The organism is Pseudomonas sp. B392_1p, from assembly GCF_052245235.1.
In the GTDB taxonomy this organism is placed as follows: domain Bacteria; phylum Pseudomonadota; class Gammaproteobacteria; order Pseudomonadales; family Pseudomonadaceae; genus Serpens; species Serpens gallinarum.
In genome coordinates, this window is record NZ_JBQPXM010000012.1 from 1 (window position 1) to 55,304 (window position 55,304).

General features: G+C 58.4%; 60 protein-coding genes and 1 pseudogene (1 of these 61 running past the window's edge). 49 read left to right on the forward strand and 12 right to left on the reverse strand.

Annotation, left to right across the window (positions count from 1 at the left end; translation table 11 throughout):
• The 30 genes from ACTV8E_RS16150 to ACTV8E_RS16295 all read left to right on the forward strand — a co-directional run.
• A partial coding sequence (locus ACTV8E_RS16150) for an EF-Tu C-terminal domain-related protein (RefSeq protein ID WP_443200185.1) occupies window positions 1-180 on the forward strand: 180 nt, incomplete at its 5' end.
• Window positions 181-333: 153 nt separating this feature from the next.
• On the forward strand, window positions 334-645 hold the full coding sequence (gene rpsJ, locus ACTV8E_RS16155; RefSeq protein ID WP_003463313.1) for a 30S ribosomal protein S10: 312 nt from the start codon (window positions 334-336) through the stop codon (window positions 643-645).
• Between the two features lie 83 nt (window positions 646-728).
• Window positions 729-1,358: a 50S ribosomal protein L3 gene (gene rplC, locus ACTV8E_RS16160; RefSeq protein ID WP_251837774.1), complete on the forward strand. Its 630-nt coding sequence runs from the start codon at window positions 729-731 to the stop codon at window positions 1,356-1,358.
• Between the two features lie 14 nt (window positions 1,359-1,372).
• The gene (rplD, locus tag ACTV8E_RS16165) at window positions 1,373-1,975 is read left to right on the forward strand and encodes a 50S ribosomal protein L4 (RefSeq protein ID WP_251837773.1); all 603 of its coding nucleotides are present in this window, start codon (window positions 1,373-1,375) and stop codon (window positions 1,973-1,975) included.
• The gene (gene rplW, locus ACTV8E_RS16170; RefSeq protein ID WP_251837772.1) at window positions 1,972-2,271 is read left to right on the forward strand and encodes a 50S ribosomal protein L23; all 300 of its coding nucleotides are present in this window, start codon (window positions 1,972-1,974) and stop codon (window positions 2,269-2,271) included. The genes rplD and rplW overlap by 4 nt, the downstream gene beginning before the upstream one ends.
• A gap of 11 nt (window positions 2,272-2,282) precedes the next feature.
• Window positions 2,283-3,104, forward strand: coding sequence for a 50S ribosomal protein L2 (gene rplB / locus ACTV8E_RS16175; protein ID WP_251837771.1), 822 nt, complete (start codon window positions 2,283-2,285; stop codon window positions 3,102-3,104).
• 16 nt (window positions 3,105-3,120) lie between these two features.
• On the forward strand, window positions 3,121-3,396 hold the full coding sequence (rpsS, locus tag ACTV8E_RS16180) for a 30S ribosomal protein S19 (RefSeq protein ID WP_090444963.1): 276 nt from the start codon (window positions 3,121-3,123) through the stop codon (window positions 3,394-3,396).
• A 13-nt stretch (window positions 3,397-3,409) separates the two neighbouring features.
• A complete protein-coding gene (gene rplV / locus ACTV8E_RS16185) occupies window positions 3,410-3,742 on the forward strand; it encodes a 50S ribosomal protein L22 (RefSeq protein ID WP_251837770.1) in 333 nt (110 codons plus the stop codon).
• A 13-nt stretch (window positions 3,743-3,755) separates the two neighbouring features.
• Window positions 3,756-4,442 carry a 30S ribosomal protein S3 gene (gene rpsC / locus ACTV8E_RS16190; protein WP_251837769.1) on the forward strand — a complete coding sequence of 229 codons (687 nt, stop codon included), beginning with the start codon at window positions 3,756-3,758 and terminating at the stop codon, window positions 4,440-4,442.
• A gap of 12 nt (window positions 4,443-4,454) precedes the next feature.
• The gene (gene rplP, locus ACTV8E_RS16195; protein WP_251837768.1) at window positions 4,455-4,868 is read left to right on the forward strand and encodes a 50S ribosomal protein L16; all 414 of its coding nucleotides are present in this window, start codon (window positions 4,455-4,457) and stop codon (window positions 4,866-4,868) included.
• Window positions 4,868-5,059, forward strand: a complete 192-nt coding sequence (gene rpmC, locus ACTV8E_RS16200) for a 50S ribosomal protein L29 (RefSeq protein WP_002555481.1) — start codon at window positions 4,868-4,870, stop codon at window positions 5,057-5,059. The genes rplP and rpmC overlap by 1 nt, the downstream gene beginning before the upstream one ends.
• A 2-nt stretch (window positions 5,060-5,061) precedes the next feature.
• Window positions 5,062-5,328 carry a 30S ribosomal protein S17 gene (rpsQ, locus tag ACTV8E_RS16205; RefSeq protein WP_251837767.1) on the forward strand — a complete coding sequence of 89 codons (267 nt, stop codon included), beginning with the start codon at window positions 5,062-5,064 and terminating at the stop codon, window positions 5,326-5,328.
• 23 nt (window positions 5,329-5,351) lie between these two features.
• Entirely contained in the window at window positions 5,352-5,720 is a 369-nt protein-coding gene (rplN, locus tag ACTV8E_RS16210) for a 50S ribosomal protein L14 (RefSeq protein ID WP_003281831.1), read from the forward strand.
• Window positions 5,721-5,732: 12 nt separating this feature from the next.
• Entirely contained in the window at window positions 5,733-6,047 is a 315-nt protein-coding gene (rplX, locus tag ACTV8E_RS16215; RefSeq protein ID WP_251837766.1) for a 50S ribosomal protein L24, read from the forward strand.
• A 19-nt stretch (window positions 6,048-6,066) separates the two neighbouring features.
• A complete protein-coding gene (gene rplE / locus ACTV8E_RS16220) occupies window positions 6,067-6,606 on the forward strand; it encodes a 50S ribosomal protein L5 (RefSeq protein ID WP_251837765.1) in 540 nt (179 codons plus the stop codon).
• A 12-nt stretch (window positions 6,607-6,618) separates the two neighbouring features.
• A complete protein-coding gene (rpsN, locus tag ACTV8E_RS16225; protein WP_251837764.1) occupies window positions 6,619-6,924 on the forward strand; it encodes a 30S ribosomal protein S14 in 306 nt (101 codons plus the stop codon).
• 188 nt (window positions 6,925-7,112) lie between these two features.
• The gene (rpsH, locus tag ACTV8E_RS16230; protein WP_251837763.1) at window positions 7,113-7,505 is read left to right on the forward strand and encodes a 30S ribosomal protein S8; all 393 of its coding nucleotides are present in this window, start codon (window positions 7,113-7,115) and stop codon (window positions 7,503-7,505) included.
• A gap of 12 nt (window positions 7,506-7,517) precedes the next feature.
• Window positions 7,518-8,051 carry a 50S ribosomal protein L6 gene (rplF, locus tag ACTV8E_RS16235; RefSeq protein ID WP_251837762.1) on the forward strand — a complete coding sequence of 178 codons (534 nt, stop codon included), beginning with the start codon at window positions 7,518-7,520 and terminating at the stop codon, window positions 8,049-8,051.
• A 10-nt stretch (window positions 8,052-8,061) separates the two neighbouring features.
• The gene (gene rplR, locus ACTV8E_RS16240; protein ID WP_251837761.1) at window positions 8,062-8,412 is read left to right on the forward strand and encodes a 50S ribosomal protein L18; all 351 of its coding nucleotides are present in this window, start codon (window positions 8,062-8,064) and stop codon (window positions 8,410-8,412) included.
• A 3-nt stretch (window positions 8,413-8,415) separates the two neighbouring features.
• Window positions 8,416-8,943: a 30S ribosomal protein S5 gene (gene rpsE, locus ACTV8E_RS16245; protein ID WP_251837760.1), complete on the forward strand. Its 528-nt coding sequence runs from the start codon at window positions 8,416-8,418 to the stop codon at window positions 8,941-8,943.
• A 2-nt stretch (window positions 8,944-8,945) separates the two neighbouring features.
• Window positions 8,946-9,125 (forward strand): 50S ribosomal protein L30, encoded by a 180-nt coding sequence (rpmD, locus tag ACTV8E_RS16250; RefSeq protein WP_093985653.1) that lies wholly within the window; start codon window positions 8,946-8,948, stop codon window positions 9,123-9,125.
• A gap of 2 nt (window positions 9,126-9,127) precedes the next feature.
• The gene (rplO, locus tag ACTV8E_RS16255; protein WP_251837759.1) at window positions 9,128-9,562 is read left to right on the forward strand and encodes a 50S ribosomal protein L15; all 435 of its coding nucleotides are present in this window, start codon (window positions 9,128-9,130) and stop codon (window positions 9,560-9,562) included.
• Window positions 9,563-10,891, forward strand: a complete 1,329-nt coding sequence (gene secY / locus ACTV8E_RS16260) for a preprotein translocase subunit SecY (protein WP_251837758.1) — start codon at window positions 9,563-9,565, stop codon at window positions 10,889-10,891.
• A 29-nt stretch (window positions 10,892-10,920) separates the two neighbouring features.
• Complete coding sequence (gene rpmJ / locus ACTV8E_RS16265) at window positions 10,921-11,037, forward strand: 50S ribosomal protein L36 (RefSeq protein ID WP_027590520.1); 117 nt, start codon at window positions 10,921-10,923, stop codon at window positions 11,035-11,037.
• Between the two features lie 132 nt (window positions 11,038-11,169).
• Window positions 11,170-11,526 carry a 30S ribosomal protein S13 gene (rpsM, locus tag ACTV8E_RS16270; RefSeq protein WP_251837757.1) on the forward strand — a complete coding sequence of 119 codons (357 nt, stop codon included), beginning with the start codon at window positions 11,170-11,172 and terminating at the stop codon, window positions 11,524-11,526.
• 18 nt (window positions 11,527-11,544) lie between these two features.
• Entirely contained in the window at window positions 11,545-11,934 is a 390-nt protein-coding gene (gene rpsK / locus ACTV8E_RS16275) for a 30S ribosomal protein S11 (RefSeq protein WP_251837756.1), read from the forward strand.
• A gap of 16 nt (window positions 11,935-11,950) precedes the next feature.
• Window positions 11,951-12,571, forward strand: coding sequence for a 30S ribosomal protein S4 (rpsD, locus tag ACTV8E_RS16280; protein WP_443200186.1), 621 nt, complete (start codon window positions 11,951-11,953; stop codon window positions 12,569-12,571).
• A 22-nt stretch (window positions 12,572-12,593) separates the two neighbouring features.
• Window positions 12,594-13,595, forward strand: a complete 1,002-nt coding sequence (locus ACTV8E_RS16285) for a DNA-directed RNA polymerase subunit alpha (RefSeq protein ID WP_251837754.1) — start codon at window positions 12,594-12,596, stop codon at window positions 13,593-13,595.
• 45 nt (window positions 13,596-13,640) lie between these two features.
• Window positions 13,641-14,030, forward strand: coding sequence for a 50S ribosomal protein L17 (gene rplQ, locus ACTV8E_RS16290; RefSeq protein ID WP_251837753.1), 390 nt, complete (start codon window positions 13,641-13,643; stop codon window positions 14,028-14,030).
• Between the two features lie 167 nt (window positions 14,031-14,197).
• Window positions 14,198-15,655 (forward strand): catalase, encoded by a 1,458-nt coding sequence (locus ACTV8E_RS16295; RefSeq protein WP_443200187.1) that lies wholly within the window; start codon window positions 14,198-14,200, stop codon window positions 15,653-15,655.
• Window positions 15,656-15,770: 115 nt separating this feature from the next.
• Here the strand turns inward: ACTV8E_RS16295 and uvrA are convergent, their stop codons facing one another.
• Window positions 15,771-18,605 (reverse strand): excinuclease ABC subunit UvrA, encoded by a 2,835-nt coding sequence (gene uvrA / locus ACTV8E_RS16300; RefSeq protein ID WP_443200188.1) that lies wholly within the window; start codon window positions 18,603-18,605, stop codon window positions 15,771-15,773.
• A gap of 162 nt (window positions 18,606-18,767) precedes the next feature.
• On the opposite strand from uvrA, the gene ACTV8E_RS16305 reads away from it, so the two are divergent.
• The 4 genes from ACTV8E_RS16305 to ACTV8E_RS16320 all read left to right on the forward strand — a co-directional run bounded on the left by ACTV8E_RS16305 (window position 18,768) and on the right by ACTV8E_RS16320 (window position 22,787).
• The gene (locus ACTV8E_RS16305; RefSeq protein ID WP_251837750.1) at window positions 18,768-20,153 is read left to right on the forward strand and encodes an MFS transporter; all 1,386 of its coding nucleotides are present in this window, start codon (window positions 18,768-18,770) and stop codon (window positions 20,151-20,153) included.
• A gap of 16 nt (window positions 20,154-20,169) precedes the next feature.
• Entirely contained in the window at window positions 20,170-20,670 is a 501-nt protein-coding gene (locus ACTV8E_RS16310) for a single-stranded DNA-binding protein (RefSeq protein ID WP_251837749.1), read from the forward strand.
• 307 nt (window positions 20,671-20,977) lie between these two features.
• Entirely contained in the window at window positions 20,978-21,862 is an 885-nt protein-coding gene (locus ACTV8E_RS16315) for a sugar nucleotide-binding protein (protein ID WP_443200189.1), read from the forward strand.
• A complete protein-coding gene (locus ACTV8E_RS16320; protein WP_443200190.1) occupies window positions 21,855-22,787 on the forward strand; it encodes an SDR family NAD(P)-dependent oxidoreductase in 933 nt (310 codons plus the stop codon). The genes ACTV8E_RS16315 and ACTV8E_RS16320 overlap by 8 nt, the downstream gene beginning before the upstream one ends.
• Before the next feature lie 62 nt (window positions 22,788-22,849).
• On the opposite strand, the gene ACTV8E_RS16325 is transcribed toward ACTV8E_RS16320, so the two are convergent.
• The 6 genes from ACTV8E_RS16325 to trxA form a co-directional block, all read right to left on the reverse strand.
• On the reverse strand, window positions 22,850-23,548 hold the full coding sequence (locus ACTV8E_RS16325) for an OmpW/AlkL family protein (protein ID WP_251837746.1): 699 nt from the start codon (window positions 23,546-23,548) through the stop codon (window positions 22,850-22,852).
• A 140-nt stretch (window positions 23,549-23,688) separates the two neighbouring features.
• Window positions 23,689-24,216: a DUF3299 domain-containing protein gene (locus tag ACTV8E_RS16330; protein ID WP_273537959.1), complete on the reverse strand. Its 528-nt coding sequence runs from the start codon at window positions 24,214-24,216 to the stop codon at window positions 23,689-23,691.
• 8 nt (window positions 24,217-24,224) lie between these two features.
• Entirely contained in the window at window positions 24,225-25,490 is a 1,266-nt protein-coding gene (locus tag ACTV8E_RS16335) for an ABC transporter permease (protein ID WP_443200191.1), read from the reverse strand.
• 1 nt (window position 25,491) lies between these two features.
• A complete protein-coding gene (locus ACTV8E_RS16340; protein WP_443200192.1) occupies window positions 25,492-26,202 on the reverse strand; it encodes an ABC transporter ATP-binding protein in 711 nt (236 codons plus the stop codon).
• A gap of 40 nt (window positions 26,203-26,242) precedes the next feature.
• On the reverse strand, window positions 26,243-26,848 hold the full coding sequence (locus ACTV8E_RS16345; RefSeq protein ID WP_443200193.1) for a DUF2796 domain-containing protein: 606 nt from the start codon (window positions 26,846-26,848) through the stop codon (window positions 26,243-26,245).
• A 384-nt stretch (window positions 26,849-27,232) separates the two neighbouring features.
• Window positions 27,233-28,102, reverse strand: coding sequence for a thioredoxin (gene trxA / locus ACTV8E_RS16350; RefSeq protein WP_251837741.1), 870 nt, complete (start codon window positions 28,100-28,102; stop codon window positions 27,233-27,235).
• A gap of 260 nt (window positions 28,103-28,362) precedes the next feature.
• Here trxA and ACTV8E_RS16355 point away from each other — a divergent pair, with 260 nt between their 5' ends.
• On the forward strand, window positions 28,363-29,586 hold the full coding sequence (locus ACTV8E_RS16355; protein WP_443200194.1) for a hypothetical protein: 1,224 nt from the start codon (window positions 28,363-28,365) through the stop codon (window positions 29,584-29,586).
• A gap of 60 nt (window positions 29,587-29,646) precedes the next feature.
• Here the strand turns inward: ACTV8E_RS16355 and ACTV8E_RS16360 are convergent, their stop codons facing one another.
• Window positions 29,647-30,309 carry a class I SAM-dependent methyltransferase gene (locus ACTV8E_RS16360; RefSeq protein WP_443200195.1) on the reverse strand — a complete coding sequence of 221 codons (663 nt, stop codon included), beginning with the start codon at window positions 30,307-30,309 and terminating at the stop codon, window positions 29,647-29,649.
• A gap of 114 nt (window positions 30,310-30,423) precedes the next feature.
• On the opposite strand from ACTV8E_RS16360, the gene nrdR reads away from it, so the two are divergent.
• Together nrdR and ribD are read left to right on the forward strand one after the other, a co-directional pair.
• Entirely contained in the window at window positions 30,424-30,888 is a 465-nt protein-coding gene (gene nrdR, locus ACTV8E_RS16365) for a transcriptional regulator NrdR (RefSeq protein WP_251837738.1), read from the forward strand.
• Window positions 30,885-31,988 (forward strand): bifunctional diaminohydroxyphosphoribosylaminopyrimidine deaminase/5-amino-6-(5-phosphoribosylamino)uracil reductase RibD, encoded by a 1,104-nt coding sequence (gene ribD, locus ACTV8E_RS16370; protein ID WP_443200196.1) that lies wholly within the window; start codon window positions 30,885-30,887, stop codon window positions 31,986-31,988. Before nrdR ends, ribD begins: the two co-directional genes overlap by 4 nt.
• 82 nt (window positions 31,989-32,070) lie before the next feature.
• Here the strand turns inward: ribD and msrA are convergent, their stop codons facing one another.
• The 4 genes and pseudogenes from msrA to aceE all read right to left on the reverse strand — a co-directional run bounded on the left by msrA (window position 32,071) and on the right by aceE (window position 39,456).
• Window positions 32,071-32,706 (reverse strand): peptide-methionine (S)-S-oxide reductase MsrA, encoded by a 636-nt coding sequence (msrA, locus tag ACTV8E_RS16375; RefSeq protein ID WP_443200197.1) that lies wholly within the window; start codon window positions 32,704-32,706, stop codon window positions 32,071-32,073.
• Between the two features lie 108 nt (window positions 32,707-32,814).
• Window positions 32,815-34,452 (reverse strand): annotated as a pseudogene (locus ACTV8E_RS16380) (putative bifunctional diguanylate cyclase/phosphodiesterase); the annotation flags it as partial.
• 712 nt (window positions 34,453-35,164) lie between these two features.
• Complete coding sequence (gene aceF, locus ACTV8E_RS16385; protein ID WP_443200198.1) at window positions 35,165-36,796, reverse strand: dihydrolipoyllysine-residue acetyltransferase; 1,632 nt, start codon at window positions 36,794-36,796, stop codon at window positions 35,165-35,167.
• An 11-nt stretch (window positions 36,797-36,807) separates the two neighbouring features.
• Entirely contained in the window at window positions 36,808-39,456 is a 2,649-nt protein-coding gene (gene aceE / locus ACTV8E_RS16390; protein ID WP_443200199.1) for a pyruvate dehydrogenase (acetyl-transferring), homodimeric type, read from the reverse strand.
• Window positions 39,457-39,888: 432 nt separating this feature from the next.
• On the opposite strand from aceE, the gene glnE reads away from it, so the two are divergent.
• From glnE to msbA, 12 genes are all read left to right on the forward strand, one after another.
• Window positions 39,889-42,813: a bifunctional [glutamate--ammonia ligase]-adenylyl-L-tyrosine phosphorylase/[glutamate--ammonia-ligase] adenylyltransferase gene (gene glnE / locus ACTV8E_RS16395; protein ID WP_443200200.1), complete on the forward strand. Its 2,925-nt coding sequence runs from the start codon at window positions 39,889-39,891 to the stop codon at window positions 42,811-42,813.
• A 45-nt stretch (window positions 42,814-42,858) separates the two neighbouring features.
• Entirely contained in the window at window positions 42,859-43,782 is a 924-nt protein-coding gene (locus ACTV8E_RS16400) for a branched-chain amino acid transaminase (protein ID WP_443200201.1), read from the forward strand.
• 85 nt (window positions 43,783-43,867) lie between these two features.
• Window positions 43,868-44,902: a lipopolysaccharide heptosyltransferase II gene (gene waaF, locus ACTV8E_RS16405; protein ID WP_443200202.1), complete on the forward strand. Its 1,035-nt coding sequence runs from the start codon at window positions 43,868-43,870 to the stop codon at window positions 44,900-44,902.
• A complete protein-coding gene (waaC, locus tag ACTV8E_RS16410; RefSeq protein ID WP_443200203.1) occupies window positions 44,903-45,898 on the forward strand; it encodes a lipopolysaccharide heptosyltransferase I in 996 nt (331 codons plus the stop codon).
• On the forward strand, window positions 45,898-47,016 hold the full coding sequence (locus ACTV8E_RS16415) for a glycosyltransferase family 4 protein (RefSeq protein ID WP_443200204.1): 1,119 nt from the start codon (window positions 45,898-45,900) through the stop codon (window positions 47,014-47,016). Before waaC ends, ACTV8E_RS16415 begins: the two co-directional genes overlap by 1 nt.
• A 25-nt stretch (window positions 47,017-47,041) precedes the next feature.
• A complete protein-coding gene (gene rfaP / locus ACTV8E_RS16420; protein ID WP_443200205.1) occupies window positions 47,042-47,857 on the forward strand; it encodes a lipopolysaccharide core heptose(I) kinase RfaP in 816 nt (271 codons plus the stop codon).
• Window positions 47,858-47,870: 13 nt separating this feature from the next.
• Entirely contained in the window at window positions 47,871-49,307 is a 1,437-nt protein-coding gene (locus tag ACTV8E_RS16425) for a lipopolysaccharide kinase InaA family protein (RefSeq protein ID WP_443200206.1), read from the forward strand.
• A gap of 210 nt (window positions 49,308-49,517) precedes the next feature.
• Window positions 49,518-51,065, forward strand: a complete 1,548-nt coding sequence (locus ACTV8E_RS16430) for a phosphoethanolamine transferase (RefSeq protein WP_443200207.1) — start codon at window positions 49,518-49,520, stop codon at window positions 51,063-51,065.
• A 99-nt stretch (window positions 51,066-51,164) separates the two neighbouring features.
• On the forward strand, window positions 51,165-52,136 hold the full coding sequence (locus ACTV8E_RS16435; protein WP_443200208.1) for a glycosyltransferase family protein: 972 nt from the start codon (window positions 51,165-51,167) through the stop codon (window positions 52,134-52,136).
• A 2-nt stretch (window positions 52,137-52,138) separates the two neighbouring features.
• On the forward strand, window positions 52,139-52,939 hold the full coding sequence (locus tag ACTV8E_RS16440) for a polysaccharide pyruvyl transferase family protein (protein WP_443200209.1): 801 nt from the start codon (window positions 52,139-52,141) through the stop codon (window positions 52,937-52,939).
• An 8-nt stretch (window positions 52,940-52,947) separates the two neighbouring features.
• A complete protein-coding gene (locus tag ACTV8E_RS16445; protein WP_443200210.1) occupies window positions 52,948-54,099 on the forward strand; it encodes a hypothetical protein in 1,152 nt (383 codons plus the stop codon).
• A 125-nt stretch (window positions 54,100-54,224) separates the two neighbouring features.
• Window positions 54,225-55,304, forward strand: the 5' portion of a protein-coding gene (msbA, locus tag ACTV8E_RS16450; RefSeq protein ID WP_443200252.1) for a lipid A export permease/ATP-binding protein MsbA. 720 nt of this gene lie beyond the right edge of the window; only the first 1,080 of its 1,800 coding nucleotides appear in the window; it begins with the start codon at window positions 54,225-54,227; its stop codon lies off the right edge, out of view.

Consider the following 55,304-nt stretch of genomic DNA (forward strand, 5'->3'; position numbering starts at 1 on the left):
ACTGACGTCACCGGTAACTGCGAACTGCCGGAAGGCGTTGAGATGGTGATGCCGGGCGACAACGTGAAGATGGTTGTCACCCTGATCGCTCCGATCGCCATGGAAGACGGTCTGCGTTTCGCGATTCGCGAAGGCGGCCGTACCGTAGGCGCCGGCGTGGTTGCCAAGATCATCGAGTAATCGGTTGATTGGTGGCAAAAAGGGTCCTTCGGGGCCCTTTTTGTTTTGGCTGGTCAAAGATTGACACCCTGTAGGGGCATCCGTACAATTGCGCCTCCTTTTAACGGGCGTATTCCGCCCGTTAGGGATGGCAAATTGGAGTCTGAGGTCAAAATGCAAAACCAACAAATCCGTATTCGGTTGAAGGCTTTTGACCATCGCCTGATCGATCAATCAACCCAGGAAATCGTGGAAACCGCGAAACGTACTGGTGCTCAGGTGCGTGGTCCAATTCCTCTGCCTACCCGCAAGGAGCGGTACACGGTACTGGTTTCTCCGCACGTCAACAAAGACGCGCGCGACCAGTATGAAATTCGTACCCATAAGCGTGTGCTGGACATCGTTCAGCCGACCGACAAGACTGTCGATGCGCTGATGAAGCTCGATCTTGCGGCTGGTGTGGAAGTGCAGATCAGCCTCGGCTAAAACCTGCCGGTTTTAGTCGTGTAACGCTCTGAAATGGGCGGCCATAGCGGGTGAAAGCCCCGTACACTCATGAGGTTTACAACATGACTATTGGTGTAGTCGGTCGTAAGTGTGGGATGACCCGCATTTTCACCGAAGAAGGTGTCTCCATTCCGGTTACGGTCATTGAGATCGAGCCGAATCGCGTGACCCAATTCAAAAACGAAGAGAGCGATGGCTATCGCGCTGTACAGGTAACTGTCGGCGAGCGTCGCGCTTCCCGTGTGACCAAGGCGCAAGCCGGTCACTTCGCCAAAGCGAATGTCGCTGCTGGTCGTGCCGTTCTGGAATTCCGCCTCGAAGAGGGTGAGTACCAGGCAGGTGATCAGATTAATGCCGAAATTTTCCAGGCAGGTCAACTGGTCGATGTGACCGGTCAGTCCAAGGGTAAAGGCTTTGCCGGTACCATCAAGCGCTGGAATTTCCGCGGACAAGACAACACGCACGGCAACTCCGTCTCTCACCGCGTTCCAGGTTCCATTGGCCAGTGCCAGACTCCTGGTCGTGTTTTCAAGGGCAAGAAAATGTCCGGTCATATGGGCGCTGAGCGCGTGACCGTGCAGTCCCTGGAAGTGGTGCGCGTGGATGCCGAACGTAACCTGCTGCTGGTCAAGGGTGCCGTTCCAGGCGCTACCGGCGGTGACGTTGTCGTCCGTCCGGCTGCCAAGGCGTAAGGGGAGAATCTGAGATGCAATTGAATGTAAATGGCGCTCAGGCGATCGAAGTTTCCGATCGTATCTTCGGCGGTGAATTCAACGAAACGCTGGTACACCAAGCAGTCGTGGCCTATATGGCTGGCGGTCGCCAGGGTACTCGCGCGCAGAAGACCCGTTCCGAAGTATCTGGTGGCGGCGCCAAGCCGTTCCGTCAGAAGGGCACTGGCCGTGCTCGTGCCGGTACTATCCGCAGCCCCATCTGGCGCAGCGGTGGTGTGACCTTCGCGGCCAAGCCGCAGGATCACTCCCAGAAGCTCAACAAGAAGATGTATCGCGCCGCTCTGCGCTCCATCCTCGCTGAGCTGGCTCGTACCGAGCGTCTGGTCGTGGTTGAAGATTTTGTTGTGGATGCACCCAAAACCAAAGGCCTGCTGAACAAGCTGAACGGTCTGTCGCTGACTGACGTCCTGATCGTGTCCGAAGCTATTGATCAGAACCTGTACCTGGCTGCACGCAACCTGCCGCATGTTGATGTGCGTGATGTGCAGGGCGTCGATCCGGTCAGCCTGATCGCTTACGACAAAGTATTGATGACTGTGTCGGCAGTGAAGAAATTCGAGGAGCTGCTGGGATGAACCAGGAACGCGTATTTAAAGTACTGCTTGGCCCGCATGTCTCCGAGAAGGCTACTGTTCTGGCCGACAGCAAGAGTCAGTTCGTTTTCAAGGTTGCCACTGATGCAACCAAGCTGGAAATCAAGAAGGCCGTCGAAAGCCTGTTCAGCGTGAAGGTCGCCGGTATCCGCACTGTCAACGTGCAGGGTAAAACCAAGCGTACCGCTCGCGGTCTGGGCAAGCGTAATGACTGGAAGAAGGCGTACATCGCTCTCCAGCCAGGTCAAGATCTCGATTTCGCCAGCAGCGCTGAGTAAAGGGGTGCATCATGGCAATCGTTAAATGCAAACCGACTTCCGCTGGCCGCCGCTTTGTCGTCAAAGTGGTTGGGCAGGACCTGCACAAGGGCGCTCCGTACGCTCCGCTGCTGGAAAAGAAGTCCAAGACCGGTGGTCGTAACAACAACGGTCGCATCACCACCCGCCACATCGGCGGTGGTCACAAGCAACATTACCGTCTGGTCGACTTTCGTCGCAACAAGGATGGCATTCCAGCCATCGTTGAGCGCATCGAATATGACCCGAACCGTACCGCGCACATCGCGCTGCTGAAGTATGCCGACGGTGAGCGTCGCTACATCATTGCGCCCAAGGGCGTAGTGTCGGGCGATCAGCTGATTTCCGGTGCCAACGCGCCGATCAAGGCTGGCAACAGCCTGCCGCTGCGCAATATTCCGGTGGGTTCGACCATTCATGGTATCGAGCTGAAGCCGGGCAAGGGTGCTCAGATCGCGCGTTCCGCTGGTGCTTCGGCTCAGTTGGTAGCCCGTGAGGGCGCCTACGTGACCGTGCGTCTGCGCTCCGGCGAAATGCGTAAAGTATTGGCTGAGTGCCGTGCGACCCTGGGCGAAGTCTCGAACCACGAGCACAGCCTGCGTTCGCTGGGCAAGGCTGGCGCCAAGCGCTGGAAGGGTGTCCGTCCGACCGTACGTGGCGTGGCCATGAACCCGGTTGATCACCCGCATGGTGGTGGTGAAGGTCGTACCTCTGGTGGTCGTCATCCGGTGTCGCCGTGGGGCTTCCCGACCAAGGGCAAGAAAACCCGCACCAATAAGCGCACCGACAATATGATCGTCCGTCGCCGTAAGTAACTAGAGGGATACGACTGTGCCGCGTTCTCTGAAAAAAGGTCCTTTTATTGATCTTCACCTACTGAAGAAGATCGAAGTGGCGGTGGAAAAGAACGATCGCAAGCCGGTGAAAACCTGGTCGCGTCGTTCGATGATCCTGCCGCAAATGGTCGGTCTGACCATCGCCGTGCATAACGGTCGTCAGCATGTCCCGGTTCTCGTTAACGAAGACATGGTCGGCCACAAACTCGGCGAGTTCGCTGCTACCCGCACCTATCGCGGGCACGTGGCTGACAAAAAAGCCAAGCGTTAAGGGGTAAGGAAAGATGGAAGTAGCCGCTAAGCTGTCTGGCGCTCGTATCTCCGCCCAGAAAGCCCGCTTGGTCGCCGACCAAATCCGCGGGAAGAAGGTGGGCGAAGCGCTCAACCTGTTGGCTTTCAGCAACAAGAAAGCCGCTGAACTGCTGAAAAAAGTGCTGGAGTCGGCCGTGGCCAACGCTGAGCACAATGAGGGCGCTGACGTGGACGACCTGAAGGTTTCCACCGTTTTCGTCAACGAAGGGCGTTCGCTGAAGCGCATCATGCCGCGGGCCAAGGGCCGTGCTGATCGCATCGTCAAGCGGTCTTGCCATATCACTGTCAAGGTTGCGGACAAGTAACGGAGTCGATCAGATGGGTCAGAAAGTACATCCCACTGGCATTCGCCTGGGTATCGTCAAGGAGCACACCTCCGTCTGGTATGCAGAAAAAGGCCAATACGCCGATTATCTGCTCGCCGACATCAAGGTGCGTGAATATCTCCACGACAAACTAAAAAACGCGTCCATTAGCCGCATCGACATTGCTCGTCCGGCTCAGACTGCACGTATCACCATCCACACCGCTCGTCCCGGCATCGTGATCGGCAAGAAAGGTGAAGATGTTGAGAAGCTGCGTCAGGACCTGACCAAGCAAATGGGTGTGCCGGTGCACATCAATATCGAAGAGATCCGCAAGCCGGAGCTCGACGCCATGCTGGTTGCACAGAGCGTTGCTCAGCAGCTGGAGCGTCGCGTGATGTTCCGTCGCGCCATGAAGCGCGCTGTACAGAACGCCATGCGCATTGGTGCCAAGGGCATCAAGATCCAGGTCAGTGGTCGTTTGGGTGGGGCTGAAATCGCCCGCACCGAATGGTATCGCGAAGGTCGTGTGCCTCTGCACACCCTGCGTGCCGATATCGATTACAACACCTACGAAGCGCACACCACCTACGGTGTGATCGGTGTCAAGGTTTGGATCTTCAAGGGCGAGGTCATCGGTGGCCGCCAGGAAGAGCTCAAGCCGCAGGCGCCCGCTCCTCGTAAAGCTGCCAAGAAATAAGGAGTACGCCAAATGTTGCAACCAAAGCGTACGAAGTTCCGCAAGCAGATGACTGGCCACAACCGTGGCTTGGCCCAGCGCGGTAGCAAAGTCAGCTTCGGCGAGTTTGCACTGAAATCCGTGGGCCGTGGTCGTTTGACTGCTCGCCAGATCGAAGCTGCACGTCGTGCACTCACCCGCCACGTGAAGCGTGGCGGCAAGATCTGGATCCGCGTCTTCCCCGACAAGCCTGTCACCAAAAAGCCCCTCGAAGTTCGTATGGGTAAAGGTAAGGGCAGCGTCGAGTACTGGGTAGCCCAGATTCAGCCGGGCAAAGTGCTTTACGAGATCGAGGGTGTTTCCGAAGAGCTGGCGCGTGAGGCATTCGCCCTGGCCGCTGCAAAGCTGCCGCTCGCCACCTCCTTTGTTAAGCGGACGGTGATGTGATGAAAGCGAATGAACTTCGTGAAAAATCAGCACAGCAGCTGAACGAGCAACTGCTCGGCCTGCTGCGCGACCAGTTCAATCTGCGCATGCAGAAAGCAACTGGCCAGTTGGGGCAGTCTCACCTGCTCTCGCAAGTTAAGCGTGACATCGCTCGCGTGAAAACTGTGCTCAACCAGCAGGCAGGTAAGTGATCATGGCTGAAGCCGAAAAGACAGTCCGTACGCTGACCGGCCGTGTTGTCAGCGACAAGATGGACAAAACCATCACCGTTCTGATCGAGCGTCGCGTAAAGCACCCGATCTACGGTAAGTATGTGAAGCGTTCGACCAAGCTGCACGCCCACGACGAAACCAACCAGTGCCGTACCGGCGACAAGGTCACCATCCGTGAGACCCGTCCGCTGGCCAAGACCAAGACTTGGGCCCTGGTGGAAGTCGTTGAACGCGCAGTGGAAGTCTAAGGACTAGGGGTCGGAGAAATTTTATGATTCAGACTCAATCCATGCTCGACGTCGCTGACAACAGCGGTGCTCGTCGCGTTATGTGCATCAAGGTCCTCGGCGGTTCGCACCGCCGTTACGCCGGTATCGGCGACATCATCAAGGTCACGGTCAAGGAAGCAATTCCGCGTGGCAAGGTGAAGAAGGGCCAGGTGATGACCGCTGTTGTCGTGCGTACCCGTCATGGCGTGCGCCGTCCCGACGGTTCCATCATTCGTTTCGACGGTAACGCTGCTGTTCTGCTGAACAACAAGCAAGAGCCGATCGGCACCCGCATCTTCGGGCCGGTGACTCGTGAACTTCGTACCGAGAAGTTCATGAAGATCGTTTCGCTCGCCCCCGAAGTGCTGTAAGGAGAAGCCGTCATGCAAAAGATTCGTCGTGAAGACGAGATCATCGTGATCGCCGGCAAAGACAAGGGCAAGCGTGGCAAGGTGCTCAAGGTGCTCGCTGACGACCGTCTGGTCGTTGGTGGGATCAACCTGGTGAAGCGCCACACCAAGCCGAACCCGATGCTGGGCGTTCAAGGCGGTATCGTCGAGAAAGAAGCTCCGCTGCACGTTTCCAACGTTGCGATTTTCAACGCTGAAACCAACAAGGCTGACCGCGTTGGCTTCAAGGTTGAAGACGGCAAGAAAATTCGTGTCTTCAAGTCCACCCAGAAGCCGGTTGGCGCTTGAGCATCGTAGGTAAAACACCATGGCACGACTGAAAGAGATTTACCGGAAGGAAATCGCGCCCAAGCTGAAGGAAGAGCTTCAGCTGGCCAACGTGATGGAAACTCCGCGCGTTACCAAGATCACCCTGAACATGGGCCTGGGCGAAGCAATCGGTGACAAGAAGATCATCGATAACGCAGTAGCCGACCTGGAAAAAATCACCGGCCAAAAGCCGGTGGTTACCTACGCTCGCAAGTCGATCGCTGGCTTCAAAGTCCGCGAAGGCTGGCCGATCGGGGTCAAGGTCACTCTGCGTGGCAATCATATGTACGAGTTCCTGGATCGCCTGCTCTCCATCTCCCTGCCGCGCGTGCGTGACTTCCGCGGCCTGAATGCCAAGTCCTTTGACGGTCGTGGCAACTACAGCATGGGTGTCAAAGAGCAGATCATCTTCCCGGAAATCGATTACGACAAGATCGATGCGCTTCGTGGTTTGGACATCACCCTGACCACTTCCGCCCGTAACGATGATGAAGGCCGTGCGCTGCTGCGCGCCTTCAACTTCCCGTTCCGCAACTGATTGGAGTAGGAAATGGCCAAACAGAGCATGAAAAACCGTGAGCTGAAGCGTCAGCAAACGGTCGCCAAGTACGCCAAAAAGCGTGCCGAGCTGAAAGCTATCATTGCCAACCCGAACTCCACTCAGGAAGCTCGTTGGGAAGCTCAGGTAGCACTGCAAAAGCAACCGCGTGACGCGAGCGCCGCTCGTCTGCGCAATCGTTGCCGTCTGACCGGTCGTCCGCACGGTGTTTACCGTAAGTTCGGCCTGTCCCGTAACATGCTGCGTCAAGCAGCCATGCGCGGCGACGTACCAGGTCTGGTCAAGGCCAGCTGGTAAGTGCGAAGCGACACGGGGAGCAATCTTCGTGTGCCTCGACAAATCAAATCAAGCCCCTCTGGGGCTTGATTTGTTTCTGGGTGATCTCTAGAATTGCCGGCTCGCCAGAGCCCGGCTTTTTTGTTTTAGAGCAGCTCGGGCGATTATGAGCCGCAAGGCTATTTTTCTGTATTAGGAGCGTCTAGCCCATGAGTATGCAGGACCCGTTAGCGGACATGCTAACTCGTATCCGTAATGCCCAGATGGCTGAAAAGTCCGTCGTAAGCATGCCGGCTTCCAAGCTGAAGGTGGCAGTTGCCAACGTTCTCAAGAACGAAGGTTACATTTCGGGTTACCAAGTCAGCAGCGATGCCAAGCCGCTGCTGTCCATCGAGCTGAAGTATTTCGAAGGCCGTCCGGTTATCGAAGAGCTGAAGCGCGCCAGTCGTCCTGGCCTGCGCCAGTACAAATCCGTAGACCAGCTGCCGAAAGTACGCGGTGGTTTGGGTGTGTCGATCGTTTCCACCAATAAAGGTGTGATGACTGATCGTGCTGCCCGTGCCGCTGGCGTGGGTGGCGAAGTACTCTGCACTGTGTTCTAAGGGGGGATAAGCATGTCTCGCGTTGCTAAGAACCCCGTCAAGCTGCCCGCTGGCGTTGAAATCAAGCTGTCCGGCCAGCAGCTTTCGGTGAAGGGTGCCAAGGGCGCTCTGGAACTGAATATTCATCCGTCTGTTGAAGTCATCCAGGAGTCTGACGAGCTGCGCTTTGCTGCTCGCAATGGTGATCAGCAGAACCGTGCGATGGCCGGCACTACCCGTGCGCTGGTCAACAACATGGTAGTCGGCGTCAGCCAAGGCTTTGAGCGCAAGCTCCAGCTGGTGGGTGTCGGTTACAGGGCTCAGGCCAAAGGTCAAGTGCTGTCCCTTGCCCTCGGCTTCTCGCACCCGGTCGAATACGAACTGCCGCAAGGCGTCACCGCTGAAACCCCGAGCCAGACCGATATCGTAATCAAAGGTATCGATAAGCAGGTGGTAGGCCAGGTGGCTGCTGAAATCCGCGACTTCCGTCGTCCCGAGCCGTATAAGGGCAAGGGCGTGCGTTACGCGGACGAAGTGGTCCGTCGTAAAGAAGCTAAGAAGAAGTAGGGCATAGCAAATGAGCGTAAAGAAAGAAACTCGTCTGCGTCGCGCTCGCAAGGCACGCCTGAAAATGCGCGAGCTGGAAGCCGTACGCCTCTGCGTGTACCGCTCTTCCCAGCACATTTACGCCCAGGTCATTTCGGCCGACGGCGGCAAGGTTCTGGTTTCGGCCTCGACCTTGGACAAAGAACTGCGTGATGCTGCCACCGGCAACATCGACGCGGCCAAAAAGGTTGGTCAACTGGTGGCTGAGCGTGCGAAAGCCGCTGGCATTTCCCAGGTTGCGTTCGACCGTTCTGGCTTCAAGTACCACGGTCGTGTGAAAGCGCTGGCCGATGCTGCTCGTGAAGGCGGGCTGGAGTTCTAAGTTATGGCAAATCACGAGCAAAAGCGCGATCGCGACAATCGCGACGATAGCCGCGACGAAGGCTACATCGAGAAGCTGGTACAGGTTAATCGTGTTGCCAAGACCGTTAAAGGCGGCCGTATCTTCACTTTCACCGCGCTGAGCGTGGTGGGTGATGGCAAGGGTCGTGTTGGTTTCGGTCGTGGCAAGTCCCGCGAAGTACCGGCGGCCATTCAGAAGGCTATGGAAGCGGCTCGCCGCAACATGATCCAGGTCGACCTGAACGGCACTACCCTGCAGTACCCGATCAAGTCCGCACATGGCGCCTCCAAGGTGTACATGCAGCCGGCTTCCGAAGGTACCGGCGTAATCGCTGGTGGTGCCATGCGCGCCATCCTTGAAGTCGCTGGCGTGCAGAACGTTCTGGCCAAGTGCTATGGCTCCACCAACCCGGTGAACGTGGTGTATGCCACCTTCAAGGGTCTGAAGTCCATGCAGGCGCCGGCCAGCGTTGCAGCCAAGCGTGGCAAGAGCGTCGAGGAGATTCTCTAACCATGGCTAATACTGTCAAAGTCACGCTGATCAAGAGCGTGAATGGCCGACTGGCCAATCACAAGGCGTGCGTCAAGGGCCTCGGCCTGCGTCGCATTGGTCATACCGTCGAAGTTCAGGACACCCCTGAAAATCGCGGCATGATCAACAAGGCCTACTACCTGCTGCGCGTGGAGGGTTAACCATGAAACTGAATGACCTGCGCTCCGCGCCGGGTGCACGCCGCGAAAAGGCTCGCCCCGGTCGTGGTATCGGTAGCGGTCTGGGTAAGACCGGTGGTCGCGGCCACAAGGGTCAGACCTCTCGCTCCGGTGGCTCCATCGCCCCCGGCTTCGAGGGTGGTCAGCAGCCGATTTACCGTCGTTTGCCGAAATTCGGTTTCACCTCGCTGAAAGCCATGGACCGCGCGGAGATTCGTACCTCCGAACTGGGCAAGGTAGAAGGCGATGTGGTCTCTGTGCAAACGCTGAAGGATGCCAACCTGATCGGCCAACACGTACAGCGCGTCAAGGTAATGCTGTCCGGTGAGGTCGCTCGTGCTGTCACCCTTAAAGGTATCGCCGTCACCAAGGGTGCACGTGCGGCTATCGAAGCAGCTGGCGGAAAATTCGAGGACTAAATGGCTAAGCAAGGTGCTCTCTCTGCGCTAAGCAACGGCGGGTTGTCCGAGCTCTGGGCTCGACTGCGCTTCCTGTTCCTGGCGATCATCGTCTATCGGATCGGTGCGCATATTCCGGTTCCCGGAATCAACCCTGACCGTTTGGCTGAGTTGTTCAGCCAGAACGAGGGGACCATTCTTAGCCTGTTCAACATGTTTTCCGGCGGCGCGCTGGAACGGATGAGTATCTTCGCTTTGGGGATCATGCCGTACATTTCGGCATCGATCATCATGCAGTTGATGACCGCCGTCAGCCCGCAGCTGGAGCAGTTGAAGAAGGAAGGGGAAGCTGGCCGTCGCAAGATCAGCCAGTACACCCGCTACGGCACCCTGGTGCTGGCAATCGTTCAGGCTGTTGGCATGTCCATCGGCCTGGCAAGCCAGGGTGTAGCCTTTGCAGCTGATTTCGGCTTCCATTTCGTGGCCATCACCACCTTCGTGGCGGGTGCCATGTTCATGATGTGGTTGGGCGAGCAGATCACTGAGCGCGGCGTCGGTAATGGCATTTCGATGCTGATTTTTGCCGGTATCGTTGCAGGTCTGCCGTCGGCGATCGGTCAGTCGTTCGAGTCAGCGCGGCAAGGCGATATCAACATCGTCGCGTTGCTGGTCATTGGCCTGTTGGCTGTTGCGATCATTGGTTTCGTGGTGTTCATTGAGCGTGGTCAACGCCGCATTGCGGTGCACTACGCCAAGCGTCAGCAAGGCCGCAAGGTCTTCGCTGCGCAGACCAGCCACTTGCCGCTGAAAGTGAATATGGCAGGGGTGATCCCGGCTATTTTTGCCAGCAGTATCCTGTTGTTCCCGGCATCGCTGGGGCAGTGGTTCGGACAGTCCGAGAACATGGGCTGGCTGCAGGATATTTCTCAGTCGATCGCGCCGGGTCAGCCGTTGAACATCTTGCTGTTTAGCGCAGGGATCATCTTCTTCTGCTTCTTCTACACAGCGCTGATGTTCAATCCGAAAGACGTAGCGGAAAACCTGAAGAAGTCCGGTGCCTTTATCCCGGGTATCCGTCCGGGCGAGCAGTCGGCGCGTTACATTGATGGCGTTCTGACTCGTTTGACCATGTTCGGTGCTCTGTACATGACGGCCGTCTGCCTGTTGCCCCAGTTCCTGGTGGTTGCGGCCAACGTTCCGTTCTATCTTGGCGGGACCTCGTTGCTGATCGTTGTCGTGGTTGTGATGGACTTTATGTCTCAAGTGCAGTCGCACCTCGTGTCGCACCAGTACGAATCCCTGATGAAGAAAGCCAACCTGAAGGGCTATGGCAGCGGCATGCTCCGCTGAAGCATTCAGGAAGGTTCTAGGAGTTACTGATGAAAGTTCGTGCATCGGTCAAGAAGCTTTGCCGTAACTGCAAGATTGTCCGTCGCGACGGCGTCGTGCGGGTAATCTGCAAGGCGGAGCCGCGTCACAAGCAGCGCCAAGGCTGAGTGTGATACAGCGTCAATAGCCCGACAGCTAGTGTGCTGTCGGGTTGATTAATCGTTCCTACAGCGTTAATATCTCGCGCCCTATTTCTTGGCTTCCGGGGCGTAGGTAGCTGTCAATTGGAGTTTCACTGAATGGCCCGTATTGCAGGCGTCAACATTCCAGATAACAAGCATGCTGTTATCTCGCTGACCTACATCTACGGTGTTGGTCGCACCACTGCACAGCAACTCTGTGCCGCTGCCGGCGTAAATCCGGCTGCGAAGATCAAGGATCTCTCTGACGAGCAGATCGAACAGCTGCGTGGCGAAGTCGGCAAGCTCACCACTGAAGGTGACCTGCGCCGCGAAACCAACATGAACATCAAGCGTTTGATGGACCTCGGTTGCTACCGTGGTCTGCGTCATCGTCGCGGTCTGCCGGTTCGCGGTCAGCGCACCAAGACCAATGCGCGTACCCGTAAGGGCCCGCGTAAGCCGATCCGCAAGTAATCGCGTAGGAATCTAGTCATGGCAAAACCTGCTGCTCGTCCTCGTAAGAAGGTCAAAAAAACAGTCGTTGATGGGATCGCTCACGTCCACGCCTCGTTTAACAACACCATCGTGACCATTACTGACCGTCAGGGCAATGCTCTGTCCTGGGCTACCTCTGGTGGTTCGGGTTTCCGCGGTTCGCGTAAGTCCACCCCGTTCGCTGCCCAGGTGGCTGCAGAGCGTGCTGGTCAAGCCGCGCTGGAATATGGTCTGAAAAACCTTGACGTGAATGTCAAGGGTCCCGGTCCAGGTCGTGAGTCCGCAGTGCGTGCTCTGAACGGCTGCGGCTATAAAATCGCCAGCATCACCGACGTGACGCCCATCCCGCATAACGGGTGCCGTCCGCCGAAGAAGCGTCGCGTGTAATAGGAGACAGTGAAAAATGGCACGTTACATTGGTCCCAAATGCAAACTGTCTCGCCGTGAAGGCACCGACCTCTTCCTGAAGAGTGGTGCACGCGCGCTCGATTCCAAATGCAAGCTCGAACAGGCTCCTGGCCAGCACGGTCAGCGTCGCGGTCGTCTTTCCGACTACGGTACCCAGCTGCGTGAAAAGCAGAAAGTTCGCCGTATCTACGGTGTACTTGAGCGCCAGTTCAGCGGTTACTACAAGCTGGCCGCCAGCCGTAAAGGCGCTACTGGCGAAAACCTGCTGCAGTTGCTCGAATGCCGTCTGGACAACGTTGTGTACCGCATCGGCTTTGGCGCTACCCGCGCTGAATCCCGCCAGTTGGTTTCCCACAAGTCGATCACTGTTAACGGTCAGACCGTGAACATCCCGTCCTACCAGGTGAAAGCCGGTGACGTGGTGGCAGTTCGTGAGAAATCCAAGAACCAGCTGCGCATCGCCCAGGCCCTTGAATTGGCTGCTCAGCGCGGTCGTGTCGAATGGATCGAAGTTGACGCCGAGAAGAAGTCCGGTGTGTTCAAGAACGTTCCGGCTCGTAGCGATCTGTCCGCCGACATCAATGAAAGCCTGATTGTCGAGCTCTACTCCAAGTAAGGGCTAGAAAATAGGTGTATCCATGCAGAGTTCGGTAAATGAGTTCCTGACCCCCCGTCACATTGATGTTCAGGTGGTCAGTCCGACCCGCGCCAAGATTACGCTCGAGCCTCTCGAGCGTGGCTTTGGCCATACCTTGGGCAACGCGCTGCGTCGCATCCTGTTGTCCTCCATGCCTGGCTGTGCAGTGGTCGAGGTCGAAATCGATGGCGTGCTCCATGAGTACAGCGCCATTGAGGGTGTGCAGGAAGATGTCATCGAAATCCTGCTCAACCTGAAAGGCCTGGCCGTCAAGCTGCACGGCCGTGACGAAGTTACGCTGAGCCTTTCCAAGAAGGGTCCGGGCGTGGTCACCGCTGCCGATATTCAGCTGGATCACGATGTCGAAATCGTCAATGGCGACCACGTTATCGCCAATCTGGCTGATAACGGCGTGCTGAACATGAAGCTCAAGGTGGCGCGCGGCCGTGGCTATGAGCCCGCCGATGCCCGTCAGAGTGACGAAGACGAAAGCCGCAGCATTGGTCGCTTGCAGCTGGATGCTTCCTTCAGTCCGGTTCGCCGTATCGCCTACGTGGTGGAAAACGCCCGTGTCGAGCAGCGTACCAACCTGGACAAGCTGGTTATCGATCTGGAAACCAACGGTACTCTAGATCCCGAAGAGTCGATTCGCCGAGCCGCGACCATCCTGCAGCAGCAGCTGGCCGCCTTCGTCGACCTCAAGGGTGACACTGTTCCGGAGGTGGTCGAGCAGGAAGACGAGATTGATCCGATCCTGTTGCGCCCGGTTGATGACCTTGAGCTGACCGTTCGTTCGGCCAACTGCCTGAAGGCGGAGAACATCTACTACATCGGTGATCTGATCCAGCGCACCGAAGTTGAGCTGTTGAAAACTCCGAACCTTGGCAAGAAGTCCCTGACCGAGATCAAGGACGTTCTGGCTTCCCGTGGTCTGTCCCTCGGTATGCGCCTCGATAACTGGCCGCCGGCAAGTCTGAAGAAGGACGATAAGGCCACTGCCTGATCGTCCCCAATCACCGAACTGAACGTTTGGTAAGGAATTTCAATCATGCGTCATCGTAAAAGTGGCCGTCATCTGAGCCGCACCAGCGCACACCGCAAGGCCATGTTTCAAAACATGGCGGTGTCGCTGTTCGAGCACGAACTGATCAAGACCACCCTGCCGAAAGCCAAGGAACTGCGCCGCGTTGCCGAGCCGCTGATCACCCTGGCCAAGGTAGACAGCGTCGCCAACCGTCGTCTGGCCTTCGACCGTACCCGTTCGAAAGCCATCGTCGGCAAGCTGTTCAACGACCTGGGCAAGCGCTATGCCACCCGTCAGGGCGGTTACCTGCGTATCCTCAAGTGCGGCTTCCGCGCTGGGGACAATGCTCCGATGGCCTACGTCGAGCTGGTTGACCGTCCGGTTGCTGGTACCGTCGAAGCCGCGGCCGAGTAACATCGGTTGTCGAAAAAACCGGGCCATGTGCCCGGTTTTTTTATGTCCGAAAAAAAATCAATCGAAGGCTTTGATTTTGCGCATTAGAGGTCATGCAGCGGTGCCCCTAAGATGGCTGCCATCAACCGGTTAACCGGTGAACCGAATGCAAACCAAGGAGTAATGCCATGACTGATAAGCCGAAGCTGACCACCGTTGCCGGGGCTCCCGTCGCCGAAAACCAGAACGTGATGACCGCGGGTCCACGCGGCCCCATGCTGCTGCAAGACGTCTGGTTTCTTGAGAAGCTCGCCCACTTCGACCGTGAGGTGATCCCCGAGCGGCGTATGCATGCCAAGGGCTCCGGTGCATTCGGCGAATTCGTGGTCACTCACGACATCACCCGTTATACCAAGGCCAGGATTTTCTCCGAGGTGGGCAAGAAGACGCCAATGTTCGCGCGATTCTCGACGGTGGCCGGTGAGCGCGGTGCGGCGGATGCCGAGCGCGATATCCGTGGCTATGCCCTCAAGTTCTACACCGAGCAGGGCAACTGGGACATGGTCGGCAATAACACGCCGGTATTCTTCTTCCGCGACCCGCTGAAATTCCCCGACCTTAACCATGCGGTCAAGCGCGATCCGCGCACTAACATGCGCAATGCCAACAATAACTGGGACTTCTGGACCAGCCTGCCTGAGGCGCTGCACCAGATCACCTACGTGATGGGTGACCGTGGTATTCCGGCTTCCTACCGGCATATGCACGGTTTCGGCTCGCACACCTACAGCTTCATCAGCGCCGACAACCAGCGCTACTGGGTCAAGTTTCACTTCAAGACCCAGCAGGGCATCAAGAACCTGACGGACCAAGAAGCCGCGGCCATCGTTGCCAATGACCGTGAAAGCTCACAGCGCGACCTGTTCGAGTCGATCGAGCGTGGGGATTTCCCACGCTGGACCATGTACGTACAGGTGATGCCGGAAGCTGAAGCGGCCTCGTACCGCTTCCATCCCTTCGACCTGACCAAGGTCTGGTCGAAAAAGGACTATCCGCTGATCGAGGTGGGCTACTACGAGTTGAACCGCAACGCGGACAACTATTTCCAGGACGTCGAGCAGGCTGCGTTTACTCCGGCCAACGTGGTGCCTGGTATCAGCTTCTCGCCTGACCGCATGCTGCAGGGGCGTCTATTCTCCTACGGCGACGCGCAGCGTTATCGCCTGGGAGTCAACCACCATCAGATTCCGGTCAACGCCCCGCGTTGCCCGGTGCACAGCTACCATCGCGACGGGGCGATGCGGGTCGACGGCAACCACGGTGGTCGTCTGCACTACGAGCCGAACACCTATGGCGAATGGCAGGAACAACCTGATTTCAGCGAACCGCCACTGGCGTTGGAAGGCGCTGCCGCCCGCTATGATTATCGTGCGGACGACAACGACTACTTCACCCAGCCAGGCAACCTGTTCCGCCTGATGGGTTCTGAAGAGCAGCAGCGGCTGTTCGGCAACACGGCGCGGGCGATGGGCGATGCGGCGCGACACATCAAGCTGCGTCACATTCTCCACTGCTACAAGGCGGATCCGGCCTATGGCACCGGCGTGGCGAATGCCTTGGGTATTCCGGTGGAAGAAGCCCTGTAACTGGCTTCGGGGTAACAAAAAAGAGCCCGCAGCATGCTGCGGGCTCTTTGCTTTTCAAACTAATCCAGCCGCGACGCGAAAAGGTACAGCCAGGCGCGCCAAATGGCACCAACTGTCAGCCCTTGTCGCGCTCCAGCAGCGGCTTGAGGAAATGGCCGGTATGCGACTGTGGCATGTCCGCAACTTGTTCCGGCGTGCCGGTGGCGATGATTTGACCGCCCCTGTAACCCCCTTCGGGGCCGAGATCGACCAGCCAGTCGGCGGTTTTGATCACGTCCAGGTTGTGTTCGATAACCACTACGGTGTTGCCGTTGTCACGCAGGCGATGCAGCACGTCCAGTAATTGCTGAATATCGGCGAAATGCAGCCCGGTGGTGGGTTCGTCCAGGATGTACAACGTCTTACCGGTGTCCCGTTTGGACAATTCTCGGGACAGTTTCACTCGTTGGGCCTCGCCGCCGGACAGCGTGGTCGCGCTCTGGCCCAGCTTGATGTACGAAAGGCCGACATCAATCAGGGTTTGCAGCTTGCGCGCCACGGCCGGTACGGGGTCGAAGAATTCGCGCGCTTCCTCGATGGTCATCTCCAGTACCTGATGGATGCTCTTGCCCTTGTACTTCACTTCCAGGGTTTCGCGGTTGTAGCGCTTGCCCTTGCAGACATCGCAGGGCACATAGATGTCCGGCAGAAAATGCATCTCCACCTTGATCACGCCGTCGCCCTGGCAGGCCTCGCAGCGCCCGCCCTTGACGTTGAAAGAGAAACGCCCGGGGCCGTAACCGCGCGAGCGGGCTTCCGGCACGCCGGAGAACAGCTCGCGAATGGGCGTGAACAGTCCCGTATAGGTGGCCGGGTTGGAGCGGGGCGTGCGACCGATCGGGCTCTGGTCGATGTCGACGACCTTGTCCAGGTGCTGCAGGCCATCCAGGGAAGTATAAGGAGCGACCTCCAGGGTGGTCGCACCATTTAGCGCGGTGGCGGTAATCGGAAACAGGGTATTGTTAATCAGCGTCGATTTGCCCGAGCCGGACACACCGGTCACGCAGGTCAATAGGCCAAGCGGAATTTCCAAGTCGACGTTCTGCAGGTTATTGCCGCGCGCGCCTTTGAGCTTGAGCAGTTTCTTCGGATTGCGAACCGTGCGCTCGGCGCGGTAGCGGATTTTTTCACGGCCCGACAAGTACTTGCCCGTCAGCGAGTCCGGGTGGGCCATGACCTCGGTCGGTGTGCCTTCAGCGACAATCCTGCCGCCATGCACTCCGGCACCGGGACCGATGTCCACCACGTAGTCGGCCAGGCGGATGGCGTCCTCGTCGTGCTCCACCACGATCACCGTGTTGCCCAGGTTACGCAGGTGGGTGAGGGTGCCCAGCAGGCGTTCGTTGTCACGCTGATGCAGGCCAATGGACGGTTCGTCGAGGATGTACATGACGCCGACCAGGCCGGCGCCGATCTGGCTGGCCAGGCGAATGCGCTGGGCTTCGCCGCCGGACAACGTGTCAGCGCTGCGTTCCAGGGTCAGGTAATCGAGGCCGACATTGACCAGGAACTCCAGACGTTCGCGAATTTCCTTGAGGATCTTGGCGGCGATTTCGCCGCGCCGTCCGGGCAGGGAGAGGTCGGCAAAGTAGGCGCAGGCATCGCCCACCGGCAGGCTGGTCACCGCCGGCAGGGTTTTTTCCCCGACCCAGACATGGCGTGCTTCGCGGCGCAGGCGGGTGCCGCGGCAATCCGGGCAGGGTTGTGTGGCCAGGTACTTGGCCAGTTCCTCGCGCACCGAGTTCGACTCGGTCTCGCGGTAGCGGCGCTCCAGGTTGGGAATGATCCCTTCAAAAGGGTGCGAACGTTTGACGATATCGCCGCGGTCGTTGAGGTAGCGGAAATCGACCGAGTCCTTGCCGCTGCCAAACAGGATCGCTTTCTGGTCTTCGGCAGACAGGGTTTCAAAAGGGCGCTCCAAGCTGAAGCCGTAATGACTGGCCAGCGAGCCGAGCATCTGAAAGTAGTACACGTTGCGTCGGTCCCAGCCGCGAATCGCACCTTCGGCGAGGGTCAGTTCGCCATTGACCAGGCGTTTGGCATCGAAGAACTGTTTTACCCCGAGGCCGTCGCAGGTGCCGCATGCCCCAGCCGGATTGTTGAAGGAGAACAGCTTGGGTTCCAGTTCACTGATCGAATGGCCGCACACCGGGCAGGCATAGCGCGCGGAGAAAATCAGTTCTTCCTGCTCGTCGTCATCCATTGGTGCGATCAGGGCAATGCCGTCGGCCAGTTTGAGTGCGGTCTCGAACGACTCGGCCAAGCGCTGTTGCAGGTCGGCGCGGACCTTGAAGCGGTCCACCACCACATCAATGGAATGTTTTTTCTGTTTATCCAGCTTGGGCGGCTCATCCAGCTCATAGAGCCTGCCGTTGACCCGTGCGCGGACGAAGCCCTGGGCGCGCAGTTCATCGAAGACCGCCAGGTGTTCACCCTTGCGCTCGCGAATAATGGGCGCGAGTAGCATCAGCTTGCTGCCTTCGGGCAGCGCCACGACTTGGTCGACCATCTGGCTGACCGTCTGGGCTTCCAGGGGCAGGTCGTGATCCGGGCAGCGCGGAGTCCCGGCCCGCGCATATAGCAGACGCAGGTAGTCGTAGATTTCCGTAATGGTGCCGACGGTCGAGCGTGGGTTGTGCGAGGTGGATTTCTGCTCGATGGAAATCGCCGGCGACAAGCCTTCGATGGTGTCGACATCGGGCTTTTCCATTACCGACAAGAACTGCCGCGCATACGCCGACAGCGACTCGACATAGCGGCGCTGGCCTTCGGCGTACAGGGTGTCGAAGGCCAGCGAGGACTTGCCCGAGCCGGACAGCCCGGTGATGACGATCAGCTTGTCACGGGGCAGGGTCAGGTCGATATTTTTCAGGTTATGGGTGCGTGCCCCACGAATCAGAATCTTGTCCACGTACTGCGGCCTCGCATGGCGGGCGGAAACGGCAAAGTATACGGCTGGCCGGCAAGCCGCGTCAGCTTTGGCTGGGGTTGAGTTCACCGGGCGCGACGCTTTGCCCGAGCCCTTGGCGGCTCGGCCTGCTAGAATCGGCGCCGGTTTTCATGAGGGATTTCCATGCACGATCCGCATAGCGAGCGTATGTCGCCGGTCGAGCTGAAGGCTGCCGGCGGACTGTCGCTGGTCTTCGCCTTTCGTATGCTCGGCATGTTCATGGTGCTGCCGGTTCTCGCCACCTATGGGCAGGATCTGGCCGGCAGTACCCCGGCACTCATTGGCCTGGCCATTGGAGCGTATGGCCTGACCCAGGCGGTGCTGCAGATTCCCTTTGGCATGCTGTCCGACCGCATCGGTCGGCGCCCGGTCATTTATGTAGGTCTGCTGATTTTTGCCGCCGGTGCGGTGCTGGCGGCCAATGCCGATTCCATCTGGGGCGTGATTGCCGGGCGTGTCCTGCAAGGCGCCGGGGCGATTTCCGCCGCGGTGATGGCGCTGATGTCCGACCTGACCCGTGAGCAGCACCGTACCAAGGCCATGGCGATGATCGGCATGAGCATCGGCTTGTCGTTTGCGGTGGCTATGGTGGTCGGTCCGTTGCTGACCCGGGCGTTCGGGTTGTCCGGTTTGTTCTGGGCAACGGCAGCCATGGCGTTGCTGGGTATTTTGATTATCGCTGGGTTGGTACCACGCAGTGCAGGCCCCCTGCAGCATCGCGAATCCGGTGTGGCGCGCCAGGCGTTGCGTGCGACGTTGCGCCATGGCGATCTGCTGCGCCTGGACGCCGGTATTTTCGTGCTGCATGCGATCCTCATGGCCAGCTTTGTGGCATTGCCGATCTCGCTGGTGGAGCAGGGTGGTCTGCCCCGCGAAGAGCACTGGTGGGTATATCTGGTCGCTATGCTGGTGGGCTTCTTCGGCATGCTGCCGTTCATCATCTATGCCGAGAAAAAGCGCCAGATGAAGCGGGTCTTGACCGGCGCGGTGCTCGTGCTGCTGTTTTGCGAACTGTATTTCTGGCAGGTGGGCCACAGCCTCATGGCGCTGGTGATCGGCGCCATCCTGTTCTTCACCGCGTTCAACCTGCTGGAAGCCTCGTTGCCGTCATTGATCAGCAAGGTGTCGCCGGCCGGCGGCAAAGGTACGGCGATGGGCGTGTATTCCACCAGTCAGTTCCTGGGTGCTGCGCTTGGCGGCATCCTGGGTGGCTGGTTGATGCAGGTCGGCGGGTTGGATGGCGTGTTCATCGGCTGTGCGCTGCTCTGCGCACTGTGGGCGATAATTGCTGTTACCATGCGCGAGCCTCCCTATGTGACCAGCTTGCGCCTGCCGCTGTCGCCGACGGCGATGGCCGACGCCGGGCTGACCGAGCGGTTGCTGGCAGTGCCGGGCGTAGCGGATGCCGTAGTGGTGGCCGAGGAGGCCGCCCTCTATATTAAAGTGGATACCGAACAATTGGATCGCACGTCTCTTGAGCGCCTGGTCGAACCAGCGCCTGCGTGCTGAAGCCTAGGAGAACGTCATGGCCCGTGGGGTTAACAAAGTCATACTGATCGGCAACGTCGGCGGTGATCCGGAAACCCGCTACCTGCCCAACGGCAATGCGGTAACCAATATCACGCTGGCCACCACCGACAGCTGGAAGGACAAGCAGACCGGCCAACAGCAGGAGCGCACCGAATGGCATCGCGTGGTGTTCTTCGGCAGGCTGGCGGAAATCGCCGGCGAATACCTGCGCAAGGGTTCGCAATGCTACGTTGAAGGCCGCCTGCAAACCCGCGAGTGGGAGAAGGACGGCGTCAAGCGCTATACCACGGAAATCGTCGTGGACATCAGCGGCACCCTGCAATTGCTGGGTGGCCGTGGCGGCAGCAGCGAAGGCGGCGACTACGCCCAGCGAGCTCCGCGTCCGCCGCGTGAGCAGGCGCCGCAGCAGCAAGCTGCACCGCGCCCCACTCCGAAACCGGCGGCTCAGCAGCCCGCACCGGATTACGACAGCTTCGATGATGACATTCCGTTCTAAACGGTGTCTGAAAAAACGCAGCCTAGGCTGCGTTTTTTTTCGTTGAGACTTGCGCCGTGATCACGCGAAGCCATGCTACGGCTCGCTGTTTCCTGTTGCAGAGGTGATCTGCCCGCTGCGCAGCAGGTTGCCATTGGCCTGGTAGCGTAGTACAGAAGGTATGACAGCGATCGGGGCGTGACGATGTTCAACGAAACACGCAAAATGCCTCCCAGACGCGGCATGCCTTCCAAGACCGCATTTCAGATGGATCCTACTGATTTCCCATGCAGCGAACCCGTACTTCATACCTGCAAGAGTTGATGCCATGCGCATGCGCCTGATGTTGCTCGGTGGTGGTAATTCACTGGGCCAGGCACTGATTGCCCAGGGGGCCGAAGAAGACATCGGCTTTATTGCACCGCGCCCGCCGCTGCATGGCTGGGATGTCGCCAGCCTGACCCAGCTCCTTGACGATACCCGCCCCGATGCGTTGATTAATCTGGCCTATTACTTCGACTGGTTCCAGAGCGAGACGGTCTGCGCGCAGCGCTTTGCCGAGCAGGAACAGGCCGTCGAGCGCCTGGCCGAGCTTTGCCAGCACCACGGCATCGTGCTGCTGCAACCGTCCAGCTATCGGGTGTTCGATGGCGGGCGCGCCACCGCCTACAGTGAAAAAGACGAGGCCATGCCGCTGGGGCTGCGTGGGCAATCACTCTGGCGCATGGAGCAGTGCATTCGGGCGATCTGCCCGCGGCATGTTCTGTTACGTCTGGGCTGGGTGCTGGATGACAGCTCCGAAGGCATTCTTGGACGGTTGTTGCAGCGTGCCGATCTAGCGGGTGAACTGGAATTGGCCGATGACCGGCGTGGCAATCCCTGTCCCGTGGATGATGTGGCCCGGGTCATTCTGGCTGTGCTCAAGCAGCTGGACTGTGCGGCGCCGCTGTGGGGCACCTACCACTACGGCGGTCAGGAGGCGACCACTCCGCTGACTGTGGGGCAGGCTATTCTTGCCGAGGCGCGAACTCTGCGCAGCATGCCCAGCGTGGAAATCGCCGCCAAGGCTCACGCAGCCTGTGTTGATGCGGCGGAAGAGCCCCAGCACGCAGTGCTGGCCTGCAAGAAGATTCTCAATACCTTTGGCGTCAAACCGCGTGCCTGGCGCACGGGCCTGACGCCCTTACTGGATCGTTATTTCCGTCATGAATGATGCCCCGATACTGATCACCGGCGGTGCCGGCTTCATTGGCTCCAACCTGGCCGATGCCTTGCTGGCGCGTGGTTATGCCGTGCGTGTGCTGGACAACCTGTCCACCGGCAAACACGCCAACCTGCAACTGGAGCATCCGCGCCTGAGCCTGATCGAAGGCGATGTCGCAGATGCCGCCGTGGTGCGCCAGGCCTTGCAGGGCTGCCAGGCGGTGGTGCACCTGGCAGCGGTGGCCTCGGTGCAGGCGTCGGTGGACGACCCGGTGGGCACTCACCAGAGCAATCTGGTCGGCACCCTGAACCTGTGCGAGGCGATGCGTGAGCAGGGCGTGCGTCGCGTGGTGTTCGCGTCCAGCGCCGCGGTGTATGGCAACAATGGCGAAGGCGAGGCGATTGACGAAGATACGGCCAAGGCACCGCTGACGCCCTATGCCGCGGACAAACTGGCCAGTGAGTATTACCTGGATTTCTATCGCCGGCAGCATGGCCTGGAACCGGCGATCTTCCGTTTCTTTAATATCTTCGGGCCACGTCAGGACCCGTCTTCGCCCTATTCCGGGGTAATCAGCATCTTTACCGAGCGGGCGCAAAAAGGCTTGCCCATCAGCGTGTTCGGGGATGGAGAGCAGACCCGCGACTTCGTGTATGTCGGCGACCTGGTTGAGGTGCTGGTGCAGGCGCTGGAAGCCGAAACGCTGGAAGCAGGCGCGGTCAATCTTGGCCTGAGTCGGGCCACCAGTTTGAATCAATTGCTGGCGGCCATTGGCGATGTGCTCGGCGGTTTGCCCGAAGTGAGCCACCTTCCGGCGCGTGCCGGAGATATCCGTCATTCGCGGGCCAACAATGCACGGCTGCTGGCGCGTTTTGCATTCCCCGAGCCGACCGGCATGCGTGAAGGGCTGGCGAAGTTGTTAGGGCGTTCATAACAGTTGCTGCTGTAAACAAAAAAAGGCGCCGAATTCGACGCCTTTCGCTGTAGAGGATGAGCTTAGAACTTGTAGCCCAAGCCGACCATGTAGACCATCGGGTCGACGTCGACGCTGACCTTGGTTTCCTGGACACCCAGGGCGCCGGGACCTTTCACTGTGGCGTCGGTGGAGATATCGATATAACGCACCTGGGCGTTGAGCATCAGATTGTCGGTCAGCATGTAGTCGGCGCCAACCTGGAAGGCCAGGCCCCAGGAGCTATCCAGGCTGAGGTTGCTGAACTGTTGGCCCTTGCGTTCAGCGGTCAACTCCTCGTCGAAGAAGACGGTGTAGTTGATGCCGACGCCCAAATAGGGCTGGAAGGCGGAGTTATTATCCAGCGGGTAGACCACGGCGCTGAGGGTTGGCGGCAAGTGGGTGACCTCGCCCAGTTTACCGTCCAGACCTGGGATTCCCGTCGCGGCGCTAACGCCTTTGACACCTACCTCATGGGTGAATGGGGTGGCGGCCAGCAGCTCGATACCGACCTTATCGGTGAGCATATAAGCGAAGTTCAAGCCCAGCTGGGTGTCGCTGTTCAAGGTGGCGCCTGTACCCGGGACATTGCCGCCGTCGAGATTGAGAAGGGAACTGTCCTCTCGCGGATCCACCGTTACTGCACCGGCACGCACAATGATGTCACCGGCCTTGTGGGCATGGGCGAGCGGGGCGGCGATGGCGAGGGCCAGGGCGGAAGCAGCGAGTAGTGTCGTGCGCATGGGTAACTCCAATCGAGGCAGAGGTATGTCTTGGTTGGAGCCCATGTTAGGAGCCTGGGACAGGCGTTTTTTGATCCAGCGCAACGGTTTGCCCAGCGCCTATGCGACAGCTTGTCACGCGCGGCCGGCAAGGTGCCGGTTCAATAACCCTGCAGTTGCTCGATGTCGTAGACGATGATTTTCTCCGCCTGCATCTGGTAGCCGGCCTCGGCCAGTTCGCTGCTGGCGTGTGCCACCTTCAAGGGACCCTCGATCCAGAACGGCAGCCACAGGTCTTCCAGGCGGATGCCCAGTTCACTGGTGGCGTGGACGATCTGGTTGGAGGGTGGGGGCGGTACATGGATGCAGGCCCCATAGTAGGGCACCAGCAGAAACTCGATGACACGCCCCGCCTCGGTAATGTCCAGCGGCACCACATAGCCAGGTAGCTTGATCCGCTGACCGTCCAGCGCTTCTACCACCGGCTCGTTGGGTGCTTGCTGGGGAGCGGGCGGCCCATCCTCGGAAAGTACCTCGCCCAAGTCGGACAAATCATGCAGCGGCATCGGCTCTAGATCCGGCAGCGGGGCGCCGGCGGGGATCAGGTCGGACCATTGCAGCTCACGGACTTCGGCGGCAGCAAATGCTGGGGTGGCGGCCAGTAGCAGAACGAATAGCAGACGTGTCATGGGTTTCCTCACAGGCGAATCGATAAACCATCGGCCAGCGACTGCCGGTAGGCGCGCCAGGCGGGCACGCTGCCCATCAGCACGGCTGCCACCAGAATGGCACCCAACAGACTCCATTCCCAGGAACTGGGTAACGCCAGCGGCAAGTAAAGGCCGTAGTGGCTTTGCAGAGGCCCTTGCGCGAGGGCGATACCCACATAAAGCAACCCCAGACCGAGGACGCCGCCGGCCAGCGCCAGCGCGAAGGCTTCGACGATCAGCAACCCGCCGATATGCCAGGGGCGCGCACCCACCGATCGCAGGATAGCCATTTCCCGGCGACGCTCATTGAGGCTGGTGAGAATGGCCGTCAGCATGCCGATCAGCCCGGTCAGAACCACGAACAGCGAGACCACGAACAACGCCTGTTCCGCGGTGCCCATCAGGCTCCACAGCTCTTGCAGGGCGACGCCAGGCAGAATCGCCAGCAAAGGCTCGCCGCGATATTGATTGATCTCGCGCTGCAGGGCGAAAGTGGCCACTTTGCTGTGCAGGCCGAGCATGAACGCGGTGATCTGTTGCGGTTGCAGGTCCAGTTGGCGCGCCTGCTCGGCGCTGATCACCTGGTTGCCACGCGCCGGCATGCCGTTGCGCCAGTCGATGTGCAGCGCCTGCATGCCTTCCAGCGACACGTGCAGGGTGCGGTCCACCGGCGTGCCAGTTCGCGCCAGGACGCCGACCACGCGAAACGGCTTGTCGTCGTGGTGGGTCAGGCTGACCCGGGCGACCCCGTGGGCCAGGACAATATGGTCCTCGAGCTGATAACCCAGCGCGCTGGCCACTTCAGCGCCCAAAACCACCTCAAACGGATCGTCTGCGAAGGCGCGACCCTCAGTCAGTTGCAAAGCCTGTTTGCGGCCATGGCGGAAATGCTCGAAATAGGCCGTGCTGGTGCCGAGTACCCGGTAACCGCGGTGCGAGTCGCCCAAAGACATCGGAATCGACCAGGCGACGCGGGGATGTTCGGCGAAGCGTTGGTAGCTGTCCCAGCGGATGTTGTTGGTGGCGTTGCCAATGCGGAATACCGAGTACAGCAACAGGTTTACCGAGCCGGAACGTGCGCCGACGATCAAATCGGTGCCGCTCACGGTGCTGGCGAAGCTGGCGCGGGTTTCCGTACGCACCCGCTCCACGGCCAGTAACAGGCATACCGACAGGCCAATGGCGAACACCGTCAGCAGTGCGGTAAAGCGGCGGTTGGCCAGGCTGGCCAGGGCCAGACGCAGCAGATGCATCTCAAATCTCCTGGGCGCGGGTGGCGCGGTTGAGGTCAAGCAGGGAGACGCTGCGGTCGAACAACGGCGCCAGGCTCTGGTCGTGACTGACGAACAGCAGGCTGGCGCCTGCCGCCTGGCACTCGGAGAACAATAAGTGCAGGAACGCTTCTCGGGCATCGGCGTCGAGGGCCGACGTCGGTTCGTCGGCAATCACCAATTCCGGCTGGCCGATCAGCGCGCGGGCCGCGGCGACGCGTTGCTGCTGACCGATGGACAAGGCTTCGGCACGGCGTTCGTGCAACGCGGAGGGCAAGCCCAGGTGATTGAGCAATTGGTTGGCAGCCTGCTCGACGCTGCCGTGGCGTTGCCGGGCGCGTTTGGTGCGTAACCTGGAAAAGCGGCAGGGTAGGGCAACGTTTTCGCGTACCGATAGAAAAGGCAGCAAGTTGAACTGCTGAAAGATGTAGCCGGTGTGATCGACGCGAAAGCGGTCACGAGCACCGGCGCTGAGCAGACTCAGGTCCTGGTCGAGCAGACGCACGCTGCCACGCCCGGCCTTTTGCACGCCGCCCAAAAGGCCGAGCAGAGTGGTCTTGCCGCTCCCGGAGGGGCCGTTGAGAAACAGGCTTTCGCCCTTGGCTAGCTGGAAGGTAGGAATATCCAGCAACTCAGCCTGACCGGGCCAGGCGAAACCGAGCTGAGAGAGTTCAAGCAAATTAAAAGCGGTCATGACATCCCTGGAAAAAGAAGGCGGGATTGTTCCGCGTGACTTAAAAGGACAGACGCGGCTGGCTGCGCGTCACCTCATGGCCCTGCTGGCCCTTGGGGCCGATCAACTGGACCTGAATGCGCCGGGTGCCGGGGAATTGGCGGAACAGAGGGCTCAGGTCAAGGCCCTGCAAGGCGTCAGGTTTTGCGCAGTCAAACTGGTAGTGGGCATGAATCTCCGCATGCTCCTGTTCCGCCGTATCGGCAAGGGCGTCTTCGTCATCATGCAGGGCCAGATGGTCGACATCACCGGCTGCCACACCGAACAGTGGGCTGTTGATCGCCTGGCGCTCCGCCTCGCATTTGGCCATGGCGGGAAGGCTGAACAGGATGCGGGGCTGTTCGAGCAGCTCGCGCACGGCCTCGACTCGGGCTTCCTCGGCCGTGTTTTTGGGGAAATGCTCGAAGCCCAGCAGGTTGATTGCCGGACTGTGTATCTCCAGCTCAAGCTGCTTGCCCTCCAACGCCACATCCAGCTGAGCGACGCCGTGCTCATGGGCATGCAGGCTGGCGTTTCCATAGGCATCGTCATTATCGTGATGCGTCAAGGCATTAGCGAGGGGCGAAACCAGGGAGAGAGGCAGGACAACAAGCAACAGGCGACGCATGGAAACTCCGGTGATGCACAAGGTTCGTTATCTTATAACAATATTCACTGCGCACTGGCCAGCACAGCCGAGGCCGGGAGCTTGGTTCTGATGGTTTTTGATAAGTGTGTCTGACTGAAAGCCGGCGTGTAATCGGCCAGTGCCCAGGCAGGGGAGCAAGAGGTGGGTTGGCACGCAATGAGCAGTAGCTGCATTGTGTGCTGAAAGCTTCGCGGCGAGGTCGCCGCTCCCACAGACGTCCGAACTGGCACACAGGCTTATGTGGAGGGGCCGACCCACGGACCGAAGCTCAGGAACTGATTGGCGGCTCCCACGTTCCTGCGTGGGAGCAAGCCGCGACGCGTTGCATCGCCATGTGAGCTTGGCGCCGCGGCTGAAGCTGTGTCAGTAAATCGACTGATACAGCTTGCGTCGGTATTGCGTTACCAAGGGATGGTCATTACCCAGCAGGTCGAAAACTTGCAACAGGGTTTTGTGTGGCAAGCCGTCGGCGTAGCTGCGGTTGCGCACGAAAAGCTTCAGTAATCCCTCCAAGGCGGTGTCGTATTGCTGGCGCGCCAGGTGCTGAATAGCCAGCTGATAGGTGGCTTCGTCATCTCCCGCATCTTTGGCCAAACGTGATTTCAACAGGGCAACGTCCGGCAGATCAGCCGCCTGGCGCAGGAACGTCAGTTGTGCGCGGGCTCCGGCCAGGGCCTGCTTGTGCTCGTCGCCCTGCACTGCGTTGAGTACCGTCTCGGCCTCACCCAACTCGCCGCGTTCGGCCAGGCAGCGGGCATACAGGATCAGCCCGGCGGCATTTTCGTTGTCTTCGCTGAGTAATTGCTTGAGTAGCGCTTCGGCCTCGCTGAAGTGGCCTTCACCAAACAGCGCCTGGGCGCTTTCCAGCAGGTCGGCCTCCGGTGCGGCAGGCATCTGCACGTGGGGTTGGAGCATCGCGCGAACCGCCGATTCCGGCTGCGCGCCGGCGAAACCGTCTACCGGCTGGCCATCCTTGAACAGCACCACGGTGGGCAGGCTGCGGATGCCGAAGCGGGCGGTAATGCCTTGTTCAATATCGCAGTTGACCTTGGCCAGCAGCAACTCGCCCTGGTACTCCTCGGTGATCTTGGCCAGCAGCGGCATCAGCGCCTTGCAGGGGGCGCACCAGTCGGCCCAGAAGTCCACCAGCACCGGCTTGTGGAAAGAGTTTTCAACCACCAGCTGTTCGAAGCTGGCCTCGGTGACATCGAAGATATACGGAGTAGCGCTCATCAGCTTTCTCGAAGGAACGGACGTGCCTGCATGGTAAGGGTGGACGGTCGTTACGGGAAGCCGCAGGGGTTCCGACGGGCGGCTGTAAAGGAGCCATGAAGAGGTTTGGTTTTTGCTTTTAGCCGGGCGCTCAGACGTATTCCCGACATCGGTGCTATTGGCAGTTAAAGGGCTGGAAGGCAAAATGATGGCACGCCTTGCCGGCTTAGATTTGCCAACGCTGCGGTAGGGATAAAAAATCAATAAATGGGAGCTTCAACATGTACCGCAAAGTAGTACTGGCTGCGGCCATTGCGCTGGGGAGCGCATCGGCACAGGCCGCGTTGTTTGATGTGACGTTGTCGTGGGCGGCCGGGGGGAAATCGGCAAGTTTCAGCTTTAACGATGCCGAAGAGGCCGTCGATGTAGTCGATCTTGATTTCATCATTGATCAATGGGGTTTGGATGGCTTCGACGAGAGCCAGCATGACGCGGTCGCGCAGATCAGGTTTCGTGGTGTGCCCATCCAGCTGACCTACGAAAAGGGCAGCAAGCTGATTCTGGATATCCCAAGCCTGGGTATTTACAAGGAGTTCAATGACGACCCCATGGGCGACGATGCCATTGACCAACTGAAGGATTACTTGGTCGAAAAAGGCGAACATGAAATCCTTACCAAGATCAATAAGGTCGCCGCGCAAGCCACCAGCTTCGACCCCGTTGCCGGTAACCCCAGCAGCTTGATGTCGACCATGGTCGACAACATCTACTTCCTGACCAACAGCTCGATCACCGGTACCAACCGTCAAGATATCGACAACCAGTGGGATCTTGGCCTGCGCTACAGCAGCTATACCACGGCGGACAATCAGGACGTCATTAACTACAACCTGCCGCTGGCCTATACCTTCAAGCTCGATTGGTTCCCGGGTCACCGTCTGCAGTTCCGTATGCCGATGAACTACACCACGGTTAACGAGGATGCCAAGAGCTACAGCCTGCAATTGGGCTTTGCCTGGACCATTCCGCTGATTGAAGGCCTGGAAATTACTCCGGCCATCGACTACGGCGCCGCTGGTTCCGCCGAAATTCTTACCGTCGGTGTGCTGCGTGCCCTATCGCTGACCACACGCTACGACTTCAGCCTGTTTGGCCAGAATTTCACCCTGAACAACAGCTTGGTGAAAATCGACAGCGAGCGCATCGAGTACGAAGACGACGAGGACATTTATGTCATCGACTACGACTTGAGCAACAAGGCGATGACCAACGGCCTGGCTTGGCATATTGCCCTGCCGTGGCAGCTGGCAACTCAGGTGTTCGTGCGCGACACCCGTTACTCCGGCGATGCGCTGTACTCCGATCAGGTGACTGAATACGGCGTCAATTTCGGTTGGTCAGGCTCGGCTGCCACCAATACCCAGTTCTTCGTCGGCGCCAGCTATCAAAGCCACGCCAAGGAAGAGTTCGACGGTGCGCGGATGAACATCGGCCTGACGTTCTAAGCTCGAGTCGCTGCGATCATCCATGCCCCGCCCTGTGCGGGGCATTTTGTTGGTGGCGGCCTAGGCCGTCACGCGCGCGGCGTGATACAGGTTCACATGACGAAATTCCGCCGGCTCGGCCAGGTCCGGCCAGGTGCAGGCTTCAATCTCGCCGAGATGCCGGTACAGCGGATGGTGGAAATTCTTGACCCTTGAATCGGCCACCAAGGTTTCCTGGCCGCGACTGAGGAAGTGATCAAGCAGCGGCAGGTTGGCGCGGTCGTAAAGCACATCGGCGACGATAATCAGGTCGAAGCGATCACCTTCGGCAAAAAAATCCGCCGAGTAGCCCAACTCCACGCCGTTGAGCTCAGCATTGGCCCGGCAGGCCGCCAGCGCCAAGGGGTCAAGGTCGCAGGCCACCACTTCCAGCGCGCCGGCCTTGGCGGCGGCAATGGCCGCGACGCCAGAACCCGCGCCGAAATCCAGCACGCGCTTATTCTTCACCCACTGCGGATGCTCGGCCAGCCAGCGTGCCAACACCAATCCACTGGCCCAGCAAAAACTCCAGTACGGCGGCTCTTCAAGAATGCGCCGGGTTTCTTCGGGGCTGAAGGCGCGGTCCATATTGTCGGCATCGATCAGCCACAGGCGTAGATCCGTATCGGGCAACGGCGTGGCGCTTAGGCGCGCATCGCCGAGCAGTTCATGGAGCGCCTGTTGCAGGGTGTGTGGTGTGTTCATGGTGAAGGTGGCAGGCTGAAAAGGAGGTCGAGTGTAGCTGCAAGCCCGGCCGATTTGTCTGCTCAAGGGGATGCGCTACCATGGCGCCTGGTTCTTTCATCAGGTTCTTCGCCCATGCACTGTCCCTTTTGCAGCGCCCATGACACCAAGGTCATCGATTCGCGTCTGGTTGCCGAAGGCGACCAGGTTCGGCGCCGGCGCGAATGCCTGGCGTGTGGCGAGCGCTTCACCACCTTCGAGACCGCGGAGCTGGTGATGCCGCGGTTGATCAAGCAGGACGGCAGCCGCCAGCCCTTCGATGAGGACAAGCTGCGCGCCGGGATGCAGCGCGCGCTGGAAAAGCGCCCGGTAAGTGTCGAGCGCTTGGAAGCGGCAATTGCCCACATCAAGCATCAGTTGCGCGCCACGGGCGAGCGCGAGGTCAAATCCCTGGTGGTTGGCGAGCTGGTGATGAGTGCTCTGCAGCAATTGGATGAAATCGCCTATATCCGTTTCGCGTCCGTCTACCGTCGCTTCCAGGACCTTAACGAGTTCCGTGAGGAAATTGAACGCCTGGCCCGCGAGCCGTCCAAGCCATGAACGATCAGCTGTATATGGCGCGTGCCTTGGAGTTGGCGCGCCGGGGATTGTATTCGACCCATCCCAACCCGCGAGTCGGTTGTGTAATCGCGCGCGATGGCGAGGTGGTCGGTGAAGGCTGGCATGTACGCGCCGGCGAGCCGCACGCCGAAGTGCATGCCTTGCGCCAGGCCGGCGAGCGCGCTCGGGGTGCCACTGCGTACGTCACCCTTGAGCCGTGCAGCCATTTCGGTCGCACGCCGCCGTGCGCCGAAGCGTTGGTGAGCTCGGGGGTCACCCGGGTGGTGGCGGCCATGCAAGACCCCAATCCACAGGTCGCGGGGCGTGGCCTCGAGCGGTTGCGCAGTGTCGGTATCGCGGTCGCTAGCGGAGTGTTGGAGGACGAGGCGCGTGAGCTGAACTGCGGGTTTGTGAAGCGTATGGAAACGGGCCTGCCTTATGTGCGGGTCAAGCTGGCGATGAGCCTGGACGGACGCACGGCGATGGCCAGCGGCGAAAGCCAATGGATCACCGGCGCTGCGGCGCGTGCAGCAGTGCAGCGCCTGCGCGCACAGTCCAGTGTGGTGCTGACCGGCGCTGATACCGTTTTGATGGATCAGGCGCGGCTTACGGTACGCGGCAACGAGCTGGGTTTGGATACCGAGCAGACGGCGCTGGCGCTGGGCCGTCCGCCGTTGCGGGTACTGGTCGATGGACGTTGTCGCGTGCCCTTGGATGCGCCGTTTTTTAAGGCTGGCGCGGCACTGGTGGCGACTTCGTCACCCGGTGTGGATTATCCGGCTGCTGGTCACCAATGCCTGAGCGTGCCGGGTGAAGGAGGGCAGGTGGATCTTCCGGCCTTGCTGCGTGAATTGGCTGCGCGCGGTGCCAACGAGGTGCTGGTGGAAGCCGGGCCGCGCCTGGCTGGCGCCTTTGCCCAGCAGGATCTGGTCGATGAGTATCAGATCTTCGTCGCTGGCAAGTTCCTCGGCTCCAGCGCCCGCCCCTTGCTGGATCTGCCGCTGGAGCGTATGAGCGAAGCGCGTGAATTACGCATCGTCGACATACGCGCGGTGGGTGAGGACTGGCGGATCATCGCCAAACCCCGTTTCGCTGTATAAAAGCCAACACCGCAGCGATACCCATGGCGCAGGTTCGCCAGGGTATCGGCTTCAGCCAACCACGCTCCTGCTAACTCGCCGCCTACGGCAGACAAACTCCCGTGCCGCGCAGCGCGCAATAACCATTGGGGTTTTTTGCCAGGTATTGCTGGTGATAAGCCTCGGCGTAATAAAACGGCGGCGCTTCGGCGATTTCCGTGGTGACTGGACCAAACCCGGCCTTTGCCAGTTGCTGTGCATAAGCGTCGCGGCTGGCCAGGGCGGCAGCTTTCTGCTCCTCATTCAGCCAGTAGAGGGCCGAGCGGTACTGGGTGCCGATATCGTTACCCTGGCGCATGCCCTGGGTCGGGTCATGAGCCTCCCAGAACAGCTTGAGCAGCGCTGCGTAATCAATGAGCTGTGGATCGAATACCACCAGCACCGCTTCAGTGTGCCCGGTCAGCCCGCTGCACACTTCTTCATAGGTGGGGTTGGGCGTACGCCCGCCGATGTATCCGGCCGCTGTGCTCCAGACGCCAGGCTGTTGCCAGAAGCGTCGCTCTACGCCCCAGAAACAACCGAGGGCAAAAATCGCCTGTTGGAGACCGCCCGGGAAGGGCGGCTGCAGCGGATGACCGTTCACGTAATGGCTGTGCGGGACCGGTATCGGCGTGTCACGTCCGGGCAACGCCTGTTCGGCACTGGGCAGTGCGGCGTGGTGGGCAGTAGTAGCAAACATGTGAAACTCCCGGTGTGCAAGAACTGGGCTTCAGCCTACCCCCTTGCCATGACGGGAGCCAGTTGGTTTAGGGTAGCGTCCTCTTGCCAGCGGCTAACTGTGCGGTCGTTACGCAGGATAACGTTGCAGATGCTCAAGCAAGCCGCTGCCGGCAATGGGCCTGTCGAACAGAAAGCCTTGCCCGAGGTTGCAATGCTGAAGCTGCAGAAAAGCCAATTGGGCGTCGGTTTCGATGCCTTCGGCGACCACTTGCAGCTTTAGTTTGTGAGCCATGGCAATCACCGCTGAGGTGATTTCCATGTCGTCCTGACTGTCCGGGATATCCTTGATGAAGCTGCGGTCGATCTTGATCACATCCAGCGGAAATTTCTTCAGATAACTCAGCGACGAGTAGCCCGTACCAAAGTCGTCCATGGCCAGGGTAAAGCCCAGGGCTTTCAGGCGGGTCAGCTGCTCGAAGGTGTTGGTGCTGAAGTCGAGCAGCAGGCTTTCGGTCAGTTCCAGCTCCAGGCGTGTGGCGTCGGCGTGCTCTTCCCTGAGGATATTTTCGATGGAACTGACCAGATGCTCATCATGGAACTGGCGCGGCGACAAGTTGATGGCGATGCGCAGGTCGGGGCGCCCTGCGGCTTGGAGATGATGCAGCATTCGGCATGACTCGCGAATCACCCATTGGCCGATGGGCACGATCAGTCCGGTATCTTCGGCCAGGCCAATGAACTTGTCCGGTGAGATCAACCCTTTGACTGGATGGCGCCAGCGCAACAGGGCTTCCAGACCGATCAGGCGTTTGCTTCCAAGGCATAGCTTGGGTTGGTAGTAGAGCTCCAGCTCATTCCGGTCCAGCACGTGGCGCAGGTTGCTCTCAATAAACAGGTTGTAATCGGCTTCGCTGTTGAGGTTTTCAGTGAATACCTGCAGGCGACTCTTGCCGACCTCTTTGGCCTTGTGCAGGGCCAGGCTGGCATGTTTGGTGAGCGTTTTCGCCTCGTCGCCATGGCGAGGGAAGAAGGCCATGCCCAGTGTTGCGGTCACGGTAATCAATTGGTTGGCCACGAACAGCGGCAGATCGAGTAACTGCAGCAGTTGTTGGGCAATATCCTCGGCTGCCTGATCCGTTTCAGCGTCAAGCAGCACAGCGAACTCATTACTGGCGAAGCGTGAGAGGCTGGTGGTGGAGGCCAAGCTGTTGCGCAGGCGGCGGGCCAGGCTGATCAGCAATTTGTCACCGGTCTCATGGCCCAGGCTGTCGTTGATGCGTTTGAAATTGTCGATGTCGATCAGCAGGACGCTGAACGGTGCGGGCCGTTTGGCTTCGAGGCGCCGCTGCAGCAGAGCGAGGAAGTATTCGCGGTTGCCAAGGCCGGTCAGCGAATCGGTGAGCGCTTGTTGCTGGTACTGCTGCTGGTTCAGCTTGCTCAGGGTAATGTCTTCCCAGAGCCCGGAAAAATGGCTGGTTCGACCGTTCTCGTCGCGCACACGGGAAATCGTTACACGCCCCCAATAGGGCTCGAGATTTTTGCGATGGCTGGGGAATTCAATTGTCCAACTGGCGTGTTCGGGCCGTTGGTGCATGGCATCGCGGAACAACTCCGCGACGCTATCCAGCGGGGGCAGCTCTGCGAGCCGACGGCCCAGAAGTTCCTCAAGGCTGTAGTGGGTGATGGTGCACAGGCTGGGATTGGCATAGGTGATCCGGCCGCGAGTATCCACCAGTAAAAAGGCCTGAGCGCTTTGTTCGATGGCACTTAGGCATATCCCCTCGCGACTGATCGGGGTGGGCTGTTGTGCCAACAGGTAGCCCTGCAGCCAATCACCAGTATGTTCGCCGATTTCCAGCAATTTAAGCGGGCCGCGCGGGGTGTTCAGGGAGTAACTCAAACGATAGTGGCTACTGCTTTGCAATTGCCGCTGCACCAACTGGTGCAACTGCCGGCGTAACGCCAAGGAAATCAGTTCGTCATAACGAGCGTCAACGAGCCGCGACCAAAGCGCGTCTTCAGCTCCTTCCGCATAGTCGCAGGTCAGCCGCCACTCTTCATTGTTGGGACGAGCGAAACGAGCCAAGCCGAAGCGGGCCAGCGAGGGCAACTGCGCGATAAGCTCTGACGCGGATTCGGGCTGCTTGAACATGAAGGCTCGCTAACAAGGGTCACGCTAATGGTTTTCTATTTATCGTTCAGGCAAATCGATACGCGAGCCTGAGTTTTCGAATGGGGCACTTGGCTACTATGTGGCGTTATCGTCAACGCGGCAAGCTGCACATGCCGGATAACCAGCACGCATGAGTGCCTAGCCATACGACGTTGCTAGTAAGCCTACTCTAGAGCGTTCCCAGCTTCTTGGCTGATCGCAAGCGAAGTGCAAAAAAAACCCTGCCAATCGGCAGGGTTTGAGGTACGAGCGTGGCGCATGCTCGTTAGAAGGAACGGTGCCGGGGCGCTGGCCCCGGCGGGTATTACAGGAGCATCGTGCGGATGTCCGCGAGCAGCTCGGACAGGCGCTTGGTGAAGCGTGCGGCGGCGGCGCCGTTAATCACCCGATGGTCGTAGGACAGCGACAGCGGCAGCATCAGCTTGGGCTGGAAGGCCGCGCCGTCCCAGACCGGCTGCATGGTCGCCTTGCTAACACCCAGGATCGCCACTTCCGGCGCGTTGACGATCGGCGTAAAGCCGGTGCCGCCAATATGGCCGAGGCTGGAGATGGTGAAGCAGGCGCCTTGCATGGCGTCGGGCGACAGTTTCTTGTTGCGCGCCTTGTCGGCCAATTCGGCCGCTTCGGCCGCCAGTTGCAGCAGGCTCTTCTGGTCAACGTTGCGGATCACCGGCACCAGCAGGCCATCCGGCGTGTCCACCGCAAAGCCAATGTGCACGTACTTCTTGCGGATCAGTGCAGTACCGCTGGGTGCCAGCGAGCTGTTGAAATCCGGCATTTCCTTGAGCAGGTGTGCACAGGTCTTGAGCAGCAGTGGCAGGACGGTAAGCTTGACGCCCGCCTTCTCGGCCACCGCCTTCTGCGCAACGCGGAAGGCTTCCAGCTCGGTGATGTCGGCGGATTCAAACTGCGTGACGTGCGGCACGTTGAGCCAGCTGCGGTGCAGGTTGGCAGCGCCCACCTGCATCAGGCGAGTCATGGCCACTTCTTCGACTTCACCGAACTTGCTGAAGTCGATAGCCGGAATCGGCGGAATGCCGGCACCGCCGGTCGCCCCGGTGGGTGCGCCCTTGGTCTGCTGCATCATGGTTTTGACGTAGGTTTGCACGTCTTCCTTGAGGATGCGCTCACGCGGGCCTGTACCGGTCACGGCAGCCAGGTCGACACCGAACTCGCGGGCCAGCTGGCGCACGGCCGGCCCGGCGTGCACTTTGCTGCTGTCACGGTTGGCTGCGGCCACCGGAGCGGCAGGTGCCGCTGCAGGTGCTGCCGACGGCGCTGCCTGAGCCGCAGCCGCAGGACTGCTGGCCGGTGCGGCAGGCGCGGCGGCGGCAGGCTGCGCAGCAGCAGGTGCGGCACCTTCGACCTTGAGGGTCAGGATCAGGTCGCCCGTACCGACGTCGGCGTCCAGCTGAACGGCCAGGCTTTCCACCACGCCGGCAACCGGCGAGGGGATTTCCATGCTCGCCTTGTCCGACTCCAAGGTGATCAGCGATTGTTCGGCTTCCACCGTATCGCCAACCTTGACCAGAACTTCAATGACCTTGGCGGTGCCGGACGAGCCGATGTCCGGCACGCGGATTTCCTGGCTGCTGGTGGCAGACGCCGCAGCCGGTGCCGGGGCGGCCGGGGCCTCGGCTTTCGGAGCCTCGGCCGCCGCTTCCGCAGGCTTGGCTTCTACGGCCGGGGCGACGTTTTCGTCACCCTCGACTTCCAACTCCAACAGCTCGTCGCCTTCTTTCAGGCGGTCGCCGAGCTTGACCTTCAGGCTCTTGACCACCCCGGCCTTGGGCGCCGGGATTTCCATGCTGGCCTTGTCGGACTCCAGGGTCAGCAGGCTCTGTTCGGCCTCGATGCGATCGCCAACCTTGACGAACAGTTCGATGACTTCGCCTTCGCCGCTGCCAATGTCAGGGACACGAATCAATTCGCTCATTTCTTCGCTCCTCAGCAATCCAGCGGGTTGGGCTTGTTGGTGTCGATACCAAAGCGGGCAATCGCCTCGGCAACCACAGTGCGCTCAATGTCGCCGCGGTCGGCCAGAGCCTCCAGTGCGCTCAGTACAACCCACTTGCGGTCCACTTCGAAGAAGTCGCGCAGTTTCTGGTGCGTATCGCTGCGGCCGTAACCGTCGGTGCCGAGCACCTTGTATTCCTTGACCGGGACCCACTGGCGGATCTGGTCGGCGAACAGCTTCATGTAGTCGGTCGAAGCGATCACCGGACCCTGGCGACCGGACAGGCACTGTTCGACATAGCTCTGCTGCGGCTTCTGTTCCGGATGCAGGCGGTTGCGGCGTTCCACGGCCAGGGCTTCGCGGCGCAGTTCGTTGAAGCTGGTGACGCTCCACACATCGGCGCCGATGTTGTAGTCCGCACGCAGAATCTTCGCCGCCTCGCGCACTTCACGCAGGATGGTGCCGCAACCGAGCAGTTGCACGTGATGTGCGGCTTCCTTCTTGTCTTCCTCGAGCAGGTACATGCCCTTGATGATGCCGTCTTCCACGCCCTCAGGCATGGCCGGCTGCTGGTAGGCCTCGTTCATCACCGTCAGGTAATAGAAGATGTTTTCCTGCTCCTCGGTCATCCGGCGAATGCCTTCGCGGATGATCACGGCCAGCTCGTAGCCGTAGGTCGGGTCATAGCTGCGGCAGTTGGGAATGGTCGAGGCAAGGATATGACTGTGACCATCCTGGTGCTGCAAACCTTCGCCGTTGAGCGTGGTACGCCCGGCGGTGCCGCCAATCAGGAAGCCGCGCGCCTGGCTGTCGCCGGCTGCCCATGCCAGGTCGCCAATGCGCTGGAAGCCGAACATTGAGTAGAAGATGTAGAACGGCAGCATCGGCTGGTTGTGGTTGCTGTACGCGGTGGCGGCAGCGATCCAGCTGGACATGGCACCGGCTTCGTTGATGCCTTCCTCGAGGATCTGGCCCTTCTTGTCCTCGCGGTAGAACATTACCTGGTCTTTATCCACCGGCTGATACAGCTGGCCGACCGAGGAATAGATGCCGAGCTGGCGGAACATGCCTTCCATGCCGAAGGTGCGCGCCTCGTCAGGCACGATGGGCACGATGCGGCTGCCTAGGTCCTTGTCCTTGACCAACTGAGCCAGTACGCGGACGAAGGCCATGGTGGTAGAGATTTCGCGGTCGCCTGAGCCGTCGAGGATGGCCTTGAGGGTCTCCAGCGGCGGAGTAGGAATGCTGATGCTCTTGGCGCGGCGCTGCGGTACAAAACCGCCGAGCTTTTCGCGGCTCTTGAGCAGGTACTTCATTTCCGGACTGTCGGGCTCTGGCTTGTAGAACGGCAGGTGTTCGAGCTGGTCGTCCGGAATCGGCACGCCGAAACGGTCGCGGAAGGATTTCAGGCTCTCGACGTCAATCTTCTTCACGTTGTGGGCGATGTTCTGTGCCTCGCCCGAGCCGGTGCCGTAGCCCTTGATGGTCTTGGCCAGGATAACCGTCGGCTGGCCGGTATGGTTGACCGCCGCGTGGTAGGCCGCATACACCTTGAACGGGTCGTGGCCGCCACGGTTGAGCTTCCACACCTCTTCGTCGGAGAGGTCGCTGACCATGTCCAGCAGCTCCGGACGCGCACCGAAGAAGTGCTCGCGCACGAAGGCGCCGTTGTTGGCCTTGTAGTTCTGGTAGTCGCCGTCGACCACTTCTTCCATGCGCTGCTGCAGCAGGCCGTCGGTGTCCTTGGCAAACAGCGGGTCCCACAGGCGGCCCCAGATCACCTTGATGACGTTCCATTCAGCGCCACGGAAGTTGCCTTCCAGTTCCTGGATGATCTTGCCGTTGCCGCGCACCGGGCCGTCCAGGCGCTGCAGGTTGCAGTTGATCACGAAGATCAGGTTGTCGAGCTTCTCACGGCCGGCCAGGGAAATGGCGCCGAGGGATTCCGGCTCGTCGGTCTCGCCGTCGCCCAGGAAGCACCAGACTTTCTGCTTGCCGGCGGGAATGAAACCACGGCTCTCCAGGTACTTCATGAAACGTGCCTGGTAGATCGCCTGGATCGGGCCCAAACCCATGGACACGGTGGGGAACTGCCAGAAGTCCGGCATCAGCCACGGGTGCGGGTAAGAGGACAGACCTTTGCCGTCGACTTCCTGGCGGAAGTTGTTCAGTTGGTCTTCCGTGATGCGCCCTTCGAGGAAGGCGCGGGCGTACACGCCCGGGGAGGCGTGGCCTTGGAAATAGACCAGGTCGCCGCCGTGTTCTTCGGTCGGGGCCTGGAAGAAGTAGTTGAAGCCGATGTCATACAGGGTCGCGCTGGAGGCGAAGGTAGAGATGTGTCCGCCCAGGCTGGAGTCCTGCTTGTTGGCGCGCGCGACCATGGCCAGTGCGTTCCAGCGCACGATCGAGCGTACGCGGCGTTCCATGAACAGGTCGCCGGGCATGCGAGCTTCGTGGGTGACCGGAATGGTGTTGCGGTAGGGTGTGGTAATCGCGTAGGGCAGCTGGGTGCCGGTGCGCGAGGCCAGTTCACCCATGCGGGTCATGAGGTATTTCGCACGCTCCTCGCCTTCACGGTCGAGGACGGATTCCAAGGCATCCAGCCATTCCTGGGTTTCGATGGGGTCGAGGTCTTGCATGGCTTGCTCCAGGGCAATAAGGCGTACCCGTGATAGGCCCGCCTCGCGGTGACTCTGACGCCTTTGTGGGGCGGCAGTCTCTTATTCATTGTGTAGACCGAGCGATCAGCTCGGTTTTGTAGTTTTACTACATATCGACGCAAGAATCACCTGTCTCGATACATACGAAAGTAGGTAAAACTACAAAAACGTCTCGTCGCGATCCCTGCAGGCCAAGGTTCAGATGGGCAAGAATAGACCACGGACCGGTCCCAATACCGGGCCGAGACATTGCACAGCGGCCGGAGCACGCAGCCGACCTCCTTGAACACCGGCCGGGGCGAACTCATTAGATGAACGCAGGGCGACATTTTTTAAGAGGAAGGATTGACTAAGCCCCCATTTGCGCTATCTGCTGGCGGTATTGCCCGCGTTCATGCCAAGGAATCCACCATGAGTCTGCCCTCTCTCGTTGCCATCCCCGTTGCGCTTGAGCCTCTGGCTGAGCGAGGGCGGGCGGCGTTGCTCGCCAAGGCTGAAGAGCTGGGGCAGGGAACCGAGGGATGGCCGGCGGAGCGCTGGCAGGCCTTTGCTCGTGCCTGTGTGGCCAGTGATTTTGTCGCTGAGCAGGCGTCGCGTGACGCGGCAGGCTTTCTCGCCCTGGCTGAATCAGGCGAATTGGAGTGCACCTTGCGCTCCAGCGAGATGCGCGCTCAGCTGCTGGCATGGCTGGCTGATTGCACTCAGGAAGAGGAACTGTCCCGCACGCTGCGCCGCTTTCGCAACCGCCAGCAGCTGCGCATCATCTGGCGCGACGTCAACCGGCTGGCTGATCTGGCTGAAACCTGCCGCGATCTGTCCGACCTGGCCGATGCCTGCATCGATCTGGCCTACCAGTGGCTGTACCCGCGTCACTGCGAACAGTTCGGAACGCCCACCGGCCGGCGCAGTGGCGCGTCGCAGCAGATGATCATCCTGGGAATGGGCAAGCTGGGCGCCCATGAACTCAATCTGTCCTCGGACATCGACCTGATTTTCGGCTTCCCCGAAGCGGGCGAGACCGAGGGCGCCCGGCGCTCGCTGGATAACCAGGAGTTCTTCACCCGCCTGGGCCAGAAGCTGATCAAGGCACTGGATGCCATCACCGTGGACGGTTTCGTGTTCCGCACCGACATGCGCCTGCGACCCTACGGTTCCAGCGGCGGCCTGGTGCTCAGCTTTGCCGCGTTGGAGCAGTACTACCAGGACCAGGGCCGGGATTGGGAGCGCTATGCGATGATCAAGGCGCGGGTGGTCGGCGGTGATCGGCGCGAAGGGGCTCGGCTGCTGAAAATCCTCCAGCCGTTTGTCTATCGCCGCTACCTGGATTTCTCGGCGATCGAGGCGCTGCGCACCATGAAGCAGCTGATCCAGCAGGAGGTGCGCCGCAAGGGCATGGCGGAGAACATCAAGTTAGGCGCTGGCGGTATCCGCGAAGTGGAGTTCATTGCGCAAGCCTTCCAGCTGATTCACGGTGGCCGTGACCTGAGTCTGCAACTGCGCCCGTTGCTCAAGGTGTTAGCCATCCTTGAAGGCCAGGGTTACCTGCCGGCGCCAGTGGTGGCCGAGCTGCGCGACGGCTATCGCTTCCTGCGCTACACCGAGCATGCCTTGCAGGCCATCGCCGACCGGCAGACGCAGATGTTGCCGGACGACCCGCGCGAGCAGGCACGGGTGGCCTTCATCATGGGTTTCGACAACTGGACGGCCTTCCTCGAACGACTGCAGCACTGGCGCGAGCGTATCGACTGGCATTTTCATCAGGTGATCGCCGATCCGGATGGTGAGGACGAAGACGAGGTGGTGGGCGGCGAGTGGCAGCCGCTGTGGCTGGGCACCCTGGAGGAGGACATGGCGGTGCGACAACTGGCCGAGGCCGGCTTCCAAGCGCCGGACGTAGCCCTGCGCCGCCTGCAGGATCTGCGCAATGGCAATCAGGTGCGCAGCATGCAGCGCCTGGGTCGCGAACGGCTGGATGCCTTTATGCCGCGCCTGTTGGCGCAGACAGTCGAGCACGACGAGTTGGACCAGGTGCTGGAGCGGGTCATGCCACTGGTGGCCGCGGTCGCCCGGCGTTCTGCGTACCTGGTGCTACTCACCGAAAACCCCGGCGCCCTGACCCGGCTGTTGCAGTTGTGCTCAGCCAGCCCGCTGATCGCTGAGCAGATCGCTCGCTACCCGCTGCTGCTCGATGAGCTGCTCAACGAAGGGCGGTTGTACAGCCCGCCCCAGGCTCCGGAGCTGGCCGCCGAACTGCGTGAGCGGCTGACGAGGATTCCCGAGGACGACCTTGAGCAGCAGATGGAAGCGCTACGTCATTTCAAATTAGCCCACAGTCTGCGGGTGGCTGCTTCGGAGTTTGCCGGCACCTTGCCGCTGATGAAAGTCAGCGATTACCTGACCTGGCTGGCCGAGGCGATCCTCGATCAGGTGCTGGCGCTGGCCTGGCGGGACACCGTGGCACGGCACGGCATGCCCAAGCGCATTGACGGCAGCGACTGCGATCCGGATTTCGTCATTGTTGGTTATGGCAAGGTCGGTGGCATCGAGCTGGGGCATGGCTCGGACCTGGATCTCGTGTTCATCCATGACGGTGACCCGCAAGCCGATACGGATGGGCCCAAGCCCTTGGATGGCACCTCGTTCTTTACCCGGCTGGGGCAGCGCATCATTCATCTGCTGACCACCCACACCACCTCTGGCCAGCTCTATGAGGTGGACATGCGCTTGCGCCCGTCCGGCGCCTCGGGGCTGCTGGTCAGCTCGCTCAGCGCCTTTGCCCGTTACCAGGAAAACGAAGCCTGGACGTGGGAGCACCAGGCGCTGATTCGCGCCCGGGTGCTGGTGGGCAGCCCGCGAGTGGCTGAAGGATTTGAAGCGGTGCGCGCGCGGGTGCTGGGCCAGGCGCGCGTCCTGGAAACCTTGCGCGATGAGGTGAGTGAGATGCGCGCCAAGATGCGCGGCAACCTGGGCACCCACGCCACTCAGGCCGGACTGGGCGAGAATGCGTTCGATGCCACGCAGCCGTTCGACTTGAAGCAGGATGCCGGAGGTATCGTCGATATTGAATTTATGGTGCAATACGCGGCCCTGGCGTGGTCGCACCATTACCCGCAGCTGATTCGCTACACCGACAATATGCGCATTCTGGACGGCCTGAGCGCAGCCGACCTGCTGCCAGCGGCCGACGTCCAGCTCTTGCAGGAGGCTTACAAGGCTTACCGCGCTGCGACGCACCGGCTGGCCCTGCAGAAACAGCCCGGTAAAGTCCCGGGCGATCAGTTCGCCGAATTGCGTCGCGAGGTTCGGCGCATCTGGCTGGAGTTGGGGTTGGCGTAGCGGGCTGCCGCCCGGATCAATGAATAACCTTGAGGAGTGACAACGATGTCGATGGCTGATCGTGATGGCGTGATCTGGTATGACGGCGAGTTGGTCGAATGGCGCAACGCGACCACCCATGTGCTGACCCACAGTCTGCACTACGGCATGGGCGTGTTCGAAGGCGTGCGCGCCTACAAGACTCCGCAAGGCACGGCGATCTTCCGCCTGCAGGCACACACCGACCGCCTGTTCGATTCCGCACACATCATGGGCATGAAGATCCCCTTCACCAAGGATCAGGTCAACGAAGCCACCCTCGCCGCTGTGCGTGAAAACAAGCTGGACAGCGCCTACATCCGTCCGCTGGCGTTCTACGGCTCCGAAGGCATGGGCATCCGCGCCGACAACCTCAAGGTGCACCTGATCGTCGCCGCCTGGCACTGGGGCGCCTACATGGGCGAGGAAGCCCTGGCCAACGGCATCAAGATCCGCACCAGTTCCTTTACCCGTCACCACGTCAACATCACCATGACCCGCGCCAAGTCCAGTGGCTCCTACGTCAACTCGATGCTGGCTCTGCAGGAAGCGGTTTCCGCTGGCGCCGACGAAGCGCTGTTGCTGGACCCGGAGGGCTATGTGGCGGAGGGTTCGGGTGAGAATATCTTCATCGTCAAGAACGGCGTGCTCTACACCCCGGAAGTTACGGCCTGCCTGAACGGCATCACCCGCAGCACCGTGCTGACCCTGGCCCGTGAGCAGGGTATCGAAATCGTCGAGAAGCGCATCACCCGCGACGAGGTGTACATCGCCGACGAGGCCTTCTTCACCGGTACCGCCGCTGAAGTGACCCCGATCCGCGAAGTGGACGGCCGGCAGATCGGTCTTGGTCGCCGTGGTCCGGTTACCGAAAAGCTGCAAAAGGCCTATTTCGACCTGGTCACCGGCCAGACCGACGCCCACGCCGAATGGCGGACTCTGGTCAAATAGTGGCAAGCGTCACGCTGCAAGCGACAAGCAGTCATTCATTGCTTTTCGGCTTGCAGCGTGACGCTTGCGGCTTGAAGCTGCTCTTATGAATATTCTGATCATCGGACCCAGTTGGGTCGGCGACATGGTAATGGCGCAAACGCTGTTCACCTGTCTCAAACAGCTCCATCCCGAGTGCAGCATCGACGTGCTGGCGCCCGAATGGAGCCGACCGATTCTCGAACGCATGCCTGAAGTGCGTCGCGCCCTGAGCTTTCCGCTCGGCCACGGCGTGCTGGACCTGGCCACGCGCCGTACCATCGGCCGTAGCCTCAAAGGCCAGTACGATCAGGCGATCCTGCTGCCCAATTCGCTGAAATCGGCCCTGGTGCCGTTTTTCGCCGGCATTCCCGTGCGCACCGGCTGGAAGGGCGAGATGCGCTATGGCTTGCTCAACGACATCCGCACGTTGGACAAACAGCGCTACCCGCTGATGATCGAGCGCTTTATGGCCCTGGCCTTCGAGCCGGGTGCCGAGATTCCCCAGCCGTATCCGCGCCCCAGCCTGCAAATCGACGAAAGCAGCCGTGCCGCAGCGCTGAAAAAGTTCGACTTGAGCGTGGACCGTCCGGTGTTGGCGCTGTGTCCCGGCGCCGAGTTCGGTGAAGCCAAACGCTGGCCGGCCGAGCATTATGCCCAAGTGGCTGAAGCGAAGATTCGCGAGGGCTGGCAAGTCTGGTTGTTCGGCTCGAAAAGTGACCATCCGGGTGGCGAGGAGATTCGCAACCGGCTGATTCCGGGCCTGCGCGAAGAAGTCAGCAACCTGGCCGGCGAAACCAGCCTGGCCGAGGCCATCGACCTGCTGTCGGCCGCTTCGGCTGTCGTCTCCAACGATTCCGGGCTAATGCACGTGGCCGCCGCGTTGAGCCGCCCGTTGGTGGCGGTGTATGGTTCGACTTCTCCGCAATTCACCCCGCCGTTGGCTGAACAGGTGGAAATTGTCCGTCTTGGTCTGGACTGCAGCCCGTGCTTTGAACGCACCTGCCGCTTCGGCCATTACAACTGCCTGCGTGACCTCAAACCGCGTGCGGTGATCGAGGCGCTGGAGCGTCTGCTGCCCCAGCCGATTGAGGTGCAGTGAGTGCGGGTTCTGCTGATCAAGACCTCCTCGCTGGGCGACGTCATCCACACCCTGCCGGCACTCACCGACGCTGCTAAGGCGATTCCCGGCATTCGCTTCGACTGGGTAGTTGAAGAGGGCTTTGCCGAAATCCCCGCCTGGCATCCGGCCGTGGACCGGGTGATTCCGGTGGCGATTCGCCGCTGGCGCAAGAACCTGTGGCGCACTTACAAGAGTGGCGAGTGGCGGCAGTTCAAGCAATGCCTGCGCGAAGGTAACTACGATCTGGTGATCGATGCCCAGGGGCTGCTGAAAAGCGCCTGGCTGACCCGTTACTGCAACGCACCGATAGCCGGGCTGGATCGGCACTCAGCTCGCGAGCCCTTGGCCAGTCGTTTTTATGACCGTACCTATCAGGTGCCCCGCGAGCAACACGCGTTGGAGCGCACCCGCCAGCTGTTCGCCCAAGCGCTGGGCTACCGGCTGCCAGTCAGCACCGGTGATTACGGCCTGGATCGCGTTGCGCTGGCCGGGCCAATCGATGAGCCTTATCTGGTGTTCCTGCACGGCACTACCTGGGCCAGTAAGCACTGGCCGGAAGCCGACTGGCGCGCCCTGGCCGAACGTCTGAATGCCGAGGGCTGGGCGATCCGCCTGCCGTGGGGGAGTGCGCAGGAAAAGGCCCGTGCCGAGCGCATCGCCGCCGGTTTGGATAAAGCCCAGGTGCTGCCCAAGCTGAACCTTGTCGGGGTTGCCCGGGTCATTGCTGGTGCCCGCGCCTGTGTTGCGGTAGACACTGGCCTCGGCCATCTGGCCGCCGCGCTAGATGTGCCCAGCATTTCTCTTTATGGTCCCACCCGTCCCGGCCGCGTTGGTGCCTATGGTCAGGGCCAGGTACACCTGTGCGCCACCGGCCCCAACGCCGGCAGTGGCGATCGGGAAAAGTCCTGCTTTGACGGCCTGGATGCCGCCGGTGTGTATCCCGAACTGCAACGGCTGTTGAAAGAGCACTCCTGATGCAACTGGCCTTTCTGCTTTACAAGTACTTCCCGTTCGGTGGCCTGCAGCGCGATTTTTTGCGCATCGCCTTAGAATGCCAGCAGCGCGGCCACGCCATCCGCGTGTACTGCCTGTCCTGGGAAGGTGATACTCCGCCGGGCTTTGACGTTCGCTACGTTCCAGTCAAGGCGGTTTCCAACCATCGGCGCAACGAGAAATACACCGAGTGGGTGCATGCTGACCTGGCTCGCCATCCGGTGGACCGCGTGGTGGGGTTCAACAAGATGCCTGGGCTGGACGTCTACTACGCAGCGGATGGCTGCTACGAGGCCAAAGTCCAGGGCCGTAGCTGGCTGTATCGCCAATGTGGGCGCTACCGGCATTTTTCTGCGACCGAACGCGCTGTGTTTGAGCAGTCGGCAAACACAAGGATCATGCTGATTGCAGAGGACCAGCGCAGGCAGTTTATTCAGCACTATGGTACTCAGCCCGAGCGTCTACATATGTTGCCACCAGGTATTGCGCTAGATCGCCGAGCACCTGCCAATGCAGGCAAAATCCGTTCAGGACTACGGCATGAATTTGACGTTTCGGAAACAGAGCTGTTGCTTGTGCAAATCGGCTCAGGCTTCAAAACAAAAGGGGTAGATCGAACCTTGAGAGCCTTGGCGGCATTGCCGGACACCCTTCGCCAGCGCACCAAGATGATGATCATTGGACAGGACAATCCCAAAACTTTCTTGGCGCAAAGCAAAACTTTGGGCATAGGTGACCGTGTAACCTTTCTCCAAGGCCGCAACGATGTGCCGCGTTTCCTGTTGGGGGCGGATTTGATGGTGCACCCGGCTTATCACGAAAGCGCAGGCGCCGTATTGCTTGAAGCAATAGTTGCTGGTCTACCGGTGCTGACCACTGATGTATGCGGTTATGCCCATTACATCACCGAGGCGCAGGGCGGTAGGGTACTGCCCAGCCCGTTCCGGCAAGAACAGCTTGATCAGTGGTTGGCTGAGATGCTGGCCGATTCTACCCAGCGTGCGACCTGGTGTCGCAATGCTCTAGTCTGGGCACAAGCCGCCGATATCTATTCCATGCCGCAGCGCGCGGCAGAGATCATTCTGGCGGAGCAGCCGTGAGGGCGTGCCGCCTGCTGGAGTTTTGATGAAACTGTTTCTCAGCGAACCTTTCAAATCGCTTTGGCAGGGCAAAGATCCTTTCGCCGAAGTGGAAAAGCTGCAGGGCCAGATCTACCGCGAGCTGGAAGGTCGTCGCACCCTGCGCACTGAAGTCGAGGGGCGTGGCTATTTCGTCAAGATTCATCGTGGCATTGGTTGGAGCGAGATATTTAAGAACATCAGCACCCTGAAAGCCCCCGTGATCGGGGCTGGTCAGGAATGGACCGCCATTCAGCGGCTCACCGACGCTGGCGTACCCACCATGACGGCCGTGGCCTTCGGCGAGCGGGGCGCCAATCCTGCGGCTCAGCATTCCTTCATCGTCACCGAGGAGCTGGCGCCTACGGTCAGCCTTGAAGATTTCACTGCCGATTGGTTGCAGCAAGCGCCACCGCCGCGCCTCAAGCGAGCCCTGATCCAGCGTGTGGCGAAGATGACCGGCGACATGCATCGCGCCGGGGTCAACCATCGCGACTGTTATATCTGCCACTTTCTGCTGCACACCGACCAACCGGTAATGGCAGACAGCCTGCGACTGTCGCTGATTGATCTGCACCGTGCCCAGGCGCGCAAGCGGGTGCCGCGGCGCTGGCGCGACAAGGACCTGGCCGGGCTGTACTTTTCCGCGCTGAACATCGGCCTGAGTCGCCGCGACAAGCTGCGCTTCTTGCGCCTCTACTTCCGCCAGCCACTGCGCCAGATTCTGCGTGAAGAAGCCCGGCTGCTGGACTGGCTGGAGCGCAGGGCGGCGCGCCTGCAGGCCCGTTTTGAACGCAAATACGCGCCTGGCGCACAGGGTTGAGCGGAGACGTCCCTTGAAATTGCATGAGTTGACGCGTGCCGGCCGCACCCCGGCATTGCCGCTGTCTCTGGAACTGGCCGACGGCGCCGGCCCGGAAACCTTGCAGGTGCGCCGCCTGCTACGGGTGATACCCGGGCAACGCTATGTCGGTCTCGGCGAATGGCGCGGCCGGCCGGTATTGGCCAAGTTACTGGTGGGCGGCAAGGCGGCGCGGCATTTTCAGCGCGAGCTGGCCGGTGCGCGGCTACTGGCCGAGCAGCAGCAAACCACGCCACAGCTTTTAGGCAGTGGCCTGCAGGAGGGAGAGGGTGGCTGGCTATTGTTCGAGTATCTCGACGGCTCGCAAAGCCTTGGCGATGCCTGGCAGGCAGTGGCCCATGAGCCTCCTTTGTCTGACGGCCAGCAAGCTGTACTTGCCGACGCCTTGGGTGCCATCGCTGGGCTGCACGCAAAAGGACTTTGGCAAGCCGACTTGCACTTGGACAATTTGCTACGGCATCAGGGGCAGCTGTATTTGATCGATGGCGGTGCGATTCGCGCTGAAGATCTCGGCGCAGCGTTGTCGCGTAACAAGGTGTTGGAAAACCTCGGCCTGTTCTTCGCCCAGCTCTCGGCCGGCTTTGATCCTTTTATCGAAGAGCTGCTGGTGCATTATCTACTGGTCAACGGTGAACACGCGCTGCCGTTGGAAGCTCTACTCAAGGAAGTGGACACGAAGCGACGAGAGCGATTGCGCGAGTATTTGCACAAGCTGGGTCGTGACTGCACCGAATTTGCCGTACAGCGTGGGGCCATGGGACTGCAGGTGGTGCGTCGCCAAGAGGCTGCAGCGCTCAAGGAACTGCTGGCTAACCCTGATGCAGCCATCAACGCTGGCAAAGCACTCAAACTGGGCGGCAGTTCCACCGTGGCGCTGGTCGAAGTGGCCGGTCGTCCCTTGGTGATCAAGCGCTACAACATCAAAGGCATTGGCCACTGGGTGAAACGCTTCTGGCGCCCGAGCCGAGCTTGGCAGAGCTGGGTGGAAGGAAATCGATTGAGTTTCCTCGGCATTGCCACGCCCAAGCCTTTGGCAATGCTGGAACGCCGCTGGTGCGGGTTGCGCAGCCGCAGCTATCTAGTGACCGAATACATGGCGGGTGAGGATTTGCTGGCGCGCTGGCAGCCGTATCTGGACCAGTCACCACCGGTTGCCGAACTTCAAGCCCTTGAGCGACTAATGGATGCGTTACAGCGTGAACGCATCAGCCATGGCGACCTCAAAGGGACAAATCTGATCTGGGACCGGAACCAATGGGCCCTGATTGATTTGGATGCTGTTCGTCAGCATGCAGGGGATTGCAGTTTTCAGGCTGCCTTCTTTAAAGATCGGACGCGGTTGTTGAAGAATTGGCCAGTAAAATCGGACACGTACCAATGGTTGAATGAGCATTTGCCTCGGCTTGAATAAGCTCGCTAATGATCGTCCCTTAAAAGTTAATAACAAACCGGGGTACCACCGAAGGCTGATCGACACTAGGCTGACAGCGTTCATTGGCTTTCTATGAGATGGGCTTCCCTAGACAATCAAACTAAGGGAAGAGGCGATTCAGGGATGCATTGCGATGGAGGAAATTAGTTTGCGTTGTTTCTTATTACCGTTCTTGGAATCTAATAGCCGATGAAGACGGATCTATCTGCATCGTCGAGTCAACAATTAACTTTTTTTGATTCGCTTCGCCAATCCCCCATACGAGCATGGGGCTCTCTTATAGCGACCATGGGGTTGGCTGTAATTATACCTATGGCAGTAGGCTTTGGCGTTGGGCTCGAGCAGATCCTAACAATGCTTATTATGCTCGAGTTCGCGAAAAGAATTTCCTATTTCCCAGGAGTTCTATTAGTTCTAATTTTCCCGATAGTGGCCTACTTGCCAGCCGGCATCACATATGGAAAGCTTAATGTTGGGGTTCTGGCGTCATTAATGGAGACCAATCCATTGGAGGCGCAGGAGTTTATTCTGACCATACCTGCATACTGTTACATCCTTGCGCTAATGCTGATTGCTGCTGCGTTGGTTTGGTTTAAGCTGCGATCACAGCAACTTTTCAATATGAGTAAAAATAAATTATTCCTATTTGTTTTTGTTGGGTTGTTTTTTCACAGTGCTGTGTTCAAGTTTTATAAGTATGCAGTTGAAAATTTCTCTGAATATTACGAGGCAAAGGAGGTGCTGGCTGCAGCCATGAGTGTAGAGCCAGAATGGCATGTAACAGCGTTGCAGGGAGAGAGGTCTGATCTGTATGTTGTAATTATTGGTGAAAGCGTAAGAAAAGACTATATGTCTGTGTATGGTTATCCGCACCAAACTACTCCGTTTCTAAATAGTGTGCCTGGCTATTTCGTTGATGGTTATGTTAGTGCGTCTTCCAATACGTGGGCTTCTTTGCCCAGAGCCCTTTCTCTGAGTCACGATAATGGTCTGAGCATCGATCCGGCACACAACGCTGTTACCTTGGCAAATGCAGCGGGTCTGGAAACATATTGGATCTCTAATCAGGGTTTTCTTGGGAGTAAGGATACTGGTGTTTCCATAATCGCATCACGAAGTAGTCATCAGATATATCTTAAAAAAGGTGAATATAATTCCGAAAATATTGATGACCTGATATTGCTGGAAAAGCTAAAGTCAGTTCTTGGACGAAATGGTGGTCGGAAAGTTATATTCCTACATATGATGGGCTCACACCCGCATGAATGTCAGCGACTGCATGACTATGTGGTAAATTTCGATACTCCTTACGGCGAACGTTTCAATTGCTATTTGGCTTCCATTGAAAAAACGGACTCCTTCATCGCAGAGGCTTATAGTATTTTACAGAAGAGCGGTAAAAGCTTTTCTTTACTCTATTTCTCAGATCATGGCATGACGGCCACTAAAGAAAGCTCTCATGGTTATCGTTTCAAGCATGGGGCCGAATATAGAGAAAATTACGATGTTCCCTTCCTTCTGCTGAATTCGGTAGATATGGAGCATGTTGTGGAAAAGAAAAGGTTAAGCGCTTTTAATTTTATGAGGTTTTTTACGGATTGGATTAAGGTTAAAACTTCGCTGCTACCTGGTGGATATGATATTAAGGCGGTGCAAGATGATCAGGAAGTATCGATCTACAATTTTTCGAAATTAGTAGATTATAATAGCTTGAGCTCTCAAGAGTCGCTGAAGTAAAGTGGTGCCGGGTGTGGAAAAGTTGGCCTGCAAAAAGTTTGATATTATTTTAAGGCCTGGTTTTTTTGTTTTTGGCTGCTGACTGCAAGGTTTCGGTAAATGAAAGTACTTATTTTGGCAATGGGAGAGCAGCGAGCGATTCTTGATAATTTATTCAAGGAGGTTTGTCTCAATCTGGCTGCATGCGATGTTTTTCTGTTAAGTAAAAGCGAGCAGTTATCTTTGGGTAAGACATTGAGCCGGTTAAGTTATCAAGATTATGATCGGGTTGTTATATTTTCTAGATTGAAACGCTTAAAGAAACAGCTCCCTGTGTTGCGCTGTATACCCGGTCTTATTTTTCTTGAGCATGATGCCTGTCAGAATTACATGTCATTCAGCAAGTATTATGGAAAGTACTCCGAGTTCTATAAGAACTTGCCGTGGGTTCGTATATTGTCTTCAGGGAATAGCGTAGCGAATCGTTTGCGCCAAGAGGGGGTTGATGCGGTATTTGTTTCTAAAGGGTATGATGAAAAGTTACTGAAAAACATGCGAGTTCCGAGAGATATTGAATTGGCCTTTATTGGTAGCCTTAAGAATAAGGCCTATGAGAAACGCAGCGAGATCTTGCGTCAAATCAGTGATGAATCTAACCTTCTAATTACGCGCACCAATTCTGGTGAAGAGTACTCAAACATGCTGAATCGTGTCCGAATATTTGTAAGCGCGGATATCGGTATGGGAGAGTATATGATTAAGAATTTTGAAGCAATGGCATGTGGGTGTGTATTGCTCGCTTGGAGTCAGGGAGCTGATGAGGACTCTGCGCTAGGTTTTGTAGATGAAGAGAATGTGATGCTGTACCGTTCGGTCCCTGAGGCGTTAGAGAAAATTAATATGCTTAAGGTCGATAATTTATTGGCTGAGCGTATTGCTAGTGCTGGGCAGGCTCTAGCTGAAAAGAGATTTAAATTTTCTAATGTAGGTCATGATCTTGCTCGTGCTATTGAAAAACCTATGCGGCCTTGGCCGGGTGTAAGCTTCTGGCAGAAGACATTGGCTAATCTTTTTTATGGATTAAAGGTGTAGTAATGGCAATCAAACTTTATTGGTGCCGGGGGAAAGGCGAAAGGGATGAACAGCAGCGCAACTTTGGCGATTATCTTTCACCTTTAATAGTGGAAATGCTATCGACAAAAACCGTTGTTTATGCGCCTATTCATAGCGCTGAGATGATGGCTATAGGCTCAATTCTTCCGCGTGAACGAAAGGCTAAGCGCTTCTTCTTACCTCGGCGCTTGCATATATGGGGGGCTGGAACCGATGCTCCCGACTTGAAGTTTTCAGGGCGGCACCATTATCATGCAGTGCGTGGGCTAAAAAGCTTCGAGCAAATTTCTGACTTGAATCAAAGTCCTGTTTTTGGTGATCCTGGATTATTAGCTAATTATTGGTGGGAGGGTAAGCCTAAACCGGAAAAGCGATATCGAGTTGGCGTGATTCCGCATTATGTTGATCAAAAAAATTCTTTTGTAGAGGCTGCTACAAAGCTTCCAGGAGTGTTTTTTATAAATGTCTTCTGGCCTGTTGAGGAAGTTTTGCGAGCGATACAGTCATGTGATTTTATTCTCTCTTCGAGTATGCATGGTCTGATAATTTCTGATGCTTTCTCAGTGCCTAACAGGCGCTTGCGCCTTTCAGATGGGCTTATTTCTGATTTCAAATTTGTTGATTATTATTCTGCGTTCGGTATGGCTGAGCCTGAACCATTGGTCAAGGAGTCTTTACTGAGCCTAGCTTCGAGCGATCCCGCTGATTTAGTGGGCAACTACACTAGGCCAAACTTAGCTGACCTTCAGTCAGGACTTATAAAGGCTTTTCCTTCCTTATGAAATCAATCTTGAACTGGACACAGAAATACTATTTTTTGGCGATGCTGTTGATTTTTTTTGTGTCATTTTTACTTCCTGTTTCTACGAAGACGGTCAATAATATTTTTTATGCTGGGTTAGCGTGTCCTATTCTGGTTTGGTTTTTTTTGAGGCCGTTATTAGGCTGGTCTTTGTTGTCTTCGTTTTTATGGGTTTTAGTTCCTTTGTTGTTTGTTGCAGTCTTGACTGCTTCGGAAGCTCATGATTTGAAAGTTATCCTTTATTTGTTTTCGTATTTTGTTCTTTGTATATATTTTGCGGGGCGGGAGGCTTTGGTTAAAAAAGCTATTGCTCTTTTCTCTTTGATTGTTTTGGGTGTTTTCTTTTACATAGTGGTTGATTGGGCTTTTATCTGGTTTGAAAGTGGAGTGGTGGTCCGTTATCAGCAACTCTTTGGTGTTGCCGTTAACCCTGTTTATCTCTCGATTATAATAGTTTTCTCATTGGTGTATCTTTGGTTTTTTACCCTCGATGATTGGTTTTCGACATCTTCTCGGTTCTTATTTTTTGCGGGATTCCTATGTTTTTGCTCTCTTGTTTTGTTATGTGTTTCAGTTTTTCAGTCTCGCTCTACCTTGTTGGGTTTTATTCTTTTTTATATTGGGTATATATGGTTTAAAAGGATAATTTGGCAAGGTTTTGCCTTGGGGATAGGGGTGGTTTTTTCTTTATATTTGTTAGGGGTTGACGCTCTGCTGTCGCAGCGCGCCCTAAGCTATAGACCTGAAATTTGGTTTGATGCAGCGACGCGTCTAATAAATGAATGTAGTGTTTTGATAGGGTGCGGGAAAGATAATTACTTTTTTTTGGGTGAGTTTCATCATGCCCATAGTGGGTTTTTAAGTGTTTTTTATCAGGCTGGATTGTTGGGTGGAGGGGCTTTTTTATTTTTTATGTGTCTTTTCTTTTTTTATGCCTTCCGAGCGAGATCGCGCTGGATGTGTGTTTCATTAATTGGGTGGGGCAGTTTGCTTACAACAACTAATGGGGTTTTTATTTCGCCGCAGCCGTTGTGGATTTATTTTTGGTTTCCAGTTTTTATGGCAGTCTTAGAGTTAAAAAATGGCTTTATAGAAAGTTATTATGTGAAAAGGGGGGGGTTATGTTTGTCGAGCTTTTGAGAGTTGGGCTTTCTAAAAGCACTTGGTCTATTCTGGCTTTGCTAAGTGAGTGCATTTAATTATGGGCGGTCTAGGTCTACATGCTAAATCCGCCGCCTGCCGTCCGAGACTCAAGCCGCATGACCATGACTGACCATCGCGCCGAAAGCGCCTCCAGCTTGAAAATCTACCTCCGCCTGCTCAGCTACGTGAAGCCCTACATCGGCTATTTCGCGTTGAGCATCCTCGGCTACATTATCTTCGCGTCCAGCCAACCGATGCTGGCAGGGATCCTCAAGTATTTCGTCGATGGGCTGGGTAACCCTGAGGCGGCGATGTTCCCGGACGTCGCCTTCCTGCAGGACGTCAAATTGCTGCAGATGGTGCCGCTGCTGATCGTGGCGATCGCGGCTTGGCAGGGGATCGGCTCGTTCCTTGGCAGCTATTTTCTGGCCAAGGTCTCCTTGGGGCTGGTCCACGATCTTCGTGTGGCATTGTTCGGCAGTCTTTTGAACTTGCCCAACCGCTACTTTGACGAACACAACTCCGGGCACCTGATCTCGCGGATCACCTACAACGTGACGATGGTCACCGGGGCGGCAACCGAGGCGATTAAAATCATCATTCGCGAAGGGCTGACGGTGATTTTCCTGTTCTCCTATCTGTTATGGATGAACTGGAAGCTGACTTTGGTAATGCTGGCCATTCTGCCGGTAATTGCTTTGATCGTCGGAACTGCTGGTAAGAAATTTCGCAAGCAGAGCAAGCGCATTCAGGTGGCCATGGGCGATGTTACTCATGTGGCCTCGGAGACTATCCAAGGCTACCGGGTAGTACGCAGCTTCGGTGGTGAGACTTACGAAACCCAACGCTTCGTGGACGCCAGTGTCAACAACACGCAGCGTCAGTTGCGAATGACGCGCACCAATGCGATCTACACCCCGTCCTTGCAGTTGGTGACATACACCGGCATGTCGGTGTTGCTGTTCCTTGTTCTGTTGTTGCGCGGCGATGCGACGGCTGGCGATCTGGTTGCCTATATCACTGCGGCCGGCCTCCTGCCCAAGCCGATTCGCCAGCTTTCGGAAGTGAGCTCGACGATCCAGAAAGGCTTGGCCGGAGCTGAAAGTATTTTCGAGCAGCTCGACGAGTTGCCCGAGCCCGACCTGGGCAGCATTGAGCGTGATCGGGTGGTGGGGCAGCTTGAAGTGCGCCATCTCAATTTC

Bases quoted from the DNA above. Each gene is read 5' to 3' on its own strand.
- rplE (WP_251837765.1), top strand. From the start codon at position 6,067: ATGGCACGACTGAAAGAGATTTACCGGAAGGAAATCGCGCCCAAGCTG.
- ACTV8E_RS16435 (WP_443200208.1), top strand. From the start codon at position 51,165: ATGAAAGTACTTATTTTGGCAATGGGAGAGCAGCGAGCGATTCTTGAT.
- rpsC (WP_251837769.1), top strand. From the start codon at position 3,756: ATGGGTCAGAAAGTACATCCCACTGGCATTCGCCTGGGTATCGTCAAG.
- ACTV8E_RS16285 (WP_251837754.1), top strand. From the start codon at position 12,594: ATGCAGAGTTCGGTAAATGAGTTCCTGACCCCCCGTCACATTGATGTT.
- ACTV8E_RS16340 (WP_443200192.1), bottom strand. From the start codon at position 26,202: ATGACCGCTTTTAATTTGCTTGAACTCTCTCAGCTCGGTTTCGCCTGG.
- rpmC (WP_002555481.1), top strand. From the start codon at position 4,868: ATGAAAGCGAATGAACTTCGTGAAAAATCAGCACAGCAGCTGAACGAG.
- rpmJ (WP_027590520.1), top strand. From the start codon at position 10,921: ATGAAAGTTCGTGCATCGGTCAAGAAGCTTTGCCGTAACTGCAAGATT.
- ACTV8E_RS16400 (WP_443200201.1), top strand. From the start codon at position 42,859: ATGTCGATGGCTGATCGTGATGGCGTGATCTGGTATGACGGCGAGTTG.
- ACTV8E_RS16345 (WP_443200193.1), bottom strand. From the start codon at position 26,848: ATGCGTCGCCTGTTGCTTGTTGTCCTGCCTCTCTCCCTGGTTTCGCCC.
- ACTV8E_RS16330 (WP_273537959.1), bottom strand. From the start codon at position 24,216: ATGACACGTCTGCTATTCGTTCTGCTACTGGCCGCCACCCCAGCATTT.
- rplC (WP_251837774.1), top strand. From the start codon at position 729: ATGACTATTGGTGTAGTCGGTCGTAAGTGTGGGATGACCCGCATTTTC.
- ACTV8E_RS16440 (WP_443200209.1), top strand. From the start codon at position 52,139: ATGGCAATCAAACTTTATTGGTGCCGGGGGAAAGGCGAAAGGGATGAA.
- ACTV8E_RS16315 (WP_443200189.1), top strand. From the start codon at position 20,978: ATGCGCATGCGCCTGATGTTGCTCGGTGGTGGTAATTCACTGGGCCAG.
- rfaP (WP_443200205.1), top strand. From the start codon at position 47,042: ATGAAACTGTTTCTCAGCGAACCTTTCAAATCGCTTTGGCAGGGCAAA.
- rpsH (WP_251837763.1), top strand. From the start codon at position 7,113: ATGAGTATGCAGGACCCGTTAGCGGACATGCTAACTCGTATCCGTAAT.
- rplW (WP_251837772.1), top strand. From the start codon at position 1,972: ATGAACCAGGAACGCGTATTTAAAGTACTGCTTGGCCCGCATGTCTCC.
- rplB (WP_251837771.1), top strand. From the start codon at position 2,283: ATGGCAATCGTTAAATGCAAACCGACTTCCGCTGGCCGCCGCTTTGTC.
- rplN (WP_003281831.1), top strand. From the start codon at position 5,352: ATGATTCAGACTCAATCCATGCTCGACGTCGCTGACAACAGCGGTGCT.
- rplO (WP_251837759.1), top strand. From the start codon at position 9,128: ATGAAACTGAATGACCTGCGCTCCGCGCCGGGTGCACGCCGCGAAAAG.
- ACTV8E_RS16320 (WP_443200190.1), top strand. From the start codon at position 21,855: ATGAATGATGCCCCGATACTGATCACCGGCGGTGCCGGCTTCATTGGC.
- ACTV8E_RS16335 (WP_443200191.1), bottom strand. From the start codon at position 25,490: ATGCATCTGCTGCGTCTGGCCCTGGCCAGCCTGGCCAACCGCCGCTTT.
- ACTV8E_RS16355 (WP_443200194.1), top strand. From the start codon at position 28,363: ATGTACCGCAAAGTAGTACTGGCTGCGGCCATTGCGCTGGGGAGCGCA.
- rpsE (WP_251837760.1), top strand. From the start codon at position 8,416: ATGGCAAATCACGAGCAAAAGCGCGATCGCGACAATCGCGACGATAGC.
- rpsQ (WP_251837767.1), top strand. From the start codon at position 5,062: ATGGCTGAAGCCGAAAAGACAGTCCGTACGCTGACCGGCCGTGTTGTC.
- waaF (WP_443200202.1), top strand. From the start codon at position 43,868: ATGAATATTCTGATCATCGGACCCAGTTGGGTCGGCGACATGGTAATG.
- rplR (WP_251837761.1), top strand. From the start codon at position 8,062: ATGAGCGTAAAGAAAGAAACTCGTCTGCGTCGCGCTCGCAAGGCACGC.
- rpsJ (WP_003463313.1), top strand. From the start codon at position 334: ATGCAAAACCAACAAATCCGTATTCGGTTGAAGGCTTTTGACCATCGC.
- ribD (WP_443200196.1), top strand. From the start codon at position 30,885: ATGAACGATCAGCTGTATATGGCGCGTGCCTTGGAGTTGGCGCGCCGG.
- ACTV8E_RS16325 (WP_251837746.1), bottom strand. From the start codon at position 23,548: ATGCGCACGACACTACTCGCTGCTTCCGCCCTGGCCCTCGCCATCGCC.
- aceF (WP_443200198.1), bottom strand. From the start codon at position 36,796: ATGAGCGAATTGATTCGTGTCCCTGACATTGGCAGCGGCGAAGGCGAA.
- secY (WP_251837758.1), top strand. From the start codon at position 9,563: ATGGCTAAGCAAGGTGCTCTCTCTGCGCTAAGCAACGGCGGGTTGTCC.
- rplX (WP_251837766.1), top strand. From the start codon at position 5,733: ATGCAAAAGATTCGTCGTGAAGACGAGATCATCGTGATCGCCGGCAAA.
- trxA (WP_251837741.1), bottom strand. From the start codon at position 28,102: ATGAGCGCTACTCCGTATATCTTCGATGTCACCGAGGCCAGCTTCGAA.
- glnE (WP_443200200.1), top strand. From the start codon at position 39,889: ATGAGTCTGCCCTCTCTCGTTGCCATCCCCGTTGCGCTTGAGCCTCTG.
- rplF (WP_251837762.1), top strand. From the start codon at position 7,518: ATGTCTCGCGTTGCTAAGAACCCCGTCAAGCTGCCCGCTGGCGTTGAA.
- rpsD (WP_443200186.1), top strand. From the start codon at position 11,951: ATGGCACGTTACATTGGTCCCAAATGCAAACTGTCTCGCCGTGAAGGC.
- msrA (WP_443200197.1), bottom strand. From the start codon at position 32,706: ATGTTTGCTACTACTGCCCACCACGCCGCACTGCCCAGTGCCGAACAG.
- ACTV8E_RS16305 (WP_251837750.1), top strand. From the start codon at position 18,768: ATGCACGATCCGCATAGCGAGCGTATGTCGCCGGTCGAGCTGAAGGCT.
- nrdR (WP_251837738.1), top strand. From the start codon at position 30,424: ATGCACTGTCCCTTTTGCAGCGCCCATGACACCAAGGTCATCGATTCG.
- rpmD (WP_093985653.1), top strand. From the start codon at position 8,946: ATGGCTAATACTGTCAAAGTCACGCTGATCAAGAGCGTGAATGGCCGA.
- rpsM (WP_251837757.1), top strand. From the start codon at position 11,170: ATGGCCCGTATTGCAGGCGTCAACATTCCAGATAACAAGCATGCTGTT.
- aceE (WP_443200199.1), bottom strand. From the start codon at position 39,456: ATGCAAGACCTCGACCCCATCGAAACCCAGGAATGGCTGGATGCCTTG.
- rpsK (WP_251837756.1), top strand. From the start codon at position 11,545: ATGGCAAAACCTGCTGCTCGTCCTCGTAAGAAGGTCAAAAAAACAGTC.
- ACTV8E_RS16360 (WP_443200195.1), bottom strand. From the start codon at position 30,309: ATGAACACACCACACACCCTGCAACAGGCGCTCCATGAACTGCTCGGC.
- rplQ (WP_251837753.1), top strand. From the start codon at position 13,641: ATGCGTCATCGTAAAAGTGGCCGTCATCTGAGCCGCACCAGCGCACAC.
- rplP (WP_251837768.1), top strand. From the start codon at position 4,455: ATGTTGCAACCAAAGCGTACGAAGTTCCGCAAGCAGATGACTGGCCAC.
- ACTV8E_RS16310 (WP_251837749.1), top strand. From the start codon at position 20,170: ATGGCCCGTGGGGTTAACAAAGTCATACTGATCGGCAACGTCGGCGGT.
- rpsN (WP_251837764.1), top strand. From the start codon at position 6,619: ATGGCCAAACAGAGCATGAAAAACCGTGAGCTGAAGCGTCAGCAAACG.
- rplD (WP_251837773.1), top strand. From the start codon at position 1,373: ATGCAATTGAATGTAAATGGCGCTCAGGCGATCGAAGTTTCCGATCGT.
- rplV (WP_251837770.1), top strand. From the start codon at position 3,410: ATGGAAGTAGCCGCTAAGCTGTCTGGCGCTCGTATCTCCGCCCAGAAA.
- ACTV8E_RS16415 (WP_443200204.1), top strand. From the start codon at position 45,898: ATGCAACTGGCCTTTCTGCTTTACAAGTACTTCCCGTTCGGTGGCCTG.
- ACTV8E_RS16295 (WP_443200187.1), top strand. From the start codon at position 14,198: ATGACTGATAAGCCGAAGCTGACCACCGTTGCCGGGGCTCCCGTCGCC.
- ACTV8E_RS16430 (WP_443200207.1), top strand. From the start codon at position 49,518: ATGAAGACGGATCTATCTGCATCGTCGAGTCAACAATTAACTTTTTTT.